The following is a 57,671-nucleotide window of genomic DNA, read 5'->3' on the forward strand; positions in this document are numbered from 1 at the left end:
AGCTAACATTTTGCGATTTACGGATTTGTTTACTGTGAACTTTTTATTAGTTCCAGTAAGTATTGACTATTCCCCTCAAGTTACCTTGCCTAGCGCATTTGCGCTTTATTCAAACAGTGCCTCCTTCGACGAACAACAATTTTGACTAACTCCAAAAACCTTAATTATTTAAAGCAACGTGGGTGTAGCAGTTCTTTGGACAAATCCGCGAACAAGCTTCACAACCAATACAGTTGTCTGGAGAAGTAACTGCCATTACTTTCCGTTCAATTTCTTCATCATCTTCATCTTCCACAAATTCACCTTCTTCATTGAGTGCCTTCAAACCAAGCACATTGTATCCGCATACCTTAATACATCTGCCACAGCCGATACATTTGTCCTTGTCGATTTCCTGAGCAAATTTTGGTGTCCATGCCTTACCGCCAAACGTCAAACCTGTTAGTTGTGCCATGAATAAATCCTCGGCAATTTTGCCTGTTAATCTGTTTGTGCATTAATCATCATATTATCCTAATCTTTTATTGTTTTGTATTCAAAACTTACTTTTATCACATCAGTTTTCGATGACTCTGAACACAATGCCAAATTGTTTTTCATCTCAATTTATAGATAAAAGTTATTGCAAATCATTCTTATGAATATTTAGTATTCTTCGTTGACATACTTTACATGGAAATGCATTCATTGAATTTCTGACTAGAGGCAGCAGCCCAAAATTGGCAATTTCCATACAGAGGATAAGTAAAAAGTCGAGGATTTGAAACCTATACAGGTGAGTAAAGCCTTATGTATATGTGGTTTATACCTGCCGATCTAACTATTATTTACAGCAAATGCAACTATATCTCTAAGAGTAATGATATTTTTTTTCAAATATTTATAGACTTGGGCAAATAAATTTAGATAAACAGTATATACCTATACCAAAATAAATGTTCGCCATTGACATTTTGATATATGCAATATGTATTTTAGAAAGCAACAATTTTCAAGTTAGTTTGATTTAAATATTTAGATAAATGATGACAAAAGGAATATTTTTATTTCATCTGAATAGACATAATTAATTTATAAAGGAACTGTAAAGTTTATGGCAGAATATGATCGTGCCTTAAATATTAAAATTATTAACAAATCAGAGGAAGCTCAAGTATAGGAGGCTCGAAGGTTTACAAAAAATACTTTGTGTAAGGTTTTATCGTCAAAGCTAAAATGTTCAGTAAGTACTAAATTAAATAAATGTTAACTTTTTTTTATAAGCTCAATACGAACAAATTAATCATTTTTATCATGAAATGTATAGTTAATAAGAAGTTTTATTAGGCTATTTTTGAAGCAAATAGCTTGCAGTTGAATACGAATTTGATAAGTGGATGTGGGAATTGAATGTGGTGAGAAAAGATTATTCTCACTAGAAATATCGTGTGGTAGCGAGTCATGAATAAACAGGACTCATCCAGGGGAGACCTGAGCCAGACATCTCAACGATTAGAGTGGGAAAAGAGCCAAATGCCTTATACAATTCCTAACAACAGTTGCGTTGGATGTGACAACTGCCGCCCCCAATGTCCTACGGGTGCAATCAGAATAGAGGACAATGAATACTGGGTCGATCCTGGTCTTTGTAATAATTGTGAGGGCTATTATTCAGAACCGCAATGTGTAATAGCTTGTCCAACTAATTCTCCTATTCCTTGGCAGGCGAAAAAGGGAAGATGCAAAGTTGAACCAAGAGATGCTAGCAGCTTAGACTTATTTTCTAATGGCAAGAATAATCCATTTGCTTCAGCGATCGCAATTTGGGAAGCTTGTAATGTATTAGCGCAGCGCACATCCCTACACTGGGAAACCGATGAAGAAGGGTACATCAGTTACAGCCGACAAGTCAATCAAGGCCGAGGTGCGATCGCTTTTCATATCCAAGATCCCTTTAAAGTTAACGACAAAGCCACAGATATAGCAGCAATTGAGGGGCTTGACATCAGAGCCGCTTGCATACATCTAATTTTTGCAGCTTATGCCACAGCCTTAGAGCAACCTTGGGAGCAAGAATTTGCGATCGATGAGCGACAAATCGAGAAATATTTGGGGATGGAGAAACGCAAAGACTTGAGCAAAGCTGCCAAGCTAGCTTTAATGAAAAATATAGTTCAGCAAGCTTGCTCTCTAATTATCTCCATTGACTGGCCCCAACAAGGTCGAATTAACGGATTCTCTCTTGTCGGCAGCCGCTTATGGCATTTAGTAGATATTCAGCACCACTTCCAGGAAGATAATCTCGGATGCAAATATCTGATTGGGCTAACTTTTAAAGTAAAAGCAGGCTTATGGGCACAATATTTCTTAAATAAACAAGCGTGTAAAGAGCGAACCGCGTTCTATCAATACGGTAGTCTACCCAAAACGCTGCTAACCACAGTCATGAGTATTTGGCAGCAACATGAAGGCGCAGTTCGACTAATGCTGTGGTTGCTGTTTAAAACCAAAATGGGCAAAGAACAACGCATCACCATTCCTACCTTGCTGCGTATTGCTTATGGTGAAGAAAAAGTCGCCCTTGCATCCAGACAACGGGAAGAACGCAAACGTCTGCTGCGAACCTTTGAAAGCGATTTAGAAATTCTCAATCACTATGGAATGAAGCCACTTTTCGATCCAGTTACTTATCCACCAGAAATTCAACCTTTATGGGCGAAATTAATCGATCTTCCCGAAGATCCAGATGAAGCATTAGAATTTTGGACTAATGACGGTGGTGCTGAAACTCGCCTCACAGACACAGGCCCCCGTGGTAAATGGAATCTGTTAATGAATGCGCGGATTTTGGCTTTTGAACTCCCGCCAGAATGGGAACAGCAAATCTCAGAATCAGAAAAAAAGAAAACAAGAACTGCTAAAGCCAAAAAGAAACCCAAAGCTACAAACGATTTGCTAGGCGAACAGATTTTGCAGGCGCGAAAAAATTTGAATCTTTCCCAAAGAGAATTGGCAAAACTCACAGGTAAAAGCCAAAGCTGGATTCGAGATATCGAGAATGGTCGTTTAAAAGCCAAATTAGAAGACCAAGTACTGTTACGAAAAGTCTTAAATATGGCTTCATCTTGATTTGGAATTTAAACGCAGAAGGACACAAAGATTTTATTACGAATTTGTGTAGCGTTATACGAAATACAGCATTTGATTAATTCGTAGCGAACTAAATTTAGCAATACTCTGCGTTACTCTGCGCTTCCCTTGGAGTCCCTCTGCGTTTAAAAACTCTCTCTCTACTTCTGTATACTATAACTCATTACCTTACTAGAGGTAATCCAAAAACTACCGACAGCATATTTAGTAACTACTAACTCTCGTGTCGCATTGCATGAACTTTTCAGTTGTTGAGTCTTCGTTTCATCTTTCACAAGTTTAGCCTGGTAAGTATAAAGAGAACCACAAGGTTGTTCAAAACTAATTTCAGCTAAGATAGTACTATTGTCTAAACTTTGCTCTAAAATTTTTCCTGCAACTTTGTAATTAAACCAATCCCATCCTTTATAGAGAATTAGTTCTCTTTCCAAAACCTGAAGTGCAGCAGGCAGAATTCCCCAGCCTCGATAGACTTGATGTAAGCATTGAATATCACCAGTACGAGTCAAAATCGATCTAAATGAATCTCGATCGAGACGACCGTAATATCTTCCTTCTGGCAAGTCTATAACTGTTGGTGCAAACCGATGTCCACCAAAGTGCGATGATTTCCAAATTCGCACATTCTCTAAGCACAAATCAGCATTACTCGCTGTTATTTGGAAGTAAAAAGGAGCGCCATATCTCGCACAACACTTATCATGGCTACCGTGCGTACAAACTAAAATATCTCTAGTTGTACTAGTTTCTACTTCCAAATTGGAATCGATACCCCATATCCATTTTTGGACAACTCCTGCTACTTGCTCAATATTTGCTAGCTGAAACTCCTGCTTTTGGTATCCATTACTTAGCCCCTCTTCTTTTTGATAAATCAAAAGCGTAGTGTGATTTACCTTGTGTGATAAATCATTAGCAATTAGGAGAAATCTAATCGGTAGTTTCGCACGCTTCACTTCTTCTACCAAAATCCTCAAATTCTGAGGCACCCACTTGGAGTTAAAGGCTTCTGATGTCCAAGGTAAAGGACACTCAACTAAAATATAAGTTTGATAATTGGTGGCACTACCAATAACATCTTCTCCTACTTGCCGCGAATCATCAGAACAAAAAAAAGTATTCATCTCGCTGTACTCATTAGCATATTTTATGGACAAAAGGTATTACAAAATACAATTGTGTTCTTAACTACAATATCCTTGGTTCAAGGAGATAAAAAAGAACAATATTCATTTCCGAGTTAAAACTAGGTAGCCACTTTATAACATCATTATCGCTCAAGGTCTTTCCGGTTAATAAATTCTCCACAATAAAGATAAATAGTGTCAAGAGATATTTTTCCGTATGAGTGACGTTAATTTTGTATCTAGTTTTATTGTTATTTGGTATTTAATAAATTTTCATTAGCGGAAACTCAGTTTTTCTGAACTTGGTCTCTTTGGCAAAATCAAATATATTAAACCTAGTACATAGACGCAAAGCGACTTGGAGAGTTACCGACGATTAACTTGCTGACAATATTGATGTAGCTGATACTACAATCAAAAATGTTCCTAGCAGCAACCTAGTTGTTTAAAGTTTTGCTGAAATTATCTACATAGCTAGTTACATATCCTGTTTTTACATATAGAGATATAATTCTGTGCCGATATCTGAAAAATATATTTCTAAAGGTAGATGCGGAAACATTTAATAAACAGAGATTGCTTTGGTAAGTCAATACTGTTTTAAGACTTCTTCCACACTATCTGCTTTCAATTTATCTATCGGATTATCCATATTGCAAATAATTCTCAATAGGTCGAGAAAATAAAAAAGTCAAATTAGGGGTAAATGCTTTACTTACCCGTACTCCATCTGCGATAAGTTAATAATTAAAAGTAGTGACTAATTATTAGCAGTGTCACTGACATTAACATTAACAAATTTGCTATTTAGCGTTTTACCTAATCTAACTTCCCGAAGCTTGTGTCAGGGTTTGATGATAGGCATCTGCTTTGACTGTAACTGAAGTCAATAAGAAATGCAAGTTTTTAAGATTCTTTATGACTTATTTACAGTTTGTTGCCTCTAGGACATTGCTTAAATCAAGGTGAACAGGGATTTCATAGTAAGATAAGTCACTAAAACAAGCATTGATAGTTTCAATATAATAGATAAAGTTTTGCAATTGTGACAAATTGTTGCTAGTAAAGGCACACTTACTAGTCCAAATATCTCAAGCTATGGCGATCGCATATTTCTACTTTCATGCAGAATTGAATCATTTTTTACCACGCCACCACAAACAGGTGAGAATCTCTCATGTGTTTGAGGAAAAAGCCTCTATTAAGGACATGATTGAGTCGTTGGGTGTCCCTCATCCAGAGGTGGATTCGATAAATGTTAATGGTGAATATGTAAATTTTTCTTACATAGTTTCCGATGATGACACTATCAATATTTATCCAATTTCAGCTAGGAGTCTTATTATACCAAGCATTTCTGTTCTGCCAAAACCGCTCAGTATTATCCGTTTTGTTTTAGATATTCATTTGGGGAAGCTGGCGAAATCTTTACGACTTTTAGGTTTTGATACTTTATACCGCAATGACTACGAGGACGAGGAATTAGCCCAAATATCCTATACTCAAGCGCGGATTCTCTTGACTCGTGATAAAGGTCTATTGATGCGTAGTTTGGTAACGCATGGGTATTACGTTAGAAACACTAACCCTCAACAACAAATCCTAGAAGTACTGCAACGCTTCGACTTATTTGAATTAATTTCACCATTTAAACGGTGTTTGCGTTGCAATGGATTATTAGAACCTGTAGATAAACAATCCATTATTGAACAAGTGCCAGAAAAGGTGCGATGCCTACGGCGGCAAGCTACGCAGATTGATGAATTCCAGCGTTGCCAAGACTGCGATCGCATTTATTGGAAAGGTTCACATTATGAACGATTACAACAGTTTATTGATGGCGTAATTAACTCACAAAGAAATGAGTAACGATTTACCCAGCTGAAATATTCCCACTTATTATTTGACTACCCCCAATTCTGGGATCTTCATCTTCGCGATTCAAATCATCAGGAGTGGGATTTTGCTTACTCTCTCCACTAACTTCTTCTGGTTCAATGGGATCTGCCTCTTGAGCTTTATCAATATCAAGAGAGCGAGGAGGTTCTTTGGCTTGAGAGAAATCGATAAGTGGATCGGGTTGCTCAGTAGTCATAAGTTGCTAAATAATAGTGTAGTTTTTTCTAGTGTTAAATGTATCTTGAGTGCAAACATCTTTCTTCAGAAAGAAACTACGTTGTGTGATGGTGTAATAAAAGGTGAGTGAATGACATTAATTTTAGCTCTCGATTTTGGCGGAACTAAGCTGGCAGCAGCAACGGTAAATGCTGGTTCTAGAAAGTGGTTGCGTTATGAACGTTGTCTCTCGCCAGTAGGTGCAGATGCTAGCACTGACTTGGAAATTATGCGATCGCTTATTTACTCTCTACTGCAAGATACAAAACCTGCTGCGATCGGTGTCAGCTTTGGCGGTCCGGTTGATGCTTCCACGGGGATGGTTCGACTATCTCATCATGTGGCTGGATGGGAAAATATTCCTCTCAAAGCTTTGTTGGAAGAGGAGTTTGGCGTTCCTGTTGATGTAGATAATGACGCGAATATTGCTGCTTTGGGAGAACATCGCTTTGGTGCTGGTCAAGGATACGATAGCCTGTTTTACATCACTGTCAGCACTGGCGTGGGTGGTGGTTGGATACTCAACGGGCAGCCTTGGCGGGGTGCTGGTGGGATGGCTGGCGAAATTGGACATATCGTTGTAGATCCGGCTGGGCCACTTTGTTTGTGTGGGAAGCGGGGATGTGTAGAACGGTTGGCTTCGGGGCCTTATATGGCGCAAAATGCTAGGGAAATTTTGGAAAAGGAACCGCAGAGGCGCGGAGTACTCAGAAATGGAGAGATTTTGAGGGGTTTGGTGGGGAATAATTTAACGTTGCTGACGGGACAGTTGGTAAGTGAGGCGGCGGCGGCTGGAGATGATTTGGCGAAGGAAGTTTTGCACAAGGCTGCTTGGGCACTGGGTGTGGGTATTGGCAATGTGGCGAACTTGATGAATCCGCAGCGCTTTGTGTTGGGAGGCGGTGTGACGAAGGCGGGGGAGGATTTTTGGCGGGTAGTGCGTCAGGTGGCGCGGGAGACGGCTTTGCCAGAAGTTGATTTTGAAATAGTGCCGGCGGTGCTGGGGGATGATGCACCTTTATGGGGCGGAGTGGCGATCGCTTCTATGACAATCCCGAATTTGTAACTGAGTGACGTGTGGAATGCATAAGTGCAAACAGAACTGGGTAGAGGATATAAATTTAGGCAAATAAATCTTAATACTTAGCTGAAAGATGGAATGGTAAGTTTTTTACAGTTTATCTATCGATAGGTACTAGACAAAAATTTTCAAGTAGCTTTTTTCCTACTTACAGAGACGAGGAAGATTTCCCCGCCGTAGTATTTATTACGGTAGAAAACATTCTATTCTCATTTCTTTGCTCCCTTCCGTCCATCCATCGCTTTTCCCTCCCCTCCTTTGACTTTGAGTAATGATAAAGATTCTACGCTCCTTTCTTTCCTACGCAGCTTTAGCTACTATTATTTTAGTAGCTGTAGTCACAACCCATTTAGTAACTACGCAGAAAATTGTGGCTGCCGAATCTACCAGGAGCTTGTACGTCTACGTATCTCCCACGGGAAGCGATACCGGAGGCGATGGATCGCTAGTCAAGCCATTGAGGACGTTGGCGTATGCAGCAAAACAAGTTCAACCGAATCAAAACTACACGATTTATTTGAACCCAGGTGTTTATAGGGAAACGGAAGCGACGGTACTTCCGCCGGGAGTGAATATTGAGGGAGCGGGTGAATCAAGCGTGACTATCACTAGCAACAGTGCGATTCCTGCTCCTGGAGTAAACACTGGCAGCACCGACTGGAGTCTTTGGCATCATGGAAGCATTATTCAGCTTGTCTCGCCTAGCTACTCAGGCTCGAACCCTCGGTATGGGTCTCCTTCCGAGATGATTGAAGCGACAGACGGCAATCAGACGTTAGGCGGCTTCACCATAGATGGGAACGGCAAAACCATCAAAGCCGGTATCTGGGTAGAAAATCGTAACAACGTGACTATGCATAATATCACGTTAAAAAACTTCCAGCACAGTGGTGCAGTTTTTACCCGTGGCAACATGTGGTGGTACGTTCCGCTTCCAGAGGGAAAGTGGATGAAAAACACAACGATACATGATTGTACGTTTATCAACTCCGCAGCCGATGGAGTATCGGGAGGATCTACCGGTAATTTGAGACTTGGAGGGCTGGATGGTGCTGACATCTACAACATTACTATCCGAGAAAATAAAGGATACGGCATCAAGTTCATGCATGTAGGTCATATACGTAACGTGAAGATTCACGATTGCGATATCCAGGTTCCAGAAGTTGATTCCCAGTGGAGCGAGGATGCTTCCATTGAACTTTGGAATTTGAGTTATGGAAACGAAATCTACAACGTTACCTGTAATACGTGGTTATCGATGGTCAATCATTCAATAATGAATGAATACCAGCCGACAGCTACACACCCAAGCAATCTCAAGATACGAAACTTACGAATAAAAGATATTGACGGACAGAGTGTTAAGGAGTCAATCGAGGTTGCCTTGAGCGGAGTAGAGATATCCGACTCCTACTTTCAGGATAAAAGCTTCGGTATTGCGATCTGGGGAGGGAAAGCATGGGGCGGAACTATAGAAAATCACGATATCAACATCCACAATAATATTTTCGCAAATGTCGCTCGTAAAGTTCAATTTGGTTTCGGGAACAGTGCTGCCGTCTTCATTCCCGATCCAGCTTCCAACATCCAGATTCACAACAACGTGTTGGATACATTAGGGAATAGCCTACAGATAAACTCCGCAGACAGGATATCAATCAAAAATAATGTGTTCTTGAACTCTCAAGGAGACGATGTGCAAGGAGGTAAGAACATTGTTTTCACTAATAATCTCCGCAGAAATACAAACCCAGCAAAGCCAACTTGGCAGATCCAATTCGCGGTTAATGCGACAAACATCCAGGGAGACCCAAGATTTACAGGCACGGGCGATCGTTGGAACTCTTACTACAAGTCCGCTTCGCCACGCAGTCTTGTAGTGGATAAAGGAACTGATGTCGGACTTCCTTACTCCGGTTCGGCGCCTGACATCGGTCGATGGGAGTTGTAAGGAACGTTGATTTAATAAAATCCAAATTTTGGGATTGAACTTTGGCTATACCAAAGCCTTAAAGGATAAAGTGTCCGAATTGAGAGCCTAGAGGACATGATATTAGTCAGTTTTTATTTTTATGACTCTAAATATCTAGTGTGGTATTAGCCATATTGTTGAACACAATAAATCACACATAAATTTCATAATTAGCGATTAATCACGGTTAATTTAAAGATGACTTTAAAAATGATTTAATCGATGTATTTTGTGAGAAAGTTAATACAAAGGTATATTCACTGATCTCAAATTCATGGATTCTTTATTTATCAATTCCTTACTTGAAGAGTTGAAAAACCCGGATGCCACAGTGCGCGACAAGGCAACCAGAAAAATCTGGCGGATCTGGTTTCAGCAAAAGGGAATCTATGGGCTGGAAATAATTGACCGCAGTCAAAAGTTACTAGATGCAGGTGAAATTGCTGAAGCGGAAACAGCGCTGACAGCATTAATTAAAGACCAGCCAGATTTTGCCGAAGCTTGGAATCGTCGAGCTTTCCTCTATTACAGTATTGGCGATTATCAAAAATCTCTGGCAGATTGTCAGATAGTTGTACAGATAAATCCAATACATTTTGGGGCGCTTCATGGTATGGGCTTATGTTATGCAGCACTAGGAGAGTATAGTCAAGCTATCAGAGCTTTTCAACGTGCTTTAGAAATTCAGCCCTATTCCCTAGTGAATCAAAAGTTGATTCTAGAATGTACATTTAGATTCAGCTACAACGGCAGATAGGAGAGAGCATCATACTGTTTTATGAATCTGTTATCATCGTCATCAACAACAATTCATCGCCTTAGTCGCTATAGTTTTATTCAATACGCTTCTATCTGAATTAATAGCAGCGTCATTGCTGCTTGTACTAACAGTAACCAACCGTTAACTAACAGTTCTTGGTTGAATAAAGTTAACTTTAGTACAAACTAGATAGCCCAAGCGGAACATGATGGATTTTACTAAACGATGTCTACGACGGGCTGCGCCTACGCCACTGGTATTTACAAAGACTACAGTTTAGATATAACTATCAAAATGAGTGGTCTCTAGGTTCTCAGTGGTACTCAATTGTTGATGAGAGTATGGTAGATTTCTTTATGAGTTATGGTATGGATGCCGTGAATGCCATAGCCACAGTTACAGCAATTTTCAAGAAAGACCCCTGGTGTCTTATTGCACATCCCAACTCAGCAATTAAAATTTTTGCCGATCTTATCTTTAACTCTGTTAAACTAAAAGTTTTTCTAACTATAGCAATCCTAAATGAGTTGTAAAAATCGAGAGACTAAGAGGATATAGAGGTTTTGTATTATGTTGTTTACAATCCCCAACGCCGGAGAAAACCACCTTTAGAAGGTTATCGCTTTGTAAATGGTGAATATGTATTGCAACCAGGAAATTTCGTTTGCTTATCAGAGATAGGTTTACCAATTGGTTATGAATGGGAAACCTATCAGGGAATTACGCGGGATTGGTTGTATTGGTATGACAAAGAAGGAGTCAGATATTTAACACCAGAAGAGCGAGCGATCGCTGCTGAACAACGGGCTACCACTGCTGAAGAACGCGCTCAAAGACTAGCACAGGAATTGCGAAGGTTGGGGATAGATCCAGATTCTTTGAGTTGATTTTGCGGGGTGCGATTAAGTTAAGTCGCCCAGAACAATTCAATATATATCATGAATAAATATAAATTTAATGTAGGGGAGCCACTGCATTGCGCGGGTTTCGCACGTTGTAGCAATTAACGTTGTGTTATTCCGTAGGCTAACCCACCTGGAATTGTTGACGGTGCATTGCGCTGCACGACAACACACCATACATTTAAATTCCTGTGGAAAAAGCCACGCTTTTTAGGAGCTAGAGGATTCACTGTGAAAAATCAGGTGAGCTTGGCGTCATAAATTTTATGTGTTAGTACAGATTTGGTTGATTAGTTCAGCAATAGACAATAGTAAGAGTTTTGACTTAATTACTTAATACGTTCTCGTAGCGGCAAAGTAATTATTAAGAGTCTTTAATAAGCTAAAAAATTTATGAAAATAAACGATAGCCAAGTAAACCAAGTACTATATATTAATCTAGGTAGAAAAAACGAATGGCAAAAAGATTGTATTTACAAGGATAACACTCTTCGGCTGAGTTATAAACAGATATCTCATCAACTTTGTATTGATAAAAGATGGAGTGCAGTAGAAGAACAATTAAAAATTTTCCGTAGTGGTAAACCTAAAGGAGTAGCAACAAACGACCTTAAACAAATACGTTATTTTTATCTAAATGGTGAAGATACTTTATGGATAACTTTTTTTGAAGACAAGTTATGGTGGTGTTTTTCCAAAGCTCAAGTAACTCAGCCAAGAGACACAACATATAAAGAACGACCTGTTAAAGGTAAATGGTGTTGTTTAAATTTACAACAGCAGCCTTTAGAAGCAAGTGGAATAGATACAAGTTTATTAAAGATAGGGAAGCATTTTCAAGGAACTATTTGCCGAGTTAACCTAGATGAATATGTAATACAACTAATTAATGGAAGTCAGAAACGAAAAATAGATATATTACAATATGAAAATCAAATTCTAGAAGATTTTCAGGATTTAATAAATGAAACAGAAGAAGTTCGTGTAACTCGGATTAAAAGGTATAAAAAAATTATAGATAAACTAAAGGATAAATATAATAATCAGTGTCAATTTGAAAATTGTAAGTTCACTTTTCAAAAAGCTGATGGAAGTTTTTACTCAGAAGGTCATCATTTAATTCAATTATCTAAGGAAGGTTCGCAAGAAGCAGATAATGTTATTATTGTGTGTCCCAATCATCATAGAATGCTACATTATGCTAATACAGAATTAGGAAATCTTATTGAAAAGAATAAACGCCTAATTAAAATTAATGGAGAAGATTTCTATATACTTTACATAAATTAAGATTTTAAGGATTTCTATAAATACAAAGCAGCTTATACAATCACTATAATACCTAAATAGTATTCTTATTGTTGAGCGCAATGGTTACATCGATAATTTCTGCCTCAACTAATCTATGTTGTCCCTCACCCAAGCGCGAAATGATTTCAGCAAAGCAATTTCCCCCATATCTTTACTTTGTTGAATAAATTTGCTGATTTCATTTACTGATACTAAAGGAAAAGCAATACTAAACTCAGACTCCACATATTGCCCTTCTATCAACTGATAAAATTTTAAATTTTGCCCATCATATCTCCAAAGTTCAGTTACACCCAACGCTGAATAAATCCCCAATTTGTTGACAGAACTACTGGTAATGTCAATCTCAATTGCTAAGTCAGGCGGCGGATCATTTTCTAAATCTAAAGTTTGCTTACCCCTGATAGCTAGTTCATTCTGAATATAGTAGCAAGTATCTGGTTCTATTCCCCGCTTTGATATTTTCCGCTTCAATGTTGTTGAACCAGCACTTCTCACTTCAATTCCTAATTCTTCAGCCAAAGCAATAATAAAATTACCAAAATTACTTTTAGGATTTTCGTGTTCAAAAAGTGGAGTCATGATTTCTAAAACACCGCAATCATAAGCAAACCGAGAAACTCTATCTTCACCCGTATCTCTCAACAAGGCTTCAAAGGTTTCCCAGCTAATGTTATGTAGCACTGTTCTTTGTTCACCAACCGTTGACTTGACAAGCATATTAAAATAATTCGTAATGACGCTCAATGACTCGCTAAGGCTACGCTAACGAAATTCGTAATTAAGATTTGTAACAAAATTTAGACTTCACCACAAAACTTGTTAAACCTCCAGAATTAGTTAAAATACTTCTTCTGTCAGGATGTTAGATAAAATCCCGATAATCTTACCTATGTCATTAATATAATACTCGCTCAAGTCAATTTCAATCACTTGCCCAATAAGTTTCAAAAACTTCCAGTTAGTTCCAGTGGTGACAGTTCCATAAATTGCCTGAATGTTATTACCCTCACGTTCATTAAACAATTTAGCTGCTAACATCTCTGCTACACACTGACCTAATCCTGCATTGATATTTTCTTTTTTAGCTTCTACAATTGTGACAACTGGTGCATTCAGAATTAGTAACTCTGATGAACGACTAATAATAAAATCGCAATTTCCATTTAAACCTTGTGCGGAATCAACAGTAAAATCGATACCAGAAAATAAACTTATTTGATTATTTAAATATTTCCTTACAGCAATTAAAATAGGCGCAATAATCATCTCTGAACGTGATTTTTCAGTATTACTAGCAAGAGCCAAAGGTACATTTTCCTGCAATATTTCTACAAGTAATGCTGGACACTCTACTTCATGTACAGATGCAAATATATCAACTTTATCATAAATAGTTAAACCAAAGGTTTTTCTAACTCTATATAAAGTAAAGTCACTGTATGACACTTTAGTTGCTCCTGTAAATAATCCAGATAATTAAATTGTGCCAAATATTAGCAAGATTTTGCTGATATTTGGCACAATTAGTATCTAAATATTTTGTAACTTTAAGCAAGGAAACCTGCAAAAAAGTCGAGAGTTTCTTTCAGTGCTTTGATGAAAATATCAATTTCCTCGCGGGTGTTGTAGAAAGATAGACTTGCTCGTGCGGTTGCAGCAAGACCTAAGTAACGGTGTAATGGTTGTGTGCAGTGGTGTCCAGAACGGATAGCAACGCCTTCTTGATCTAATAATGTAGATAAGTCGTTGGCGTGGACTTCTCCGGCTGTGAACGATGCAAGAGCGGCTCTCCCTTCACCTTTTGCATTTGGTTTGGGGCCGTAAATTATAATTTGGGGAATTTGCTCTAATTGTTGGAACAAATAAGCGGTTAATTCTGCTTCGTAGGCGTGGATTTTATCCATGCCGATACTGCTAAGATAATCTATCGCAGCACCAAGTGCGATCGCTTCCCCAATTGCAGGTGTCCCAGCTTCAAATTTATGCGGTAATTCTGCATAAGTTGAATGGTCTAAATACACCTCTGCAATCATTTCACCACCACCAAAAAATGGTGGCATTGATTCTAATAATTCCAACTTGCCATACAGAAATCCTATCCCAGTTGGCGCACACATTTTATGACCAGATGCTACCAACCAATCACAATCTATCTTCTGCACATCTACAGGGTAATGAGGAACACTTTGGCAAGCATCAACTAAGAATTTAGCACCGTAGCTGTGAGCGATCGCACCAATTTCTTCCACTGGATTAATGCAACCCAAAGCATTAGAAATATGCACCACCGACACTAACTTTGTTTTTTCGGAAATCAGCTTTTTAAACTGTTCCAAATCAAAAGTTTCTTCTGGTGTTAATTCCACAAATTTAAGTACTGCACCCGTTTTTTGCGCCACCAATTGCCAAGGCACAATATTACTGTGGTGTTCCATCACCGACAGAATAATTTCATCCCCAGGCTGCAAATTATTCATTCCCCAGCTATAGGCTACTAGGTTAATCGCTTCGCTTGCGTTGCGCGTGTAGACGATTTCCTGACGCGATGCAGCATTGATGAATTTGGCAACTTTATCTCTAGCACCTTCATAAGCATCAGTAGCTTTAGCACTCAGTGTATGGGCACCTCGATGCACGTTAGCATTATATTGCTCGTAATAATCCCGCAGGGTATTTAATACGAACAAAGGCTTTTGCGATGTCGCAGCATTATCGAGATAAACCAAGGGTTTCTCATTGACTTCCTGATGCAATATCGGGAAGTCAGCGCGAACTTTATCAGCAAGGGTTTTGGTAGGAGTAAAAGTCATTGGTAGATTACGTTATTACTCATTAGTCAGGGACTTGAGATTATTCACTGTGTTTAAAAGGATTTCTCGCAGAGAGGGAATCGGTATTTGGTTGATAACTTCAGCAGCGAAGGCGTTAATTAACAACTTCCGAGCATCGTTTTCATCAATTCCTCGACTTTGCAAATAAAATATTTCATCATCTTCCAATTGGCTAACGGTAGCACCGTGAGCGCACTTTACATTATCCGCAGTAATTTCCAATTGGGGTTTGGTATCAACTCTGGCTTTCGATGATAGTAGCAAATTGCGATTCAACTGGGACGCATTTGTTAACTGCGCTGGTTTGGGTACAAAAACTTTACCATTGAACACCGCATGAGCGCGATCGCCTACAATACATTTATGCAATTGGTCACTTGTACCGTGAGGATAGTTAAGTGCGATCGCACTGTGAGTATCAGACAACTGCTTACCAGAAATTATCGTCAAACCATTGAGAGTGGTTTGTGTCTGCTCACCAGTTTGTAAAATCTCCAAGTTGTGCCGTGACAACTTCGCACCTAAAGTTATGGCATGACAAGTATATCGACTATCACGAGCTTGTGCGATCGCAGTTTTCCCAATATGAAAAGCCTCTGCACCTTCTTGCTCAACCCTAATGTGACTAACTTGGGCATTTTCACTAACCCAAATTTCCGTAACCGCGTTAGTTAAATAAACTCCGTCCTCCGCGCTCTTGGTGTCTTGGCGGTTCGTATATTCCTCAACCAACGTCACCTGCGAACCACTTTCCGCCACCACCAAACAACGCGGCTGCGAAATCATCGCCGTCTCACCCACAACCGAAATAAACACCAAATGAATTGGCGTTTCAACTACCACATTCTTCTTCACCCACACCACAGCAGCATCAGTTATCCCAGCCGTATTGAGAGCAGTAAAAACCTCCTGCGCTCCCTCAGCTTGAGCTAAATACTGCCGTACACCCTCCTGCTCAACCGCAGACAAACCAGCCAAATTACTCACGACAATTCCAGATGGTAAATCTGAAACTGCGGATAACTCCGGCGCAAAAACGCCATTAACAAATACCAAACGACTATTAGCCGCCTCTGGCAAAATATCAAATACTAGAGACGCAAAATTTCCCGCCTCTACATTATTAAATTGCACCTTTCGTAGAGACGACAAATCAGTAAATCGCCATTCTTCCTCGCGGGTAGTCGGGATAATCGAGTGACGTACCCAATTTGCAGCACTTTGGCGTAATTCCTGCAACCAACCTTCTGTTTTAGTTGCCGTTACTTGATTTAATAACCCAGTCAGATAATCATCTCTATCTAACATCGATGTTAAACTGACTGCATTTGAGTTAGGTATTGGACTAGGAGATACTTGAATATTCATTACACACCCACCCCAGCAGCAAATTCTTCCAGCACCCAGTCATAACCGCGAGACTCTAATTCCAGCGCCAGTTCTTTACCACCACTCGTAATAATCTGCCCTTGTGCCATCACATGCACGAAATCAGGCACAATGTAATCAAGTAATCGCTGATAGTGAGTAATCAAAATTGTCGAATTGTCTGGACTTGCCAGTTGATTTACCCCATTCGCCACAATTCGGAGCGCGTCAATATCCAAACCTGAATCTGTTTCATCCAAAATTCCTAACTTTGGTTCCAGCAACGCCATTTGCAGAATTTCATTCCGCTTTTTCTCACCACCAGAAAACCCTTCATTCAAACTCCGACTGAGAAAACTGGCATTCATCTTTACCACATCCAGCTTTTCCTCAATCAAATCGTCAAAATCAAAAGCGTCTATTTCCTCTAAACCTTGCGCCTTCCGCCGAGAATTGTACGCCACCCGCAAGAAATCCAAATTGCTCACACCCGGAATTTCTAACGGATACTGAAACGCCAAAAATACACCACTTCTAGCGCGTTCCTCCGGCTCAAACTCCAACAAATTTTGCCCCTGAAAAATCACCTCACCGCCAGTCACCTCATACGCCGGATGCCCAGCCAACACCTTAGAAAAGGTACTCTTACCAGAACCATTCGGCCCCATGATCGCATGAATTTCACCCGATCGCACCTCCAGATTCACACCCTTAAGAATCGGTGTCCCATCAACATTAGCCGTCAGATTCCGTACTGACAGCACAACTTCACTATTTTCAATAATCATCTTCTCTCCCTTCTCTTTCTCTGCGCTCTCTGCGCCTCTGCGGTTCGTCATTCTTCCTAAAGATAAACACAGAAAGCCGATGTCTCTGTGTTTATCCTTGCTTCCATTTATCCAACACTGCCTTCCAACTTCAAACTCAACAACTTATCAGCTTCCACAGCAAACTCCATCGGTAGCTGATTGAAAACATCCTTACAGAAGCCGCTAATCATCATCGAAATAGCATCTTCAGAAGAAATACCTCGTTGAGCAAAGTAAAATAACTGATCTTCCCCAATTTTAGAAGTAGAAGCTTCATGCTCCACCTTCGCACCGTTATTTTGCACCTGAATATAAGGGAAGGTGTTGGCATGGGCATTATCCCCAATCAGCATTGAGTCACACTGAGAATAATTTCTCGCCCCTTTAGCCGTCGGATTAACTTTCACCAAACCCCGGTAGCTATTACTAGAATTACCTGCGGAGATTCCTTTAGAAATAATTGTACTGCGGGTATTCTTACCTACGTGAATCATCTTACTACCCGTATCAGCTTGCTGCTGATGATTTGTCAGCGCCACCGAGTAGAACTCACCCACAGAGTTATCACCCACCAACACACAACTAGGATATTTCCAAGTAATTGCCGAACCTGTTTCTACTTGAGTCCAGGAAATCTTGGAATTTACACCCTGACACAAACCGCGCTTGGTGACAAAGTTGTAAATACCACCTTTACCATTAGCATCGCCAGCGTACCAGTTTTGCACGGTGGAGTATTTAATTTCGGCGTTGTCGAGGGCAACGAGTTCCACAACTGCGGCGTGCAACTGGTTGCTGTCATACATTGGTGCGGTACAACCTTCGAGGTAAGAAACATAACTACCTTCTTCGGCGACAATCAAAGTCCGCTCAAATTGTCCCGTATCACCAGAGTTGATGCGGAAGTAGGTAGACAGTTCCATTGGGCATTTCACGCCTTTAGGAATGTAGACAAAAGAACCATCGCTAAATACGGCGGCGTTCAAGGCGGCAAAATAGTTGTCAGCGATGGGAACAACGCTACCCAAATATTTTTTGATCAGCTCTGGGTGTTCTTGCAACGCTTCCGAAAACGAACAGAAAATAACGCCATCTTCCGCTAGCTTTTCTTTAAATGTAGTGGCGACAGAAACGCTATCAAAAATTGCATCAACGGCGACATTTGCCAGCCGCTTCTGTTCAGATAGGGAAATGCCTAACTTCTCAAAGGTTTCTAAAAGGGTTGGATCAACTTCATCCAAGCTGTTTAGTTTTTCTTTCTTACGTTTTGGCGCTGAGTAGTAAATGATATCCTGATAATTGATTGGCGGATACTTGACATTCGGCCAAGTTGGTTCCGTCATTTTTTGCCACTGGCGATAAGCTCTGAGGCGAAAGTCCAGCATGAACTGCGGCTCGTTCTTCTTAGAGGAGATCAAGCGGATAACGTCCTCGTCTAGTCCACGCGGAATAGTGTCGGCCTCAATGTCGGTGACAAAGCCGTACTTGTAGGGTTGGTTGACTAAGGTTTTGACAGTGGCACTCATCAGTAATAATCTCTCGTGTTCGGAACTTGAATCTCTCTATAAGGATGGGAGACGGGGTTTCTTTAGCCGATTCCCATCTACCGTTACGGAATGGTTACACGGCTGCTAGAATAGTGGTGGAGAGTAAAACAACAGCTATGTTGTTTAATCTATCTTCATTTTACGCTAAATTAACAACAACAATGTTGTCAAAGTCAAACAATTTTGGATTTTAGATTTGCAATTTGGGATTGAAAGAGACCACAAGGGTGCTTGGCTCAAGGATTTTAGATTGACGATAGCGTAGCGGGGCATATACTAGAAAACTTTTTTAATCCAAAATCGTTCGACTGAGCGAAGTCGAAGTCCAAAATCCAAAATCCAAAATCGGCACGGTCAAATTTTGAAAGAAATTAATTTTTGGGGCGTTCGCTGAACGTCTCGCACCACATGAAGATGGCGACTACCCACCAGTCCTCAACCAAGCAAGATATCCTAGAATATCTGCACAAACACGAAAAAGCAACGGCTTTGGAGCTAGCTGAAGTTTTAGACGTTACCCCCCAAGCTATTCGTCGCCATCTCAAAGATTTGGAGACGGAGGAGCTAGTTTTGTATTCGACATCAGTGCAGGCAACGGGGATGGGGCGTCCGCAGCATCTTTATGAATTGAGTCGTCAAGGACGCGATCGCTTGCATCGAACAATGAGCGATCGCTTTGGTGATGGCCACGGAAATTTTGCGGTTTCGTTGCTAGACACCTTAGCCGAAACGGTAGGACACGACCAATTTAAATCGATTTTAGAGAAACAGTGGCAGCGCAAAGCCAAAGAATACCGCGATCGCGTCGGTAACGGTTCACTGCGAGAACGTGTAGCCAACTTAGTAGAGTTAAGAAAAGCGGAAGGCTTCATGGCAGAGTGTCATCCTGTTGATGTAAATGACTCCTTTGAGAGCGATCGCTTTATCTTAATGGAGCATAACTGCGCTATTTCTAACGTTGCCGAGTCTTTCCCCAGCATCTGCGGTCACGAATTAGAAATGTTTGCAGCCGTCTTACCCGATTGTAACGTAGAGCGCACCCACTGGATTATTGATGGCGAACACCGTTGTGGCTATTTAGTACAAATTCGCCAGTAAAATTATCATAGATAAACTCGGTTTACATCTAGCCCTGGTAATGGATAATAGCTAAATAGCAACTACCTATTATCAATAATCAACTAAGTTTGAGATAGCATTTATGGATGTACCAACACAGCAACCATCGGCACAATTTTTAACTTTGGAAGAGTCAGCAAAAGTAGATGCGGCGTTGTTGTCTTCCCCAGAAAAGTTTTTAACAAGATTGACAATTTCATCACTGAAGCTTTTGAAACATATTGCCCAAGAGTACGGTGTTACTATTGAAGATTTGACCGCGCAGCAAGTAATTGCCTGGTTTGAAAAAGATGGCAAAATTCGACGCGAGCAGGGAATTGAAGGTTCATATCTGAAATGGTAAACTGTGGTAGTAAAGTTTGCATTTCATGTTCAGTTAAGAAAATTGTAGCAAGCTACGTTCCTCAACCCAACCTCGTATAAGTTGAGTTTTAGGCTTAACAACTGTATTGTGCTATAAATAAAAAGCACCTTTTTCAAGGTGCTTTTTTTTATTTATAAATAACATTTGATTTTTCAAACAATTATTTAAGTATTGTAAGTGTTAGTACGAGGAGTACGAGCGCCAGTTACGGCTCCAATCATTGAGGCTATTAAACCCAACAAAGAACCAAACACAAACCACCACAATCCCGAACGTATATTAGCTGCCGTTTCACGAGCTTGTTGGGCACTTATGTTTGCTTGTGGTACATTAACACCACCTTGCTGTTGTACCTGGTTTATGACTTCCCCAGCGTTAGAAGCAGCAACACCAAAAGCACCAGATACTCCACTTGCTAAAAGCCATGAGCTAACTGCCAAAGTCGTTGCCCAAAGAATTGCGCCGTTAAGAAGAGCTGTATTACGGTTCATCGGCCCACAAGCGCGGGCTGTAACCCAACCACCAGTAAACAGGGAAATTAGTAAAGCGATAGTTGACCAAAGCCCCGCATTACCCGCAGCGTTAGGAGCAATTGTTCTGGGTGCACCTGAACCTGCAACTGTGCCTGCCGCAACCGCAGCAATGATAGAACTCAAAATTAATTGTGTAGCTAAAGAAACCAACAAACCAGCAATAATTGGCCCCCAGCGAACACGGTCGTGATATTCGGCTACTCGACCTGCTACCACAGTATCAGTAGATATAACGTCATTGCCTGTCCGATTTACGTATGACATCGCTTATGTTCTCCAGTGCTGTTTCAGCAAAGTTCCTGCTCGGGTATATTCATGTTTATGCTTCAAATTAAATAACTAAATGTTCTGTTTTAATCTCTATCGATAGAAAGATTTAATAGGTCTGTCTTTAGCTAGAAAAAACAAACTTTGTTTAACAATTTTTAATATAGTTTAGTGTTCATTTATGTACTTTTCCTAAGATTTCCATTTAAAAACTTTTAACTTAAAATATAACTATTAGCTAGCTATCAAAAACCAGCTTTAAAGATGTACGCCATTAGACTTAATCTAACTAAAGCTGTGTAATGAATGTCAAAAGTAAAAATCATCAAAAACTAACGCATCCTCACAGCAGTGCCTGTGGCAGTAATCAGCAAAAGAACTCCTGACTGGTCAAGATTGATTGTGCCAGTATCAATTTCAATCCCAATTACAGCATTTGCTCCTAAACGTTGTGCGCGTTGTTCTAATTCTTCTAGTGCCTTGCGTTGACCCTGCTCAAATAGACGCTCATAGCTACCAGTGCGTCCACCGATAATATCTCGAATCCCAGCCAAAAAATCTCGTAAGAAATTGCTGCCATAGACGACTTCTGCTGTCACAATGCCTAAATATGATTCAATCACGGCTCCTTGAATGACATCAGTGGTAGTTATAATCATAAATTAACCTCCTATATAGAATATATCTTGATATTTATTATTAAAGTATTTTGATAAACACTTTAACAATTGTAACTATTATTACAGAATATAGGTTTGATAAACATCCTTTCATACAATTTTAGATTGCACTTTGGGGTTAGTCTTGTTCTAAACAGATTAATGTAACATTTTACAGTTTAAATTTATCTTATCTTTGAATGACCAAAAAAGGATGTAAATGCCTGAATGAAAACTTCTCAAAGGGTAGTATCAAGGATTAAAAATATCATAAAATTGGATACAGAGTCAGCAAGCTTTTAAATGAAATAAAAATAGGAATAAACGTCAAAGCCTATAAGCTTGCTGTATCAAAATCTAGGATGAAGTCAGATTCCTGTTGAGTTTTTCTGGGTAACACGTATAACTACTGATTAAAAAATGTGTAGTTTTGTTATAGTACTGGTTTATATGTATGGTATCTCCACCTGCCTTCGATCGCTGACACTTCATCCTTCAGTAAAAACTCTGTTATGTAGTGCTAAATGTAAAAGAAAAGAAAATGAACTATTAACATCTGAATCAATACGAAGAAATACAGTTTTCAAAAGTCCATATTTTTGTTTTAATGTACAAGAAAAAAGTCCTCTAAAATTTCAGGAAATTTACTGTGTACAAGCCAACATCATTCGTGTTTAGTGTGGTGTTACTAGGATGTTTTACTTTCACCCTACCTTCAGTAGCTCAGGCTCAGGTATTAGTGGCGCAAGCCAAAAACCCAGAGTTAAAGCAATTACTGGAGGAAGGACGGAGGTTAGTGAATGCTGGAGATTATGGTGGTGCGATCGCTGTTTATCAGCAAGCAGCTAGTTTAGATCCGAAGAATGCTAAAATTCATTCAGGTATTGGGTATTTATACGCTCAACAGGGAAATTACCAAGCAGCATTAGCAGCTTATCGTAAAGCGATCGGTATCAACCCAAACAATAGTGATTTTTACTACGCTGTGGGTTACATCAAAGCCAATTTGGGCGACACCCGTGGGGCAAAGGAAGGTTATCGTCGTGCCATACAGTTGAACCGTAACAACGTCAACGCCTATTTAGGATTGGCTGTAACCCAATCCCGCATGGGAGACTATAATGCTGCTACCTGGGCATACCAACAAGCAATCGACTTGGATAAAAACAACGCCCAGACTTATGAGTTGATGGGTTCGATGTATAAACAGCGACGACAAGCCAAACAAGCAAACAGCTTGCTTCAGAAAGCCCGTGATTTGTACAAGCGGCGCAATGACCCAGATGGCGTAGAAAGGGTAGAAGCCATGCTACGGCAGTTAGGAGGATGAGGTTAATCTAACTGGCGTCCCGTTAATTCCACAAAAATATCTTCCAGATTAGAGGGACGCACCATCATTCCGGTTTTATCGGGCTGTTCATTCAAGTAGATATTTGCTGCTTCCAATGATGGGAAAAACAGATATTCCCAATTACGAGCGCTATCACTTCCCACATTAGATACACCTAATTGTTTCATCACTAAACCTTCACCGTGAGCAGAACGCAGCTGTTGTAAAGTTCCCAAAGAAATCAGCTTACCGCTATCCATAATACCGATGCGTCCTGGCTTGGTAGAACCAAAGGCATCGCACAAAAATTCGACCTCATCCATATAATGGGTCGTTAGTAGCATCGTCATCCCTTGTTTATTTAAATCTCGAATAATTTCCCAGAGGCGTCGCCTAGTCTGGGGGTCTAGTCCTACCGTTGGTTCATCTAAAAACAAAATTTGCGGTTGATGCAATAAAGCTCTCGCAATCTGCAACCGTCGTTTCATACCCCCAGACAGGGTTTTTACTAAATCATCGCGTTTTTCTGCTAGCTCAACATACTCTAGCCATTGATTAATCAATTTTTGTCGCTGCGGGTTACTAATGTGATGTAGTCTCCCGTGTAGTTCCATATTTTCCCAGATGGTTAAATCATTATCCACGCTGACTTGTTGCAAAACTACACCAATACTCTGTTTTGCCAACGTTGCTTGGCTCGTAACATCATATCCACCTACTTCTATGCGTCCTTGGGACGGTTTTGTGAGTGTAGTCAGCATCCTAATTGTGGTGGATTTACCCGCACCGTTCGGGCCAAGTAGAGCAAATATCTCCCCTGCTTCAATTTGGAATGATAGGTCATTGACTACAGGTACATTGTTGTAAAACTTGTAGACATTTTCTAGAAATACAGCAGCAGTCACGTCGCTTCGCTCCAAATTAAAAATTAAAAATTAACCAACTCATAAATAAATTTAGTTGCTCTATATCCTTTTTTGTTCGGTCATGGATAAATTTGCTCACACCAGTTCATAATCAAGACTACCATTCTGATTACATCAAACTAAATATATTTTATTAACCCTTAGATAACTCAATCTTTACTTGTTGACATAACAAGGTGTGGTAAACACTTATCCTGTAATACTTTAGTTTAAGGTTGCTGTTATTTAGTATGGAATCTCATCACCCATTGAAGCTAAATCGGCGTCAGTTTTTGCTACATTCAGCTATCACTGCTGGCGGAATTATTTCCACAAATTTTGTCGCTAAATCACCAGTTTTTGGGGAAGCACCTGCAATTATCACCTCTGATAGAATGCGTCCTGGCATACCTTATGGCGTAGCTAGCGGAGATATATCTAACGATAGCATCGTGATTTGGAGTCGGAGCGATCGCCCTGCCAAAATGATTGTAGAATATTCTACCAGCGAATCTTTTCGCAATGTGCAGCGAGTTGTGGGGCCTAATGCTTTAAAAAATAGCGACTTTACAGCACGACTTTATCTGAAGAATCTACCACCAGACCAAAAATTATTTTATCGGGTGATTTTCCAAGATTTAGATTATCAACGGACTTGCAGCGCTCCTTTTTATGGTACTTTCCGAACTCCCCCCAAATCTGGACGAGATATATTCTTTGTGTGGGGTGGTGACACTGCCGGTCAAGGATGGGGAATTAATCCTGATTTTAGTGGGATGAAAATTTACGAAACTATGCGCCAACTTCATCCCGACTTTTTCATTCATTCGGGCGATAATATTTATGCTGATGGCCCGATTCAATCAGAAGTAACTCTAGACGACGGCACAATTTGGAAAAACATCACGACACCAGAAAAATCCAAAGTAGCAGAAACTCTCACAGAATATCGTGGTAACTATATCTACAATTTGCTGGATAAAAATATCAAGCGTTTCAATGCTGAAGTTCCCATATTGGCACAGTGGGACGACCACGAAACAAGAAACAATTGGTATCCTGGACAAATTATCCTCAACGATGACCGTTATACAGTTAAGGATGTTAACTTACTAGCTCAAAGGGCAAGACAAGCATTTTTAGAATATCTGCCTATTGGATATGAAAGCCCAGATAAAGCGAAAATTTATCGCTCTTTCAACTATGGTCCATTATTAGACATTTTCATGCTGGATGAGCGCACCTATCGGGGGCCAAATTCCCCCAATAATCAGCCAGTAGCAAGTAAAAAAACAGACTTTTTGAGCAAAACACAAGTGCAATGGTTGAAAAGACAATTGCTGTCATCAAAAGCAACATGGAAAGTGATTGCTAGTGATATGCCTTTGGGACTTATAGTTAAAGACGGTAGCACTGATTTTGAAGCTTGGGCTAATGGAAATGGCCCAGCTTTAGGAAGAGAATTAGAACTTGCTGATTTACTACGATTTATCAAAAATAAGAATATCCAGAATGTTGTTTGGTTAACTGCTGATGTACATTACGCAGCCGCTCACTATTACAACCCCGCCAAAGCACAGTTTACCGACTTTAAGCCTTTTTGGGAGTTTGTTGCTGGGCCGCTTAACTCTGGTACATTTGGTCCCAATGAATTGGAAAATACCTTTGGTCCACAATTAGTATTTCAAAGTCTTCCTCCAGGTACAAAAGCAAATCGACCCCCAAGTGAAGGTTTGCAATTCTTTGGAGGAGTTAAAATTGATGGAAATACAAAAGTGATGACAGTAACACTGCGTAACTTGGCTGGGAAGACTGTTTACAGTGTAGATTTACCGCCAGAAAAATAAATCGCCAAAATCACAGTGAGAGGTAGCCAGTTAGATAGAGTAATTACGCAATTTTTTACTTTGTCTGCTGGCTTTGCTGTTTTTTGGGTGGGATGTTGAAGGATGAAAAAATTGTGCGATGCCTACGGCGGGCTTTGCCAACGCCACTGTTAGGAGCTAAATTTAAGTAGGTAGAGTTTTGGAGTTGATCATGCTTAAACAACTCATTCTTGAAAATTGGAAAAGTTTCCGTTATGCCGAGCTTCCACTTGACCCGTTGACTGTTCTGATTGGGACAAATGCAAGTGGTAAGTCTAATGTGCTTGAAGCTTTGGAATTCTTGCAAAGAATAGCACGAGGTGAGAATATTGAAGCGGCTTTAGCCGGAGATAAAATACTTTCATCTATTCGTGGCGGTATAGAGTGGGCTGCACTTAAACCGGAAAAAGAATTTACATTAAAAGCGTTGGTTGCAGGCGAAGATGAAAAAATTGATTATTTATATGTTATAAAAGTTCAAACAATACCTGAAATTAGAATTATAGAAGAATATATCGAGCCTAAAATATTGAGTGAAAATATTTTAAATGATTCTCTAAATATAATTACCACTAAAAGTTGGCATTTTCCAACTAGAAGTGGTTTAAAAGAAGTGAATTATCCTATCAATATGGATGAAATGATAAACTTATCAAAATATTTAAATGGCAAAAACATTTCTGAAATCTACGTTGGAACTGAAGAATTCCAAAACATATATAATGAATATATCACTTTAAATCAAAAAGTTAAAGAATGCGTAATTTCTAAGTTAGAAAATATATTAATTCTCAATCCTGTCCCTTCAAAAATGCGTGATTACTCACGCCTGTCCGACACTTTTGAAAGTAATGCATCTAATATTGCGGGTGTGCTAGCAACGTTACCTGATGAACGGAAAGAAAAAGTAGAATCAACGCTATCTACCTACGTCCAAGATTTACCAGAAGGTGATATTCAAAAAGTATGGGCAGAAAAAGTGGGTAGATTTAGTACTGATGCAATGCTCTATTGTCAAGAACAATGGAAACCTGGTCAAGATCCAACGGCGATTGATGCTAGAACTATGTCCGATGGAACTTTACGTTTTATAGCAATACTCACAGCATTGCTTACGCAGCCAGAAGGAAGTCAACTAGTAATTGAAGAAATAGATAACGGGCTTCATCCCTCGCGTGCAGAATTACTGGTAAGAATACTGCGAGAGATTGGCAGCAAAAGAAAAATTGATATTTTACTTACTACTCACAACCCAGCTTTACTTGATGCTTTAGGCCCAGAGATAATTCCTTTTGTGGTTGTCGCACACCGCGATTCTGAAACTGGAGAAAGCAAACTAACTCTTTTAGAAGATATTGAAAATCTTCCTCTTTTGTTAGCATCAGGTACTTTAGGCAGATTAGCAACTAAAGGTGCAATTGAAAAGAGCCTTTCTGATAATAAATAAAGTTAAATATGAGAAAGGTTTTGATTATTGACACATCAATACTTTGCGTTTATTTAGGTGTACCTGGTAAAGAGACTTGTGGTTCTGATAACGATAAATGGGATAAAAAAAGAGTTGAAGCCCGTTTTCAGGCAGAAGAAAAACAAGGTGCAAAGTTTATACTACCAATAGCAACAATTATAGAAACTGGTAATCATATTGCACAAGCTAACTCTAAGCGATACGAAATTGCTCAAGCTTTCGGTAATATTTTAGTAAAAGTAGCAGATGGAGTTATACCTTGGGGAGTTTTTGAAACTCAAGTAGGTGAACTTTGGAACTCAGAGCAATTGAAACAACTGGCTACTGAATGGCCTACTCTAGCATCTAGAAAAATTTCTATCGGAGATGCGACAATTAAGACTGTGGCCGAATATTACGCCAAAACCAGTAGCACATTTCAAGTAGAAATTTTTACGGGCGATGGCGGACTCAAGGCTTATGAACCAGCTATCCCAGCACCTACGCGTCGAAGTACTCGCAAAAAAGCATAGAACGATTAGTATTTACCCAAAATAGAGATTTTTTAACTAACTTTTCAGGAATTAAGTTCGACAGGAATTGTAATAATAAACTCGGTTCCTTCTTTTATGGTAGATATACATTGCAGTTGACCACAATGTTTTTCTACAATAATTTGATAGCTGATAGATAACCCTAACCCAGTGCCTTTACCGACGGGTTTAGTGGTGAAGAAGGGGTCAAACAATCGCTTTTGTATATCCTTGGGAATTCCAGTACCATTATCGGCAATGCGAATCACTACTTGCTGATTGTCTGTGACTTCAGTACGAATACGAATTACAGGTGATTTTAGAGTTGAATAAGCTGATTCAAAACTCTCGAATATAGCATCAATCGCATTCGATAGAATATTCATAAACACTTGATTTATTAAACCAGGATAGCATTCTACCAGAGGGAGATTTCCATACTCTTTATCAATAGTAATTAGCTGACCTGTTTGCTGATTTATGAGACGGCTTTGTAATATTATTAGAGTACTATCAATACCTTCATGAATATCAACTATTTTTTTATCAGATTCATCGAGGCGAGAGAAGTTACGCAATGAAAGAACTATCTCTTGGATACGCTCAGTACCAAACTTCATAGAATCAAGAAGCTTGAGGTAATCAGCAGTTAAAAATTCTAGTTCTATTTCTGCGATCGCGTCTTCAATTTCTGCCACTGGTGCAGGATAATGGTGTTGGTATAGGCTAATTAACTGTAGTAAATCTTGAGTGTAGTTGAGTGCATAAACAAGGTTGCCAGCGATAAAGTTCACAGGGTTATTGATTTCGTGTGCAATGCCAGCAACAAGTTGTCCTAAAGCAGCCATTTTTTCATTTTGAATTAATCGCGCATAGTTATTCTTAAGTGTACGAAAACCTACTTTAGCAATTCTAGATTGTTCTTCTACTTTCTCTAGTTGAGCTAATGTTAAAATATGAATTTGGGAATAAGCTAAAAGTAAATGATGGAAATCGAGTAGCTTATAACTACCTAACTGAGTTTCTATTAAAATCGGCTCGTATACAAATTGAGGTTCTCGCTGCAATGCTACCTTATTTGCTTCTACAATCAGCGTATCCTCAGAAATGATACATACATCTGGCTGAAGAAAGTTAATCAGATTAATCGCAGGTCGTTTAGAAAATAGTGGAAAACTATAGGGACGGCTCATGTGTTCAAAAAATCTTTGTCGAGAAATCATCCCCAGATAGTCATGATTTTTCACCAGGATAATTCCTGGTAGTAAAGGTTCTTGCTTAAAGAGTGTATTCAAATCATTTGCTGGACTATCTGCTTCGACGTAAACAGACCAAAGTGGTAATTCTTGCAAAGTAGACTCTAATCGCAAGTTCAGATTATTAGCATTCGTCATGGTATGTATAGATAACATACTTTAAATCCTTAACCTTGAGTTAACATTTCTGATAACACTCCGAATCAGCATTGCGATAATTGCAAAGTTAATCAAACTTATATTTCCCTAATTAATGCTGAAAATTACAGTTCTGCTGCAAAACTGATGATGTTAGCGCATCCGATTATTTTCTATACTGGACAATTGATATCAATTAGAATGCCCTGTTACCTATTCGCTAACCTTGTGATCTTAGAATTCTTGTTTATTTAAAATATTTAAAATTATTTTGGGATAAGCTCTTACCAATGGTTAATAAAGAACTTCAACCACAGTTAGAAGCAACACTAAAACTGCATCAATGGCAGTCAGCAACATTGCTCGTGGAGTGAAAGAGAAAGTAATTAAAAAAGGTTTTGGAAATTTGGTTATCTCTCAGACTGCTGCTTACAGTTGCAGGCTACTGTTTAGAGAACTAAAGCATTATCTTGTATAATCAACGACTAATGACTCCCTTTGATGGGGAGTCATTTGATATCAGTTAGCTAGTTAAAATGAAATTGGTACATTTTTAAATGCGGCTGTATCTGGCACAAAAATGTCCAAATTATTGATACCATCGGGAACTCTTAGCCAGATATAAGCATCTGCGGAGGCTTGTGGACGCACTTGGAACAAAGAAACGCTTCCTGTTGAGCGATTAAGAGCAACTCCTTTGTAGGTTACGCTAGTGTCAGGATTGCGGGCTGTTGTACTAGCAACCGAGATAATATCGCTACCAACAACTCCGTCTGTGGCAAGGCGACGAATCCGCATTTGCAGATTTACCACATCGCGGTTTCCAGTTTCTGGATCTTTAATTCGTTTTGCTGAAAGTAACTCAACTTCTGCCTTTTTGCCAAAAGCAGGCTGCACAAATTGACCAGGACTAATTGCTGAAGTTGTAGCACTCGCTGGGGATGGTGATACTGTTGCTTGTGGAGAAATTGTAGCTGTAGGACTTGCAACTTGAGTGGGAATGGTATTACTGGCTGTACTAGTAGCATTTAGTGTCTGCCGCAACGTAAAAACTTCATAAGCTACATAGCCGCTACATCCCAAAGCCAAAGTAGAGAGTAATACAGCTACACCAGATAAAAATGTACTCACACCATTGCCTCGATTTCGTATTTCTGTATGTGCAGGTTGACTTAGGTTTCGATTTTGTAGTCCCATAAATTATAGTTGTGCGTAGGCGCAGCCCGTCGTAGACATCGCCCATCTATGAAACATGTGAACATCTTCCCTATACTAATTAAGTAACTTTACTGAGCCAATTCTTCTCTCTCCGGAAAGAAGTTCTTCGCAAGGTGAAAATATCTGTCTTTGGGATAAGGAAAATTGGTGAGACTTCAGACTTTAAATCAACCACTGGGTGTTTTGTTAATATTTTTGACTAGCCAGATAGGATTTAGTTCTATTGCAAAAGCACAAACCCCAGTTGCACCAACAACTACCACAAAATCAATTTGCTCTAGTCAACTGGGAACAGCTATAGATGCTGTAATCAATCGTCCCTTATTTAGTCGGGGGCGCTGGGGAATTTTGATACAACCTCTGTCAACGGGGCCAACTCTTTACAGTCGAGATGCTCAAAAATATTTTACTCCTGCGTCTAACCTCAAATTGCTGACAACAGCAGCCGCGTTGCAGGAATTGGGTGCTAATTTTCGGATTCGCACCTCTATTTATCAGAATGGCAATGGTGTTTTACGTGTTGTCGGTAGGGGAGATCCTAGTTTAAGTGATGCTGAACTGCAAAAATTGGCACAGCAGTTAAAACAGAAAGGTATTACTCAAATTCAGCAGTTGAGTGCTGATGATAGTTATATTCAAGGTGATATTGTTAACCCCACCTGGCAATGGGAAGATGTGCAGTCAAGTGATGGCGTACCAGTCAGCAGCTTTATTCTAAATAAAAATATTTTTAGCTTTAAACTTGTACCACAGGCTGTAGGTAAATCTTTGCAAGTGCTGTGGCTCGATCCTGGCGAAGAAAAACAGTGGCGGATAATTAATCAGTCAGTAACCGTCCCTCAAAATCAACCGAGCTATGTCAATGTTACCCGCGAATTATCAGGAACAGTATTACGAATTCAAGGACAACTGACAACGAATTCTGAAGAATCTTTAATAGATTTGCCTGTAGTTGACCCTAATTATTACTTCTTACGACGTTTCCGTACTGCCTTAGCAACAGAAAAAATTAACTTGGGACAAACATTAGTAGTAAATGGTGGTGTGAATCAAAGGGAAATAGCATTTGTAGAGTCGCCACCTTTAGCTGAATTATTAGCAGAAACTAATTTAAATAGTAATAATCTTTATGCGGAAGCATTGCTGAGAGCATTAGCTGTGAAAAAGACTAGACTGAAAAATCAGACTAGTGCTGATGTCGGTTTAGAAGTTGTCAAAGCAAGTTTAACTAAATTGGGGGTCGATCCAGCTAATTATATTTTGGTCGATGGTTCAGGTTTATCACGTCGTGACTTAGTGACACCAGAAGCTTTTGTCCAAACTCTACGGGGAATGGCAAAAACCCCAACAGCGTATATATATCGCGCATCTTTACCCGTGGCTGGCAAAAGTGGAACTCTGAAAGGCCGCTTTCAAGATACACCTGCTGAGGGCATTGTGCAAGCAAAAACGGGTACGTTAACGGGTGTAGTTTCTCTATCTGGATATATGAATGCGCCGAAATATGAGCCGCTAGTTTTTAGTATTATCGTGAATCAGTCGGATCAATCTGCAACTGTAATACGGCAGGCAATTGATGAAGTTGTTGTGTTGTTAACACAGTTGCAGCATTGTTAATATTAGACATCTTGCAAAAGTTACTTTTGCAAGATATTGCGGAAAGGTTAAAGGTTAAAGGGTAAGGGAAAATTCCATACCTTTACCCTTTAACCCTTAACCTTTTCCCCACTTCTGCAAGAAGTCTATTATACTTTTGACTCATAACTTTTTTCATGCCAACCAAAATCTTACCACCGCCCCTAAAACCTGGAGACTTACTACGAGTAATTGCCCCTAGTGGTGCTTTGCGAGAATTCGAGGAATTTAAACAGAGTCTAGAAATTTGGCGATCGCGTGGTTATCAATTAAAAGTCAGTCCTCAGATAGATGACAAATGGGGTTATCTAGCAGGGACAGACGAAAATCGCCGTCAACAGCTAGCAGCAGCATGGCAAGATCCTGATTGTCGTGGTATTCTCTGTGCCAGAGGTGGTTTTGGCAGCACCCGCATCTTAGAAAATTGGAATTGGCCATCAGGGCTTCCCAAGTGGCTCATAGGCTTTTCTGATATCACAGCTTTATTATGGAGCCTTTATACAGCAGGAATTTCCGGCGTTCACGGCCCTGTAATGACAACTTTGGCAGATGAGCAAGATTGGTCAGTTAAGCGATTATTTGATTGGGTAGAAGGTAGTTCTTTTACCCCTCTCAAAGGTTGCGGTTGGGGTGGTGGTGTGGTGAATGGTACTTTATTACCAGGTAATCTCACGGTGGCTACTCACCTTTTGGGTACACCAATCTTGCCACATCTAGATGGTGTAATTCTGGCCTTTGAGGATGTTACGGAAGCACCTTATCGGATTGATAGGATGCTGACGCAGTGGCGTTTGAGTGGTGCTTTGTCTCAAGTCTGCGGTATTGCGTTGGGCGGTTTTACTCGTTGTGAAGCGCCACCAACTATATCTAGTTTTAGTGTAGAAGAAGTATTGCGCGATCGCTTGGGCGATTTAGGGATTCCCATTGTCTCCGATTTGCCTTTTGGACACGATAATCCCAATGCAGCCTTACCAGTGGGAGTAGAGGTAACTTTAAATGGGGATGCGGGAATATTAGCGATCGCGCATCCCCATCTAAGTTAAAATCAGATCCGCTTAAGGTGAAACAGTCATAATCCACTCACAGAATAATCTGCTAAATGCTGTGGTAAATATACTAATACTTAATTTTAGTGTCAATCTATTATGAGTCCAATAAAATTTGATTCAGTTCCAGAAATATCGGTTGTCATCTGTACTTACAATCGCGCCAAATATTTAGATAATGGCATTAATAGTGTTATCAATCAAACATTTAAAGATTGGGAACTGATTGTAGTTGATGATGGTAGTCAAGACAATACCTTTGAAATTGTCAATTCTTATGTCCAGAAATTTTCTAATATACGATATCTCAAACATCAAAATAAAAAACAAGCTTACGCTAAAAATGCTGGGATTCAGGCATCCTTTGGCAAATATATTACACTTCTCGATAGTGATGATGCTTACAAACCCAATCATCTAGAATCACGACTGGAATACATGAAAAATCATCCAGAAATTGATTTAATTGAAGGGGGATTTGCCAGTGATGAAGAGATTTTTGTGGCAGATTATTTTCAGCCAGGTAAAACAATTAATTTGCGAGAATGTGTTTTAGGCCCGACATTTTTCGGCAAGAGAAAAGTATTTTTTGAGTTAGGGGGCTTTGAAAACATCCACTATGGAGAGGATACAGACTTTTGGCATCGGGCAGAAAAAACTTTTAAAACCCAAAAAGTCACTGTCCCGGAAACATATCTTTATACAAGAGCAGAAACCAGTGTTACTAAAAGTGTTTTAGAACAGCATTCATAAAACCAGACAATAAGTCAGAAATTGTTGCTTCGCTCTCCTGCTGACTGTATAATTATTACTGCCATTTTGCACGAATAAATTTGAGTTTATTTATTTTGCTAAAGGGAGTAAAATCTAACTACAAGTATGCATATTTGTCATATAGTTTTGAATAACATTGGTGGAGCGCCAAAAGTTGCTGATTCGCTAATTTCTTCTCAGGTAAAGGCTGGCTATAAAGTCTCTACTGCGATCCTGACTGATTTAGATCCACGCTGGATATTATCTTTTCAATCAGCTCATATAATCATTGTGATGAAAATTGCCGGAACTTTATTTTATATTGGCGGAGCAATACACCAAATATGGGTAGCAATACAATTAAATAAGCTCGTTGCTGAACAGAAACCAGATATTATTATTTGTCATAGTGCATTTATCACTAAGCTTTTTTATTTATCTAAGTTTATACCTGGAAGTTTATCTATTCCATATATCAGTTATATTCATAGCGATTATCTTTCGGAATCAAAGATTAAACGCCAAATAAATCCTATCGCTGCATTCATCCAAGATTTAAATGTCAGTATTGATAATTGGATACATCTTCGTGCTATTAAACAAGCTAGTGGAATAGTTTTTGTTTGCAAGACTCTTCGTGATAAATTTTTAAACCTTGGCTTAAATCATCCTCGAATAGCAATATCCTATAATCCAGTAACACCTGATTTAAAAAATCCACCTCTCAATTCTACAGCCGAGTCTTGGTTAAATGACTCTGAGTTGATTACCTTTGTATCTGCTGCTAGATTCCATTATCCAAAAGACCATCAAACTTTAATTAAAGCATTCGCTAAAGCTAGTGAAACTTACTCAAATATCCGACTAGTTTTGCTAGGTGACGGTGATTTAGAATTAGAGATGCAAGATTTGGCAAATTCTTTAGATATTAGTAACATAGTACTTTTTGCAGGATCTGTCCCCAATCCTAAAGCTTACTTTTCACTGTGTCGAGCAGTTATACTTGCTTCCCATTCTGAAGGCTTTGGTATGGTTCTTGTCGAAGCTGTAGCTAATGGGGTAACGTTTATTGCTAGTGATTGTCCAGTTGGGCCGCGTGAGATTTCTGAAGTACTGGAATGTGGGAATTTAGTGCCACCAAGTGATGTAAATGCATTAGCAGCAGCAATTATGGATTGTGTAAAAACTCCTCAGCAAAAGATCGATCGCTCTGAGCAAATTGCACAATTTTTTAGTGAAACTAGCTGTGCTAACCAGTTAGAAAGTTTAATTCAGCAAGTTGTTTCCCGATAAGTGTAACTAGGAATAATGTATAAATGACCTATATATCTAAAAACTTTGTATGAATATTAATTTCATAACTTCCAAAATTAGAGATTTTTGGTATTTTTTAATAAAAACCGCCACTCGGCTTTCAATTTTAGGAATGATTCTCAGTTTATCTCTGATATTTTTATCTAGTTGTCAGGAAATTAGACAAAAAAACGACGGGGTAATTCATCTGACACTTTGGCAAGCGATTAATCCCCCTGCACATCGAGAGATTTTTGAAAAATTAGTAGATAAATTTAATCAAACTCATCCTGATATTCAGGTGGAATCTATATTCGAGCCGGAACCTAACTTACCCAAAATATTAACATCAGTTGTTGCTAATGTGCCGCCAGATATCCTGTCATTCCACCCCGAATATACAGGTCAATTTGTGGAATTAGGAGCACTTCGACCTTTAGAAGATTGGTTGGATAAATCACCCCTCAAGTCAGATATTAGACCTAACTTATTGTCAGAAATGCAGTTAGATGGTCATATTTGGTCAGTGCCAATGCACACCAGTAATATTGGGATTTTTTACCGTCCTAAACTTTTTGCAGCTGCGGGAATTACAGAAATACCCAAAACTTGGGATGAATTGAGAAAAGTTGCCAAAAAATTAACTATAGACCGCAATGGGGATGGTCGCCCCGAACAGTATGGTATTTTACTGCCTTTAGGAAAAGGTGGATGGACTGTGGTTAGTTGGTTGCCGTTTTTATATAGTGCTGATGGCGAGATTGTAATCAATAATCGCCCGAATTTAACCAATCCGGGTGCGATCGCGGCCTTACAATTCTGGCAAGACCTGATAAAAGATGGTTCAGTAATGCTTTCTGCCCCAGAACGAGGTTATGAAGAAGACGCTTTTCTTACAGGTCGTGTTGCGATGCAGATAACAGGCCCTTGGACTTTAATTATGAAATCTGAGGTCGATCATCAGGTATTACCCATACCAGCAGGTATCAGACCTGCTACAGTCACAGGTACTGGAAATTTTTTTGTAATGAAGACCACACCAGTAAGAGAGCAAGCAGCATTCAAATTTTTAGAGTATGTTTTGAGTGAGGAATTCCAAACCGAATGGAGTATAGGGACGGGTTTTTTGCCAGTTACCCTTAAATCGGCTCAAAGCAAAGCTTATCAGCAATTCATCAATGAAAAACCAGTGTTGAAAGTGTTTTTTGACCAATTACCTGTGGCACATTCTCAACCAATTATTGCTGGATATAGCCGTCTTTCTGACAGTCTTGGTCGAGCTATAGAAGCCACAGTATTAGGAGAGTCTGCTGAAAAAGCCCTTAAGAAAGCCCAAGAGCGTTTAGATTTGATTTGGGATGGCAAATAAATAGGACTGGTTCGTAACTATATTCCAGTTCCGCCAAGATGTCTCCTGGGGTATATGGTAATTCAAAATACTTACTAAATTTCTAACTTTGACCGGGTTGGAGAATGCGCGGGCGAGTCATAAATATTAAGGTTATAGAATATATCGATAAAAGTCAGGAAGAAACTCCAGTTTTGGGATGTAGATTCCTTTTTAACGTACACAACCCAATTGCTGGTATGGCTCCTAAAATCGCCGCAGTAAGTCCTTGTCCACTCCAATATAGTATGGGAGTACGGTAGGTTTCTGGAATCAAATTTTGCACAATAAAAAGCAACCAAACCAAAATAGTAATCCAGAAGAAAGAGATTGAGGGTACAAAATTCCACCACCAAATACCTGCTGTATATCGCCTCAACACCAGCCATTGGCAAATCCCTAGCCAAATTCCAGAAATTATATATGCGATCGCAGACAAAAATCCAAAAATCAAAGTATCTTCAGAAGATGATGAGGCAATGGTTGAAATGTAGTTAATCCAGGCTGTAGAAACACCATTGGCAATCAGCCAACCGACACTAGTAGCAAATAGCCACTGCCAACCCGGTAAATATCGGTAAAGTACAAGGGCTTGGTCAGCAGCGAAAATCACGGCAAATACAACGTTACTAAGGCTTCTAACCAAAATGCTCCATGTTTGTGGTTGATTAGCAATGTTAGACGAGAGACTTTGGAGAATAATTTTCTCTAACGCAATACTAGCAACGCCACCCACAACCCATCCGATGAGGGTCATTAAGGTAAACTGAATAAAGAACCTCTGTCGCTGCGATCGCGGAATCAAATACTTTCCTGGATTAGGCTCATTATTAGCAGATGCAAGATGGTCGGGACTGTTAGAGTCAGTTTGCATAGGGAATTAAGAGAGTAGATAGTGGAGACAACACAAAAGAGTGACGAAATTCTTTTATATTCCACTTTCTTTGTTAATTCTTGTTTTATCCCATTTCCGACCCGATTTCCCTTTGGTGTAAAGAGACTAGGGCTTTTGCTGACAACTTGCTAATAAAGCGTAATCCCGGAATGATAAGCTAAACAGTGGCATAAAAGTTGTGACTTAGGATGAAGTGATAAATGGGTGTTTATTCAACGACTCCTCATCTCTTACGGGCTGCTCGTGGTGAAGTAGTAGATCGTCCCCCTGTATGGATGATGCGACAAGCGGGACGATATATGAAAGCATATCGAGACTTAAGAGAGAAGTATCCTTCGTTTCGCGATCGCTCCGAAATTCCAGAAGTAGCAATTGAAGTTTCTTTGCAACCCTGGAGAGCTTTCCAACCAGACGGAGTAATTTTATTTTCTGATATTGTCACCCCATTACCTGGTTTGGGGATTGACATGGATATTGCCGAAGGTAAAGGCCCAATCATTCACTCGCCCCTCCGCACTCAAGAACAAATCGATGCTCTGCATCCTTTAGAACCAGAAGCAACTCTACCATTTATCAAAACAATTTTGCAGGCGTTGCGTTCGGAAGTAGGCGATAAATCAACGGTGTTAGGCTTTGTGGGTGCGCCGTGGACGTTAGCAGCTTATGCAGTTGAAGGAAAAGGTTCTAAAACTTATTCCATCATCAAAAACATGGCATTTTCAGATCCGGCGATATTGCATCAATTGTTAGCTAAATTAGCAGATGCGATCGCCATCTATGCCCGCTACCAGATTGACTGTGGCGCTCAAGTTGTGCAAATGTTCGATTCTTGGGCGGGTCAATTGAGTCCTCAAGATTATGACACTTTTGCTCTCCCCTATCAGCAGCGAGTTTTCCAGCAAGTTAAGCAAACCCATCCCGATACACCTTTGATTTTGCTAGTTAGCGGTAGTGCGGGTGTGTTGGAAAGAATGGGACAATCTGGCGCTGATATTGTCACTGTAGACTGGGCAGTAGATATGGCAGATGCAAGAGCCAGATTGGGTAAACAAATGAAAGTTCAAGGAAATCTTGACCCAGGCGTGCTATTCGGCTCTAAACAGTTTATCCGCGATCGCATCCTCGATACCGTTCGCAAAGCTGGTAATTGGGGTCACATTCTCAATCTCGGTCACGGTGTCTTACCAGAAACTCCCGAAGAAAATGTCGCTTTCTTCTTTGAAACCGCAAAGGAATTGAATCTTGCAGGAGTTAAGAGTTAGGAGCCATTCAATTTTAGATTTTAGATTTTAGATTTTAGATTTTTCTTTTAATCCAAAATCCAAAATTCAAAATCTAAAATTTCCAGAGGATAAGTTATCAGTTGCGATTTGGAACTTTTAACTTCATTTTTAACTCTTCACTTTTAAATCCTAAATTTTAAAAAATTCTCTATGAGCCAGAAGCGGATTTTAGTGACTGGTGCAAGTGGTTGTGTAGGTCATTATTTAACAGAAGCCTTAATTAAAGAAACAAATCACGAACTGTATCTATTAGTTAGGAATCCAAGCAAGCTACAAGTTGATACCAGGGCACGTTCAGGCATCAACGTTTTACAAGGTGATATGCAAAATATTCGCCAGTTTGCCGATTTGCTATCCACAATTGATACAGCGGTACTCACAGCTACAGCTTGGGGTGGCGATCAGACATTTGATATTAATGTTGTCAAGACAATAGAGTTACTCGAACTGCTAGATCCAGAACGTTGCCAGCAGGTGATTTATTTTTCGACAGCTAGCGTTTTAGATCGCTACAATCAACCATTAAAAGAAGCCGGAGAAATTGGGACAGATTACATCCGTTCTAAATATGAGTGCTTAGAGAAAAAAGAAAAATTAGCGATCGCACCCAAAATTACCACAGTTTTTCCGACTGTAGTATTGGGCGGTGATGCGAATAAACCTTATTCTGCTGTCACATCTGGTATTCCAGAAGTGACGAAATATATTAATGTGATTCGCTTTCTAGAAGCCGATGGCAGTTTTCACTTTATCCACGGACGAGATATTGCCACTGTCGTGCGATATTTGATCGATCATCCTGCTAAAGATAATCAGCCACGTCGGCTTGTTTTAGGTCAAGCACCGTTAACTGCTAATCAAGCAGTGAAACAAGTCTGTGCTTATCTAGGAAAAAAGATTTACTTTCGCATTCCCATATCTATAGCATTGGCTAATTTGATTATTGTTCTGTTCCGCATTCGCATGGCTGCTTGGGATCGGTTTTGCATGAACTATCGGCATTTTACTTATGAAAAATTCATCAATCCCGATAGTTTCGGCTTACCAAATTATTGTGCAACCATGAGTGATGTTTTGAAAATTAGTGGCGTTGAACGTTAGCTAATGTGGGGATTTATGCTTTTGTAGTTTAATAAGATCAACCAATAATGAGGTTCTTGTCAGCTTTTGGTGATCAATAGTGGGCTGGTTTAGGCAGAAGGCAGAGGGCAGAGGGCAGAAGGAAGAAAGAATAAAATTACAGAAAGCCCTGTGGTATAAGGGTTACAGAATCTCTACATCACAAGAAAAGTCTTCAGGTTGGATCTGGATCTTTGTCACAAGTTCTACGACGACAGGCAAAATCTTAAAACCCTTCTGCCTCCTGCCTCCTGCCTTCTGCCTTAAAGCGCGTAACCTTTCATCATCACCAAAAGTTGCCAAGAACCAATAATGAATACGAATTGATGTATAGTTTAAGACAATTTATCTGTTAATTATGCAACCCTCGCACAGGCCAAATTTTGATAGTTTGGTCGGCACTACCGCTAGCTAAAGTTTGTCCATCGGGGCTATATGCAACAGACCAAACTGGTTTGCTATGTCCTGCAATGCTACCTAATGCTTTACCTGTAGATGGATACCAAAACTTAATCGTGTTATCTGCACTGCCACTGGCTAATACTTGCCCATCCGGGCTGAAAGTTACAGACAACACTTTTGCAGAATGTCCTACCAGTGTGTGTAACAATGTGCGATCGTTAAGCCGCCAAAGCTCGATCGTCTTGTCCGCACTGCCACTGGCTAGGATCTGCCCATTTGGGCTAAAAGCAACAGATAATACTCCTTGAGAATGCCCTACGAAAGTGTGTGTTAGCACTGCACTTTCTTTTCCTGGTTGAGTGTCTAGCTGCCAAATTTTAACAGTGCCATCATTGCCGCCACTAGCTAAAGTTCTCCCATCTGGATTAAAGGCAACAGACTTTACAGTATCAGTATCCTGAAGTGTCTGTAATTGTTTACCAGTTTGGAGATTCCACAGTTTGATCGTCTTGTCGGTACTGCCACTAGCAGCCAAAAGACCCTTTGGACTAATCGCCACAGACTCCACATCATCAACATGATCGTTGAGAGTACGCAGCAAAGCACCAGTTTCTAAATTCCAAACTTTTATCCGGTTATCCCAGCTACCACTGATCAGAATATGGTTGTCACGACTAATGGCAAGGGACTTAACTGCATCAGCATGTCCTTTAAAGGTATGAAGTAATTTGCCAGTATGCAGATTCCAAATTTTAATCGTGCCATCATAGCTACCACTAGCTAAAGTTTTACCATCTGGACTTATAGCGATCGCATAAATCCATATTGAATGCCCTTTAAAAATGTGAGAAGGTTGTAAATTAAGCAAAGATATGGAGGTAGATACGTGAGTTTTAAATCGTGAAAGTAAACCATAGAAACTAAAGCTACTCAAGGCTACAATGGTAATCACTAAAGCTGCTGAAACCTTGTTGATGATTAGCTTTGACATTTATAGGCTCCAAATCACAACTAGCAACATTATTTAGATTGAGCAATCTTTGTTAGGAAATTATTTTGAATTTGATTTTGAACAATAAAGAGAGAAGATTATGTTCGTTGTGTAAACTACCCACGAACTACCTCTTTTGTTGTATTCATCTTTTTTTGCTGCTGATTCTGGCGTTCAATCCAAAAACGAATCAGAAATAAAGCCATAATAGCGGTAATCGACATAATGGCAATGGGTGTTAAATATGTCCAGTGCCCTGACATTTTGTCCCAAATATGCCACGTTAAAAGAAATATGGCTAAGTAAGTAAGTTTATGCAATTGCTTCCAGTTTTTCTTCAGCTTTTTTACACTCCAATTATTAGAGGTTATAGCCAAGATGGTGAAGATAGTAAAAGTAGATATTCCCTGGAAATAAATCAAAAATGTCTTTGGGTCGAAAAAATCAATGTCTCTTTTTTGAACTAAAATAAATCCATGAGTCAATGCTAAAAAGAATCCGAACACACCGATGAGCCGACGGCGTTTTAGCAGCCATTGAGGAATACCAGTTTCTTTAGTTTCAGGAAAAACTATTCTGAGAATTGTCGGAAGCAAAGTAAGAATGTAACAAGCTAATGCTACAAACCCTAATATATTAGGTAGTGGAGAAGGATCGATTGCGATCATAGAAAATCTTCCCATTATATTTGCAAAAAATATTTGAAGTGATGAGCATTGCATACTATAGGTATGAATTGAGGTCATCAGTGATGTTGCAATAGTTGCTGGTCTAAAAGAATGTCATTGATGGATTAGCGCCAGTAGCCTAGAGCAAGCACATCATGTCAAGAAAAAAGCGACGTTCTCAATGAGTCGAAATATATCTGATTAGCCTATGCTTATTGCTAAAGTTTTAGGCATCACCGATAGCATAGCGTTAGCGACGCAGGAGCGTCACAGCCCCTCACATACATCGTTTTGAGTCGAATTAAGCGTAAACTTTTGATATTACTGGCTTTGAAGTAAGGGGTCTAGGAAATTAAATATCATCCTGCTATAGGTGTGATAGTATGCAATACTTCTCGGATTTTGCACTTTTAACTCGGAATCGGGTTTGGGGAAAAGGTTAAAGGGTAAGGGTTAAAGGTTTTTTATTTTCCCTTTCCCTTTCCCCTTAACCGAGAAGTATTGCGATAGTATGCACGATATCCACGGCTTTAAAATCTGACTATAACGGAACTACATGAGTTATCAACGTCAATAGAAATGCAGCTTGTTAAAAAGCAATTGATGTACTCAAAAAATCAGAACTATTGTGCAATCATTATGAATGATGGCAAGTTAAATATCTAAATAATCTTGAGCAAGATTATCGATTTATCAAACGATTGGTCAAATCAGGAATGAAATTTGCCTCGTTCGATCCATCGAGGTAAACCTTGAGGAGATCGGGCTATGAACATGATTTGTAAGGACAAGTCAAGGGACTTTAAAAAGTTGCTTAAATTTTCGGAGTAGCTGCATAACTAATTTTGATTTTTACAGACCTTTTGACCTTCGCAAGTAAAATACAACTTCCCTACTCAAGAACAGTTTCTTTAGATTGAAGGAGGCAAGAGAAGCTTTTGAGTTGGGGATTTGACCCTTACTGCATTAATAAAAAATATAACAATAAGGCAGTCAGGGAGCAGACCCCCTAACATCTTCAGATAGATTCCTTTGCTTGTAAGATCAATTCTGGTACGCCAAAATCACCATCGGGGTTAACAGTACCGTCCTTACTGCGGCGGAATTCAGGGATTGGTTTCCAACCTGGGTACTGACGCAAATAAGAGTGACTGTCTCCAAAAAGTAGCCCCACGAATACTTCACCAACGATACGCCCCCCTACTGGGCCGAGTCGGGTAGGAATGTTGTTGATTTCATCCTCACTCAGTTGACCCTGTTGCGCTGCCTTCTGTATCTCTAGCTGTGCCTCTGCCAAAATGTAGTACCAAAGCGGCGCTCGGTTGTTAAACTCTGGAGAGATGCTGGTGAGTAGAGGATTATTGGCAGCATCCTTTGCTGTCGCCTTACCGACTCGTAGTTGTTCATTAGGGATAACAGGCAGACCTAAATGTTTTGCCACAGCCTGTCCAGAAGGCAGACCCAAACGTAGCCCGCGTAGCAAGTTGCGAGCTGCCAAAGAATGCTCAACTGTCGCCACACTCTCTGGAAGTGTACCAAGGGGATTTACCAGTGAAGTATCGAGTTTGTAACTAGGCTGAACGCGATTTGGAGTATTTGGTTTTTGTCGATTTAGTGGGGTAATATCGAAAAATAGAGTCCAGTCCACTGCCCTACCGTCCTCAATGGCACGAAAACCTGTGAGTGTTTCGCTCAAATTACCATCAGGACTGGGGAAGATGATCCGTCGTCCTGCCTTTTCATTAGTGCCTTCCTTAATGCCTGGGTCATTGGTATTTAATCGATAAATTGGACGAATAATCGAGTGTCCAAAGCGATAGGCTGCTGCTGAAAACTCGACAGGAATGAAAGGCTCCTTCTTCCACTTAAAGACCTTCAGGTTTGGCTGAAACTCGGTGAATTCCTGATTTTCCTTCTCTTGTTTGAGCTGAGGCAGAATCTCAAACAGGATATCCCAACCGATAAATCTGGGGAGGAAATCGTGCAGAATTACCCACTGATAGTGCCAGCGTACCTCCCGTTGAGCGGTCTCGAAAGAGGGTGGATGACCATCGCGCTTAGTCAGGAAATCGACAATTCGGTTATGAAAGCGCAGTACGGTGGAATGAAGTTGTGAAACAATAGTGTTTTCATCATTACGAGGGTCGCCAATCAAAGCACGGGCAGGTTCGCCAGAGTTGGGAGTATTGCGTGGTACATCTCTGGTATTTGGATCAAAATTGCTCCCAGAAAGTTTTTTGCCTAAAAGCAGGTGTAGACCATCATCCGCATATAAATAGGGTTGATCGTCTGGGCCACGTCCATAGACGCTATCGAGGTCGAAGCGTGGTGTCCGAAAATCAATCAAAGCCTCTGGATCGTTTTGTACCTGGAGGCTGCTTGCCGGATCAAAAGTTAGATCGTGATCGATAAATTGACCAAGGTAGGTATATCCAGCAGGAATACCAGGGCGTTCAGCAGTTCCGACGTTTTCCTCATCATCCTGCTTGTCTTCTGGGGTTTGCTCCTCTTCATGGGGCGCAGTAATTTTTTCAGCAAGAGCATGAAGTGCTTGTACAGAATAGTTTGCAGCAGGAAGTGTGCGAAAGATCCTTCCAAAACGTCCTTCAAACAAGGAAGACTGTGGTGGAAATTCCCCACCTCTTACTCCAGTGCCATGAGGGCGATACCCAGCTTTTCCGCCCCTTGTGGGGATGTTAGACGTGACTTTTTTCTCGTGACTCATAACATATTTCTCCTACAAGATAGTTTTTGTAATGGTATTGGTGGTTTTGGGAAAATTTAAGATGTCAAACCGCAGATATACAGACTCAAATTGCCTCTACAAGTGGAACAATTAGGTTCAACTTTCTCGTCACATTACTACAATGTATTAGAGAAGAGATGTCGCGCCCAACACATGTTTAGTTTCAAAATTTGGTCGTGTCCAAGATGCAGTATGGAGAAGTAAAGTTTTTTAATGTGGGAATACTTGCCCTCCCTCTACCACAAATGTGCCAGCGATCGCATACACTAAATTGGGAGCAGCCTATGGGTCAGTTCTGTCGAGCAAATGAGCATTCTTTTGCATCCTATTACTTTAAATTTGGAAGTTGTTGAAGCTTATGCTGTGAATACATATCTGAGTTTGAATAGAAAGTTATGCAAATTTCAAAAATATTTTTTACAGGTAACTGTTCAGTGGGTGCTGAAATCCCTCCAAACCCTTGATTCAATACTTATCGCTTAAAGGTTAAGGGGGAAGGGTTTAAATCCACTCCTTACCATAATTAAAAATCTCCATGTTTCCCCCACGAAGATTTAAAAAGTTCTTCTTCTGATAGTATGGGTTTCAGTAGTTAGAGACTAGAAAAAATCTTTAGAAATCCTTACCCCAAAGGCAACTTGAGAATTTTACGAATTGCGAATTAGCAATTATTGTTAAATCTTTTCAAAGCGTGGTTCGGTTGGACTGCCGATTTCTGGCTGCTGCGGCTTAGACAATGGTCAACCAGTCTAATTCGTAAGTTTGAGATATTCTCACTACACTGCTTGCAGTTAGCGGTGAGAGTTGTCACTTGAGGTAAAAATATCAATGGTAAGATAAAACAACTTTAATAAAAAGTCAATAACTCTTTATTTTCGTTAGAGTGGGATAACAATCAAAGTGTGAGGATTGATACTACATGCGAATCTTGTTAGTGTATCCAATATTTCCCAAAACCTTTTGGTCTTATGAAAAAATCTTAGAGTTAGTCGATCGCAAGGTTTTATTACCACCTCTGGGTTTAGTAACAGTAGCCGCGATTTTGCCCCAAGAATGGGAATTCAAGCTGGTCGATCGCAACATCCGCGCAGCAACAGAAGAAGAATGGGCATGGGCAGATGTAGTAATTCTCTCTGCGATGATTGTCCAGAAACAAGATTTACTTGACCAAATCCAGGAAGCAAAAAAACGTGGCAAGTTAGTCGCAGTTGGCGGACCCTACCCTACCTCTGTACCTCACGAAGTTGAAAATGTTGGCGCAGATTTTCTGATTCTGGATGAAGGGGAAATCACGCTGCCCATGTTTATTGAGGCAATTAAACGGGGAGACACATCTGGAACTTTCCGCGCCACAGAAAAGCCTGATGTCACAAGCACACCAATACCTCGGTTTGATTTATTGGAATTGAATGCTTATGACATGATGTCGGTGCAGTTTTCGCGCGGGTGTCCCTTCCAGTGCGAATTTTGCGACATTATTGTTCTCTACGGGCGCAAACCACGCACCAAAACCCCAGCCCAACTTTTAGCAGAGTTAGATTACCTCTATGAATTGGGTTGGCGGCGGGGTGTGTTCATGGTGGATGACAACTTTATTGGCAACAAGCGAAATGTGAAATTGTTGCTGAAAGAGTTAAAAGTCTGGATGGCAGAACATAAGTATCCCTTCCGATTTGACACTGAAGCTTCAATTGACTTGGCACAAGATGCAGAAATGTTGGAGTTGATGGTTGAGTGTGGTTTCTCAGCGGTGTTTTTGGGAATCGAAACGCCGGATGAGGATAGTTTGCAAATGACCAAGAAGTTTCAAAATACTCGCAGTTCTCTAACTGAGGCAGTGGAAACCATCATCAAAGCCGGATTGCGCCCAATGGCTGGGTTTATTATCGGCTTTGATGGCGAAAAAGCCGGTGCAGGCGATCGCATTGTCCGCTTTGCTGAACAAGCAGCAATTCCTTCAACGACCTTTGCCATGTTACAAGCGTTACCTAACACTGCGCTTTGGCACCGCCTGAAAAAGGAAGGAAGATTACGGGAAAATCAAGACGGGAACATCAACCAAACAACATTGATGAACTTCCTACCTACTCGTCCCCTGGAAGAACTTGCACGAGAATATATTGAAGCATTCTGTACTTTATACGACCCAGTGCAGTACTTAGATCGCACCTATCGCTGCTTCTTGATGATGGGCTTGCCTAGTTGGAAAGCCCCAGCAAAAATGCCAGAGTGGGTAGTTATAAAAGCGTTGCTAATTGTGATTTGGCGACAAGGAATCAAACGGGAAACCCGCTGGAAATTCTGGCATCATTTGTTCAGCATTCTCAAGCATAACCCTGGAGTTATTGAACATTACATCGCAGCTTGCGCCCACAACGAGCATTTTCTAGAGTATCGCCAAATTGTGCGCGATCAAATTGAAAGTCAGCTAGCTGAGTATTTAGCACAAGGTGCAGAAAAGCCTTATGTGCTAATTAAGGAAAAAGCTGAGGAAAAAGCGGAAGCGGTAGTCAGTTAAGTGTGGTAACGGTTAATAGGTAAGAGTTAAAAAATTACTTATTACCCGTTACTAAAACCGTATGCTATTCAAAGTATGATAGTCCTAACTCTAAAGTTTATTATTGAAGCCATTGATCGTCTGATTGAGAAATACCAAGAGCGACTCAATGAAATCGAAGATACCAATAAAGATGAGGCTTCCGATCTTGGTAATGATACTATGTTTTTAGAGTCACTTCGTAGAAAACTAGCAAATAGCTTGAATAACAGTACTAATATCAGTGCCTTGGTAGGTCATGAAGTTGTCCAACCATCATTGAATGCTTGCCAGAAAAGCCGCGATCGTAGTAAAGAGGAATATCAATAATACTCTCCTATCCCAGTTATTTGAAAAATTAACTCTGCTGCTTTACTCATCAAGGAAGTGTTAATCTCAAGTTGATAATTCTCCTGCTTTGAAATCTCCGTTAGAACTTTACTGAAATCTGCATTACCTTTCCTCGCACCCAAACCATTAATTGCACATTCAATTTGCCTCACACCACAACTTAAAGCAATGAGTGAATTATCTACCGCCATACCCAAATCATCATGACAGTGTACTGAAACGACAACTTCGTTAATATTGGGTACTCGATTAAAAATCATTTGCAGAAGTTGCGAAAACTCTTCTGGCGAAGCTAAACCTAAGCTATCAGGAATACTAACAGTAGTAGCACCACTCTTAATTGCAGTTTCAATAGATTTACACAAAAAATCTGGCTCACTTCTGGGAGCATCAAAAGCACTCCATTCTACATCATCACAGTAATTGCGTGCTAGAGAAACACTCTCTTTGATTGTTGCCAATACTTCTTCTTTGGTTAATTTAGACTGATTTTTCAGATTTACCGGAGTATAAGTGTGAATTCTAGCTCTGATTGCTGGTTTAATTGCTTCAGCAAGAGTGATTATTTCATTTGAATTTGAACTAGCTAGCCCACAAATAGTAGAATTTTTAATGATTTTAGAAATATTAAAGACTTCATCAAAATCTTTTTGAGAACTTCCTGGATAACCGACTTCAATAATATCTACTCCCATTTCTTCGAGCAATTGGGAGATGATAATTTTTTGTTGTAAATTCATTTTTATACCAGGCGTCAATTCTCCATCACGCATGGTGGTATCAAAAATAATTACTTTGTGATTATTTTCTGGCATATTGGCTAGAGATAGCGATTAACCAACTGCTCCAGTTCTGAGGTCAAAGATACATTCACAATTATTACCTCACTCCATTTACTCTATATCCTAACCGAAAGGGATTAGAGCAAGGCTAAAATAATTCGTAATTGATAATACTCGCTACAGGCTAGTATTACTAATGACAAATGACAAATTAGTTAATTCGCTGCTGTTTGAGCTTCTTGATAAATTATTTCTTGGAACTGGATCATATCTTTTTGCGGATCGGCGTGGCTAACTTTCACCACTATCTGTTCGCCCAACTTCACAGAACGTTTGAAAGCCATTGGCAACTGCAAACCCAAATCTTCTAACAAAATTAGGGCTAAGTTGCTGTCTTCTCGCAGCCACATCAACACTGTTACATCCCAAGTTTCCTCTGGATGACGGCGTAAATACTCTAGAGCATAATATCTATTAGTTTGTCGTTCCACCATCGTCACCTCTTGGGTGATGCTGGTGACAGTCATCATCACTTCTTTAAGTTGATCTGCGGAAAATGGCAGAACTTCACCCCGCAAATGGGCTTTAATTTGAAAGTGGGTGAGTAAGTCACTGTAGCGGCGGATGGGAGAGGTTGCTTGGGTGTAAGTATCCAAGCCCAAACCAGCATGACGCAAAGGCGTAATGCTCATTTCACTCTTGGGCATACAACGACGCATGGCGCAAGCGCGAACGAATCCGGCTGGAAGTAGAAGCAATTCTTCATCTGGAGGTAATTCTGGTTGCGGTTGACCGCGAAAAGGCAAAGGGATGTTATGAGTTTTACCATAACGAGCTGCAACTTCACCGGCAACAATCATCATTTCTGCTACCAGTTGCCGCGATGGGGAATCGTCCAAAATATCAATGTGGATCTCCTCATCTTTGACTTTGATCGTCGCTTCCGGCATGGTGATGCTAATTGCCCCTTGAGCGTAACGCCAAGCTTTACGCCGCTGTGCCCAAGTGGCGATCGCCGCAATTTCCGGTTCTGCTTGCACCCGTAATTGCAGCATTTCATCTACATCTTCGTAGGTGAGGCGATAAGTCGGCTTAATCAAGCTGGTATGAATGCTGTAATCTTCTACTCCCCCACTTGTCCCTAAAATAATCCCGAAACTGAGGGCGCAACAAACCTTTCCCTGGATTAGACTCATTGGCCCAGTTGCCAATACTTCTGGAAACATGGGGATCATTCCCGTCGGTAAATAGACTGTACTACCGCGCTTTCTGGCTTCCAAATCTAATTCATCTTCCGGTACTAACCATCTAGTGGGATCGGCGATATGCACCCACAGGCGTTCCCGTCCATCGGGCAGTACTTCCCAACTTAGACCATCGTCGATCTCTGTGGTAGTTTCATCATCAATGGTGTAAACCTTCAGGTGAGTCAGATCAAGGCGGTTTGTATCTGAGTCAATCGGCGGGAAATCCAAACGCTGTTGCGCCACTTCTAATACCTTATGAGGAAATTGAATCGGAATTGAAGAACGACGCAGGAACAAGTTTTCATAAGGACTCCAGCAACCCAAATCTACCAATAGTTGAAAGGCTCCTTGGGGTGTTGTGGGTCGTCCCAGCATGGTCATAGTTTCTAATACTGGAGCGCTGGGCGGATAAGCACGAGCCAAGGAATCATAATTAACGCCCGTCCGCACGGTGTCAGCTATTAGCGCTGCGTATTTTTCTAGTCCTTCTAAGCGCTGGCGATCGTGGCGCTGCCACTCTACTGCTTCACCTTTGAGCGCCTGCTCTACACGAGTTAAAAATTCCTGCTGTCCTTTAGCTTTTAGTGCCTCTACTTCTAGTTGGTGCTTGCGTTCTGCCACTTGAGCAGCAGTTCTCGGCTCGTAAGCGTCTCCTTTTTGCTTGAAATAAAGTTTGTCGTCTGATAACAAGCAATAGGCGGCGTAACGAGGAGGCGCGGCTGATTCGGAAAATAGCAGATTCGCCATTTGGTCTGGGGTAACTGTTTCCCCATCTTCAACCAGTAATTCCCAAGCCACTTCTAAACTAGATGGGTCTAAATAAGGCTTGACTTGCTCCAAAAAGCTGGCAATCTCAGAAGCTTTGTAAGTCTGTCCGGTAACTGTATAGGTTATTTGTCTAGGCGCGAGGCTGTGGGATTGACCACGTTCGTCTACCACAAACCAGCGGGTTTTACCGTCTGGACGTTCTACGATGCCCAGACGGCGATCGCCTTGAACCCTAAATTCAACTAGCGTCCCCTTCTCCACAACTCTCGCACTCTAATTTGGTGAACAGTTTAAATAGTTTTAAGTTAGGAGTTAGGAGTTAGAAGTTTTGATTCTTAACTCATCACTCATCACTCATAACTCATCACTCTTTTTAGCCTTCCGCATTGATAAATGGCAACAGAGCCACAATCCGCGAACGTTTAATTGCTAATGTCAACTCTCGCTGTTGCTGAGACGTAAGCCCGGTAATCCGACGTGGCAGTATCTTTCCCCGCTCGGTGACAAACTTACGCAATAAATCAACATCTTTATAATCGATTGGCTCTCCTGGCTTGATCGGAGAAAGGCGACGACGGAAATAACTCATCTCTACTTAATTTCCTTGTGAACGGTATGTTTGTTGCAGTGGGTGCAGAACTTTTTCAGTTCTAGCCGGTTAGTGGTGTTGCGGCGATTCTTAGTACTGGTATAACGGTTAACACCAGCAGAACGCTTATCTGGATTTGTCCGGCACTCAGTACACTCTAGTGTGATAATAATGCGGGCACCTTTACTCTTAGCCATAATCTTACAAACAGTGAAGCCTGAAGAGAATTAACACAAATGACTATCTTCTCACATTCCGCCGCATATTTTCAACTAATCTTTTAATTTTTATATCGAGCGAGTAGCCACGACGCGACGAAACAATGAAAGTTCCACAATAGCGATCGTGTAAAGCCTGCCGCATCTGGGTATCAGAGAAGGCAGTCCCGCAATCAATTGCTAGGGGAATTACTAGCAGTATAGCAGTGGGATTGGCTCTAATATTGCTCAGAGCAATTGACACTAATAAAGCACCCAAGCCGATAATAGCCTCTCGCTTCACCAGTGAGAGCAAATCTGGAATTCTGCCCACTACTTCCCCATCTTCAACTTCCAACACTTTTAAATCGAACGCCCAACGCCCTAAACTTTGCCCTTGATTGTTGTATACCACCACTACCCGCAAAAACAGCCAAAGTATTACAAAAACTAAGATTTCAAGAAATTGAATCCCAATGTCGCTGCCTCCCAGTAGGGAACTGACTAACCAGACACCAAGGAAATCAAGTCCTAATGCCATACCTCGCCGCCCAATCTCAGCTTTGGGATAGTGTTTTTGAGGAAGTCGTTCGATAGTCATATAAAATAGGTATTTTTTTTTAGGGGTTGGGAAATAGCGATCGCTCCTGTTTTTAATATATTAGGACTTACGCACTATACAAATTTACGATCTTGTGAATCAACGAAAATACGTATTTTCAGCCTTTGAGCGATTATCCTTTGATAAATAGCCCTGCCTAAAAAGTGTAGAAAAATCAAGGTTTAATGCCTGAAATCCATATCAAATATTTGGTACTTCCTGTCAATGCTTAAGTCCTATACATAGCTAGCAATCTTATTTGAGTTCTGAAAATTATCGAACCGCCAACGTGTTTAGTGTCTCGCAGATAAGCCGCCAAGCGTAACGTACCCTTAAAGAAGAGTGCCAAATTGCAATTGCTACTATAAGACTAATATTTGATTTTTGAAATATACATAGGGTGTATAAGTCCGAAAAACTACGGTATTCTTCCAAAGTTTTCGTGTATTATGCTCCGCTAATATACCTTATAAAACTACTTATATTTTTCAAAAATAATCTACGAATACTATAATAATATTGGTAATATTTCTGAGATGTTATCTAAATTAAAAAAAAGTTTGGGATTTTTAAAAAAAGAGTTTATCTCTATTTTTTAGGTTATTTTAATCGATTCGTAAACGCCATATTTTGAAGTTACTGTAAATATTAAAAACTTTGATCGTATTTAATTTATTCTTTGAGTATCTTGGAATTAGATAATCAGTTAAACAAGTAATTTTAAATATTTATTTATAATTGAAAACTGATTTAGCTAGTATTATATGCTAATACTTTCATGTTGCCATGTCCTTCAATCGTCTATCAGGTAATGAAATTAGTTCAGAACAAATTATTCATCAAATTAGAAAACTGACTGTGCGAATACATCAGTCATTTGATTTGACTGAAATTCTCAAGGTAGTCGTCACCGAAGTTAGGAAAACTTTAGATAGCGATCGCACTATTATCTATCGCTTCTTGCCTAATGGAGATGGAGTAATTGCTGAAGAATCTGTCAACCGAGAATGGATGCCAATTCAGGGACAATTAATTTACGATCCTTGCTTTAATGCCCAATGGGTAAAGCAATATCAACAGGGACGAGTAGGTGTGATTGAAGATATTGATAGTAAACCACTCGATCCCTGTTACAAACAGTTATTAACCAAGTTACAGATTCGAGCGAATTTAGTAGTACCAATTTTAGTAAATAATCAGGATCTGTATGGAATTTCTACCTCATCTCCTCAATTGTGGGGTTTACTAATTACTCATCAGTGCAGTAGTCCTCGCCAATGGAGTTGTTTAGAAATTGAATTTCTCCAACTGGTAGCAACACAACTGGGAATCGCCCTCCAGCAATCTGCTATCAAAGAACGCCAGCGTGTGGAAGACGAGTTGCGCTGGCAGCAAGCTTTGCTGCGCTCCATGACAGACACTTCTTTGTTGGGATTCTATGTTGTTGACAATCGTACAGATAAAATTCTTTATTTTAACGATCGCTTCTGTGAAATTTGGGGTATTGAGCATTTGAAAACCCAGATGCAAATTGGCGAGTTGAAAAACAATGACATAATTCCTGATTGTCTACCCTTAATTGCAGATTTACCAGCATTTGCTGAATCCTGTAAACCGTTACAGTCTGAAGAGAATCGTTCCATAGTTGAGGATGAAATTTTATTTGTAGATGGGCGCACGATTCGGCGTTTCTCCAGCCAGATTCGGGATATTCAAGATCGGTACTTTGGCAGGTTATATATTTTTGAAGACATCAGCGATCGCTTACGTACAGAAATCGCACTCAGAGAAAGTGAAGAACGTTATCGTTCTGTCATTACAGCAATGGCAGAAGGTGTTGTACTGCAACAAGCTGATGGACGCATTACTGCTTGTAACGAAAGAGCAGAAAAAATTTTGGGGCTAAATACTGAGCAAATGATGGGGCGAACTTCTATCGATCCGCGATGGAGAGCCATTCATGAAGATGGTACTCCTTTTCCAGGAGAAACCCATCCCGCCATCGTTACTTTACACACCGGACAACCACAATTTAGTGTTGTCATGGGGGTTTACAAACCTGATGGCAGCTTAACTTGGATTTCCATCAATTCTCAACCATTGTTTCGACTCAATGAATTAAAACCCTATGCAGTGGTTGCTTCATTTACAGATATCACAGCACGGAAACAGATTGAACTTGCACTGCAAAACCAGGCAGAACGAGAACGTATGGTTTTTGCGATCGCTCAACACATCCGCCAGTCGTTAGATTTAGATGAAATTTTGAATACAACCGTTGCCGATGTGCGACATTTTCTGCAAACCGATCGCGTGATTATTTACCGCCTGAATGCCAATTGGAGTGGTACCGTCGTCATGGAGTCTGTGGCAGAAGGCTGGAAGCCAATCCTGAATATGGAAATTACAGACACCTATTTTGTCGAGACACAGGGACAGTCCTATCAACAGGGTACGATTAAGGTTACTCCAGACATCTACATCGCCGGATTAACTGCTTGTCATCTAAAGTTATTGGAACAGTTGCAAGTCAGAGCCAAGCTGGTTGTACCAATTTTACAAGGTGATGGTCTTTGGGGTTTGTTAATTGCCCATCATTGCCGCGCTCCTCGTGAGTGGCAACTTTGGGAAAGTGAACTACTTAAGCAATTAGCAACACAAGTAGCAATTGCCATCCAGCAATCACAACTTTGTCAACAGTTACAGCTTGCCAATCAGAAGTTAGAAAATCTCGCTATGGTCGATCAATTAACTCAGATTGCCAATCGACGAGTTTTTGATATCAAGCTGAATCACATCTGGCACGATCTCTTACGAAAGAAATCTTTTCTCTCATTACTCTTATGTGACATTGATTATTTCAAGCAATATAACGATACCTATGGTCATGCTGCTGGAGACACTTGTTTAACCCTCGTTGCCCAAACTCTCAAACGAACTGTCAAACGTTCTACAGATTTGGTTGCTCGTTATGGAGGAGAAGAATTTGCTGTCATCTTACCAGACTCTGACAGCGATGGGGCTATCCATGTTGCCAAACAAATTCATGAAGCTATCCAACAGATGAATATTTCGCATACTGCATCGGCTGTAAAGCAATGTATCACGCTGAGTATAGGAATTGCGACAGTAATACCTGTTACTGATTTGGTTACTCTCGATCTAATCAAAGCAGCCGATCGATCTCTCTACCAAGCAAAAGCACAAGGGCGTAATCGTTCATTTGTAAATAGGCTTTCCTTTTAGTATAACTCACCATAAATAAGGTACAGAATTCACTTTTGGAATGAAACTTGTCTAGTAGGATTGCAGTTTTTATTTCCGGCGCCTTTTCGCGGTAATGTGTACTAAGAAAAGGTAAAATCTTTGCTGGGACTATTTTAATTAATTTGGAAGTTGTATCTATGACACATCTGTTTGTTAAAACAGCTATGAAGATGGTGGCAACTACTAGTTTAGTGTTAGCGATCGCCATAAACACGAACAACCTAGCTCATGCTGCTGAGTTTAACTTTAATTGGAAAGGAGATACAGGTTATTCAGCCAAAGGTTCATTTAACTACGATACATCAACTGCTCCAAATGTCATTTTTGAAACTGGTTTGGGAGCTACGAAGAACTTACAATCTCTCTCAATTTCCTTCTTCGATCCCTTGAGTAATCTCATCAATAGCTTCACTCCAGTGCTTAATAGTGTATCTAACTACAGCTATTTGAGATTCAACTTTGATAGCACTACCGAGGAAATCTTTGGCCCTTTTGATGTTGGCAAAGATGATGACCTTCCTGGCGACACATGGCTTAATAATAATCTCGCACTCGTAGATGAAGGTTTTAGCAATCAGGTTCTAGCTAAAGAATTTCATTTGAACAATAGAGATGCAGCACGCGCAGAGCAAATACTAGATTTAAGCAACAATTCGGTTCAGGTATCCAAAGTCCCCGAAGGAAGCATAATTATCGGTTTACTTGCAGTGTGTAGCTTAGGATTTACCCTCAAGCAGAAATCAATCCAAAATCCAAAATCTAAAATTTATCAGTGTTACTTTACAGGGATAAAAGAAAAGTTTAACTTTTAGAGGATGTTTGACAAGTATTAGGCGACTTCCAGTCGCCCAGTGAGTAATAAATTAGACTTTTCAAACAACCTCTTAAGAAGTTTCTATGGAAAAAATAATTCATCCTATTAAATACCGAATTATCGAACGTAAAATTACCCCAGAAAAATCTTATTGGTATTTTCTTAAAGGTAAAACCTTTTATAACCCACTGAATCTACCAAATGAGGATGATATAGAATTCATGTTCGGTACAACTAAAAAGAAAGTTGTTATTGAATTATTTCGGATTAATGGCGGGAAGGTAGGATACTATTTGGTAAACTTACTAGAGAAAAAATACTACTACTGTGGTCAAGACTGGGCAAGTATCAAAGTCAAGCTAAGAGAATTAGGTATTGGTAGAGATGAGCCAAATTACCCTTGACGTAAGCGTTTAGGGGTATAGAGAAGACAAAAAGCAACCTCCAAAATAAAGCAATAAAATTAAGCAGCTTTCAAAAAATCAGAATCATTAGAACAAAATGCTCTCTTGATTAAGTCCTCAGTGTTACTTTACAGGGATAAAAGAAAAAGTTGGAGGCGATCGCTATGTTATCAGTCAGCGATGCAGAAGCAATTATTTTAAATTTGGTACAACCGTTGGATCGTCAACGGGATACAGAAGTTGTAGATTTATTGACAGCAGATAGTCGCATTTTGGCAACGCCTGTCACCAGTCCGCTAGATTTTCCCCATTGGGATAATTCGGCAATGGATGGCTACGCAGTTCGCTACGAAGATGTACAACACTCCAGCACCGAACAACCAACTGTTTTAGAAATTGTTGAAGAGATTCCGGCTGGGTATCAACCCAAATCTACGATTCAACCAGGACAAGCCGCACGAATTTTTACAGGTGCGGTAATCCCAGCAGGTGCGGATACTGTAGTCATGCAAGAGAAGACACGCCGCGAGGAAAACCGCGTATTTATACTGGATGCGCCAAAACCGCAAGAATTTGTCAGACGCCAAGGATCTTTTTATCAAGCTGGAACACAACTACTACCAGCAGGAATTAAGTTAAATGCCTCAGAAATTGCCGTATTGGCAGCAGCACAGTGTCCGCAATTAAGTGTTTACCGCCGTCCGCGTGTGGCAATTTTTTCCACTGGTGATGAGTTGATGACAATCGATCGACCGTTGCAACCAGGGCAAATTGTGGATTCTAATCAGTATGCGCTGGCAGCTTTGGTAAGACAAAGTGGCGCAGAACCGTTAATTTTAGGCATTGTGAAAGACGATCCAGTTGCTCTGGAGAAAGTGATTGCCCACGCCATTGCGATCGCTGATATAGTTATCTCTTCTGGTGGCGTCTCAGTGGGAGATTATGACTATATTGACAAAATTCTAGAGTCACTACAAGCAAAAATCCACATTCGGGCTGTGGAAATCAGTCCAGGGAAACCCCTGACTGTCGCCACTTTCGCCAGTACAGACGCGATTAATCGCGTCTCTACAAACTCCCCACTTTATTTTGGTTTACCAGGAAATCCTGCTGCTGTGTTGGTGACATTTTGGCGATTTGTGCTACCAGCAATCAAGAAACTTTCTGGAATTACTGAAGGTTGGGAACCAGCATTTTTGAAAGTGCGATCGCATGATGAATTGCGATCGAACGGCAAACGTGAAACTTACCTTTGGGGTAAATTGCATTTAATTGATGGTGTTTACGAATTTCACAAAGCTGGTG

Annotated in this window: 48 protein-coding genes and 1 pseudogene (1 of these 49 only partly in view); 26 read left to right on the top strand and 23 right to left on the bottom strand. The window is 40.1% G+C overall.

Annotated features, from left to right (window positions below; translation table 11 throughout):
- Positions 1–160: 160 nt before the first annotated feature.
- Positions 161–454, bottom strand: coding sequence for a ferredoxin III, nif-specific (fdxB, locus tag V7K45_RS24195; protein ID WP_322694743.1), 294 nt, complete (start codon positions 452–454; stop codon positions 161–163).
- Between the two features lie 1,058 nt (positions 455–1,512).
- On the opposite strand from fdxB, the gene V7K45_RS24200 reads away from it, so the two are divergent.
- Positions 1,513–3,108, top strand: a complete 1,596-nt coding sequence (locus V7K45_RS24200; RefSeq protein ID WP_335007563.1) for a helix-turn-helix domain-containing protein — start codon at positions 1,513–1,515, stop codon at positions 3,106–3,108.
- 161 nt (positions 3,109–3,269) lie between these two features.
- Here the strand turns inward: V7K45_RS24200 and V7K45_RS24205 are convergent, their stop codons facing one another.
- The gene (locus V7K45_RS24205; protein ID WP_335007500.1) at positions 3,270–4,253 is read right to left on the bottom strand and encodes a sucrase ferredoxin; all 984 of its coding nucleotides are present in this window, start codon (positions 4,251–4,253) and stop codon (positions 3,270–3,272) included.
- 1,101 nt (positions 4,254–5,354) lie between these two features.
- Between V7K45_RS24205 and V7K45_RS24210 the strand changes: the two genes are divergently transcribed.
- On the top strand, positions 5,355–6,125 hold the full coding sequence (locus V7K45_RS24210; RefSeq protein WP_335007564.1) for a Mut7-C RNAse domain-containing protein: 771 nt from the start codon (positions 5,355–5,357) through the stop codon (positions 6,123–6,125).
- A 4-nt stretch (positions 6,126–6,129) separates the two neighbouring features.
- Here V7K45_RS24210 and V7K45_RS24215 read toward each other — a convergent pair whose 3' ends face one another.
- Complete coding sequence (locus V7K45_RS24215) at positions 6,130–6,351, bottom strand: hypothetical protein (protein WP_335007501.1); 222 nt, start codon at positions 6,349–6,351, stop codon at positions 6,130–6,132.
- 111 nt (positions 6,352–6,462) lie between these two features.
- Between V7K45_RS24215 and V7K45_RS24220 the strand changes: the two genes are divergently transcribed.
- From V7K45_RS24220 to V7K45_RS24240, 5 genes and pseudogenes are all read left to right on the top strand, one after another.
- Complete coding sequence (locus V7K45_RS24220; RefSeq protein WP_335007502.1) at positions 6,463–7,437, top strand: ROK family protein; 975 nt, start codon at positions 6,463–6,465, stop codon at positions 7,435–7,437.
- Positions 7,438–7,822: 385 nt separating this feature from the next.
- Positions 7,823–9,406 carry a hypothetical protein gene (locus V7K45_RS24225; RefSeq protein WP_335007503.1) on the top strand — a complete coding sequence of 528 codons (1,584 nt, stop codon included), beginning with the start codon at positions 7,823–7,825 and terminating at the stop codon, positions 9,404–9,406.
- Positions 9,407–9,701: 295 nt separating this feature from the next.
- Positions 9,702–10,184: a tetratricopeptide repeat protein gene (locus V7K45_RS24230; protein WP_335007504.1), complete on the top strand. Its 483-nt coding sequence runs from the start codon at positions 9,702–9,704 to the stop codon at positions 10,182–10,184.
- Between the two features lie 554 nt (positions 10,185–10,738).
- A pseudogene (locus tag V7K45_RS24235) lies at positions 10,739–11,074 on the top strand (hypothetical protein); the annotation flags it as partial.
- Positions 11,075–11,482: 408 nt separating this feature from the next.
- Complete coding sequence (locus V7K45_RS24240) at positions 11,483–12,379, top strand: HNH endonuclease (protein WP_335007506.1); 897 nt, start codon at positions 11,483–11,485, stop codon at positions 12,377–12,379.
- Positions 12,380–12,487: 108 nt separating this feature from the next.
- Here the strand turns inward: V7K45_RS24240 and V7K45_RS24245 are convergent, their stop codons facing one another.
- The 6 genes from V7K45_RS24245 to sufB all read right to left on the bottom strand — a co-directional run bounded on the left by V7K45_RS24245 (position 12,488) and on the right by sufB (position 18,937).
- On the bottom strand, positions 12,488–13,120 hold the full coding sequence (locus tag V7K45_RS24245) for a Uma2 family endonuclease (protein ID WP_335007507.1): 633 nt from the start codon (positions 13,118–13,120) through the stop codon (positions 12,488–12,490).
- Positions 13,121–13,240: 120 nt separating this feature from the next.
- Positions 13,241–13,849, bottom strand: a complete 609-nt coding sequence (locus V7K45_RS24250) for a hypothetical protein (protein WP_335007508.1) — start codon at positions 13,847–13,849, stop codon at positions 13,241–13,243.
- Between the two features lie 101 nt (positions 13,850–13,950).
- Entirely contained in the window at positions 13,951–15,213 is a 1,263-nt protein-coding gene (locus tag V7K45_RS24255; RefSeq protein WP_335007509.1) for a cysteine desulfurase, read from the bottom strand.
- A gap of 15 nt (positions 15,214–15,228) precedes the next feature.
- Complete coding sequence (gene sufD, locus V7K45_RS24260) at positions 15,229–16,602, bottom strand: Fe-S cluster assembly protein SufD (RefSeq protein ID WP_335007510.1); 1,374 nt, start codon at positions 16,600–16,602, stop codon at positions 15,229–15,231.
- Positions 16,602–17,390: a Fe-S cluster assembly ATPase SufC gene (gene sufC / locus V7K45_RS24265; protein WP_335007565.1), complete on the bottom strand. Its 789-nt coding sequence runs from the start codon at positions 17,388–17,390 to the stop codon at positions 16,602–16,604. The genes sufD and sufC overlap by 1 nt, the downstream gene beginning before the upstream one ends.
- A 107-nt stretch (positions 17,391–17,497) precedes the next feature.
- On the bottom strand, positions 17,498–18,937 hold the full coding sequence (sufB, locus tag V7K45_RS24270; RefSeq protein ID WP_109009508.1) for a Fe-S cluster assembly protein SufB: 1,440 nt from the start codon (positions 18,935–18,937) through the stop codon (positions 17,498–17,500).
- Positions 18,938–19,372: 435 nt separating this feature from the next.
- Between sufB and sufR the strand changes: the two genes are divergently transcribed.
- Positions 19,373–20,056, top strand: a complete 684-nt coding sequence (gene sufR, locus V7K45_RS24275) for an iron-sulfur cluster biosynthesis transcriptional regulator SufR (protein WP_335007566.1) — start codon at positions 19,373–19,375, stop codon at positions 20,054–20,056.
- A 103-nt stretch (positions 20,057–20,159) separates the two neighbouring features.
- Positions 20,160–20,420: a hypothetical protein gene (locus V7K45_RS24280; protein ID WP_335007511.1), complete on the top strand. Its 261-nt coding sequence runs from the start codon at positions 20,160–20,162 to the stop codon at positions 20,418–20,420.
- A 185-nt stretch (positions 20,421–20,605) separates the two neighbouring features.
- Here V7K45_RS24280 and V7K45_RS24285 read toward each other — a convergent pair whose 3' ends face one another.
- Both V7K45_RS24285 and V7K45_RS24290 read right to left on the bottom strand, forming a co-directional pair.
- A complete protein-coding gene (locus tag V7K45_RS24285) occupies positions 20,606–21,238 on the bottom strand; it encodes a hypothetical protein (protein WP_335007512.1) in 633 nt (210 codons plus the stop codon).
- A 335-nt stretch (positions 21,239–21,573) separates the two neighbouring features.
- The gene (locus tag V7K45_RS24290) at positions 21,574–21,900 is read right to left on the bottom strand and encodes a YbjQ family protein (protein WP_100900674.1); all 327 of its coding nucleotides are present in this window, start codon (positions 21,898–21,900) and stop codon (positions 21,574–21,576) included.
- A gap of 649 nt (positions 21,901–22,549) precedes the next feature.
- On the opposite strand from V7K45_RS24290, the gene V7K45_RS24295 reads away from it, so the two are divergent.
- The gene (locus tag V7K45_RS24295) at positions 22,550–23,230 is read left to right on the top strand and encodes a tetratricopeptide repeat protein (protein ID WP_335007513.1); all 681 of its coding nucleotides are present in this window, start codon (positions 22,550–22,552) and stop codon (positions 23,228–23,230) included.
- Positions 23,231–23,232: 2 nt separating this feature from the next.
- Here the strand turns inward: V7K45_RS24295 and V7K45_RS24300 are convergent, their stop codons facing one another.
- Entirely contained in the window at positions 23,233–24,135 is a 903-nt protein-coding gene (locus V7K45_RS24300) for an ABC transporter ATP-binding protein (RefSeq protein ID WP_335007514.1), read from the bottom strand.
- Between the two features lie 251 nt (positions 24,136–24,386).
- On the opposite strand from V7K45_RS24300, the gene V7K45_RS24305 reads away from it, so the two are divergent.
- From V7K45_RS24305 to V7K45_RS24315, 3 genes are all read left to right on the top strand, one after another.
- The gene (locus V7K45_RS24305; protein WP_335007515.1) at positions 24,387–25,982 is read left to right on the top strand and encodes an alkaline phosphatase D family protein; all 1,596 of its coding nucleotides are present in this window, start codon (positions 24,387–24,389) and stop codon (positions 25,980–25,982) included.
- Positions 25,983–26,172: 190 nt separating this feature from the next.
- Positions 26,173–27,447 (top strand): AAA family ATPase, encoded by a 1,275-nt coding sequence (locus V7K45_RS24310; protein WP_335007516.1) that lies wholly within the window; start codon positions 26,173–26,175, stop codon positions 27,445–27,447.
- Positions 27,448–27,455: 8 nt separating this feature from the next.
- A complete protein-coding gene (locus tag V7K45_RS24315) occupies positions 27,456–27,980 on the top strand; it encodes a hypothetical protein (RefSeq protein ID WP_322699314.1) in 525 nt (174 codons plus the stop codon).
- 44 nt (positions 27,981–28,024) lie between these two features.
- Here the strand turns inward: V7K45_RS24315 and V7K45_RS24320 are convergent, their stop codons facing one another.
- Positions 28,025–29,392 carry a sensor histidine kinase gene (locus tag V7K45_RS24320; protein ID WP_335007517.1) on the bottom strand — a complete coding sequence of 456 codons (1,368 nt, stop codon included), beginning with the start codon at positions 29,390–29,392 and terminating at the stop codon, positions 28,025–28,027.
- Between the two features lie 513 nt (positions 29,393–29,905).
- On the bottom strand, positions 29,906–30,505 hold the full coding sequence (locus V7K45_RS24325) for a hypothetical protein (protein WP_335007567.1): 600 nt from the start codon (positions 30,503–30,505) through the stop codon (positions 29,906–29,908).
- A 234-nt stretch (positions 30,506–30,739) separates the two neighbouring features.
- Here V7K45_RS24325 and dacB point away from each other — a divergent pair, with 234 nt between their 5' ends.
- The 5 genes from dacB to V7K45_RS24350 all read left to right on the top strand — a co-directional run bounded on the left by dacB (position 30,740) and on the right by V7K45_RS24350 (position 36,688).
- Positions 30,740–32,209 carry a D-alanyl-D-alanine carboxypeptidase/D-alanyl-D-alanine endopeptidase gene (dacB, locus tag V7K45_RS24330; RefSeq protein WP_335007518.1) on the top strand — a complete coding sequence of 490 codons (1,470 nt, stop codon included), beginning with the start codon at positions 30,740–30,742 and terminating at the stop codon, positions 32,207–32,209.
- A gap of 155 nt (positions 32,210–32,364) precedes the next feature.
- Entirely contained in the window at positions 32,365–33,270 is a 906-nt protein-coding gene (locus V7K45_RS24335; protein ID WP_335007519.1) for a S66 peptidase family protein, read from the top strand.
- A 102-nt stretch (positions 33,271–33,372) separates the two neighbouring features.
- A complete protein-coding gene (locus tag V7K45_RS24340; RefSeq protein ID WP_335007520.1) occupies positions 33,373–34,026 on the top strand; it encodes a glycosyltransferase family 2 protein in 654 nt (217 codons plus the stop codon).
- Positions 34,027–34,152: 126 nt separating this feature from the next.
- Positions 34,153–35,319, top strand: a complete 1,167-nt coding sequence (locus V7K45_RS24345; protein WP_335007521.1) for a glycosyltransferase — start codon at positions 34,153–34,155, stop codon at positions 35,317–35,319.
- Between the two features lie 49 nt (positions 35,320–35,368).
- Complete coding sequence (locus V7K45_RS24350) at positions 35,369–36,688, top strand: ABC transporter substrate-binding protein (RefSeq protein ID WP_335007522.1); 1,320 nt, start codon at positions 35,369–35,371, stop codon at positions 36,686–36,688.
- A 154-nt stretch (positions 36,689–36,842) separates the two neighbouring features.
- Here V7K45_RS24350 and V7K45_RS24355 read toward each other — a convergent pair whose 3' ends face one another.
- Positions 36,843–37,580 carry a hypothetical protein gene (locus tag V7K45_RS24355; RefSeq protein ID WP_335007523.1) on the bottom strand — a complete coding sequence of 246 codons (738 nt, stop codon included), beginning with the start codon at positions 37,578–37,580 and terminating at the stop codon, positions 36,843–36,845.
- A 221-nt stretch (positions 37,581–37,801) separates the two neighbouring features.
- Here V7K45_RS24355 and hemE point away from each other — a divergent pair, with 221 nt between their 5' ends.
- Both hemE and V7K45_RS24365 read left to right on the top strand, forming a co-directional pair.
- Positions 37,802–38,863 carry a uroporphyrinogen decarboxylase gene (gene hemE / locus V7K45_RS24360; protein WP_335007524.1) on the top strand — a complete coding sequence of 354 codons (1,062 nt, stop codon included), beginning with the start codon at positions 37,802–37,804 and terminating at the stop codon, positions 38,861–38,863.
- A 171-nt stretch (positions 38,864–39,034) separates the two neighbouring features.
- The gene (locus V7K45_RS24365; RefSeq protein WP_335007525.1) at positions 39,035–39,985 is read left to right on the top strand and encodes an NAD-dependent epimerase/dehydratase family protein; all 951 of its coding nucleotides are present in this window, start codon (positions 39,035–39,037) and stop codon (positions 39,983–39,985) included.
- Between the two features lie 370 nt (positions 39,986–40,355).
- Here the strand turns inward: V7K45_RS24365 and V7K45_RS24370 are convergent, their stop codons facing one another.
- From V7K45_RS24370 to V7K45_RS24380, 3 genes are all read right to left on the bottom strand, one after another.
- Positions 40,356–41,396 carry a WD40 repeat domain-containing protein gene (locus tag V7K45_RS24370; protein WP_335007526.1) on the bottom strand — a complete coding sequence of 347 codons (1,041 nt, stop codon included), beginning with the start codon at positions 41,394–41,396 and terminating at the stop codon, positions 40,356–40,358.
- Between the two features lie 116 nt (positions 41,397–41,512).
- The gene (locus V7K45_RS24375) at positions 41,513–42,064 is read right to left on the bottom strand and encodes a ferric reductase-like transmembrane domain-containing protein (RefSeq protein ID WP_335007527.1); all 552 of its coding nucleotides are present in this window, start codon (positions 42,062–42,064) and stop codon (positions 41,513–41,515) included.
- A 1,018-nt stretch (positions 42,065–43,082) separates the two neighbouring features.
- On the bottom strand, positions 43,083–44,789 hold the full coding sequence (locus V7K45_RS24380) for a peroxidase family protein (protein WP_335007528.1): 1,707 nt from the start codon (positions 44,787–44,789) through the stop codon (positions 43,083–43,085).
- A 940-nt stretch (positions 44,790–45,729) separates the two neighbouring features.
- Between V7K45_RS24380 and V7K45_RS24385 the strand changes: the two genes are divergently transcribed.
- Positions 45,730–47,328, top strand: coding sequence for a B12-binding domain-containing radical SAM protein (locus tag V7K45_RS24385; RefSeq protein ID WP_335007529.1), 1,599 nt, complete (start codon positions 45,730–45,732; stop codon positions 47,326–47,328).
- 75 nt (positions 47,329–47,403) lie between these two features.
- On the top strand, positions 47,404–47,676 hold the full coding sequence (locus tag V7K45_RS24390; protein WP_335007530.1) for a hypothetical protein: 273 nt from the start codon (positions 47,404–47,406) through the stop codon (positions 47,674–47,676).
- Here the strand turns inward: V7K45_RS24390 and V7K45_RS24395 are convergent.
- The 5 genes from V7K45_RS24395 to V7K45_RS24415 all read right to left on the bottom strand — a co-directional run bounded on the left by V7K45_RS24395 (position 47,670) and on the right by V7K45_RS24415 (position 51,881).
- Entirely contained in the window at positions 47,670–48,512 is an 843-nt protein-coding gene (locus V7K45_RS24395; protein ID WP_335007531.1) for a 2-isopropylmalate synthase, read from the bottom strand. The genes V7K45_RS24390 and V7K45_RS24395 overlap by 7 nt on opposite strands.
- 182 nt (positions 48,513–48,694) lie before the next feature.
- Entirely contained in the window at positions 48,695–50,755 is a 2,061-nt protein-coding gene (locus tag V7K45_RS24400; RefSeq protein WP_335007532.1) for a ribonuclease catalytic domain-containing protein, read from the bottom strand.
- A gap of 112 nt (positions 50,756–50,867) precedes the next feature.
- Positions 50,868–51,083: a 30S ribosomal protein S18 gene (gene rpsR, locus V7K45_RS24405; protein ID WP_012411240.1), complete on the bottom strand. Its 216-nt coding sequence runs from the start codon at positions 51,081–51,083 to the stop codon at positions 50,868–50,870.
- Positions 51,084–51,085: 2 nt separating this feature from the next.
- Entirely contained in the window at positions 51,086–51,280 is a 195-nt protein-coding gene (gene rpmG / locus V7K45_RS24410; protein WP_069069844.1) for a 50S ribosomal protein L33, read from the bottom strand.
- A 43-nt stretch (positions 51,281–51,323) separates the two neighbouring features.
- On the bottom strand, positions 51,324–51,881 hold the full coding sequence (locus tag V7K45_RS24415) for an RDD family protein (RefSeq protein ID WP_335007533.1): 558 nt from the start codon (positions 51,879–51,881) through the stop codon (positions 51,324–51,326).
- Between the two features lie 786 nt (positions 51,882–52,667).
- Here V7K45_RS24415 and V7K45_RS24420 point away from each other — a divergent pair.
- From V7K45_RS24420 to V7K45_RS24435, 4 genes are all read left to right on the top strand, one after another.
- On the top strand, positions 52,668–55,127 hold the full coding sequence (locus tag V7K45_RS24420) for a diguanylate cyclase (RefSeq protein ID WP_335007534.1): 2,460 nt from the start codon (positions 52,668–52,670) through the stop codon (positions 55,125–55,127).
- A 158-nt stretch (positions 55,128–55,285) separates the two neighbouring features.
- Positions 55,286–55,960, top strand: coding sequence for a PEP-CTERM sorting domain-containing protein (locus V7K45_RS24425; protein WP_335007535.1), 675 nt, complete (start codon positions 55,286–55,288; stop codon positions 55,958–55,960).
- Between the two features lie 85 nt (positions 55,961–56,045).
- Entirely contained in the window at positions 56,046–56,366 is a 321-nt protein-coding gene (locus V7K45_RS24430; protein ID WP_335007536.1) for a hypothetical protein, read from the top strand.
- A 164-nt stretch (positions 56,367–56,530) separates the two neighbouring features.
- Positions 56,531–57,671: the 5' portion of a molybdopterin molybdotransferase MoeA gene (locus tag V7K45_RS24435; protein WP_335007537.1), read on the top strand. It continues 125 nt past the right edge of the window; only the first 1,141 of its 1,266 coding nucleotides appear in the window; its start codon is at positions 56,531–56,533; its stop codon lies off the right edge, out of view.

It is taken from the genome of Nostoc sp., from assembly GCF_036917375.1.
Classification (GTDB): Bacteria; Cyanobacteriota; Cyanobacteriia; order Cyanobacteriales; family Nostocaceae; genus Nostoc.

What these genes read in the sequence shown, in the direction of transcription:
- V7K45_RS24340 (WP_335007520.1), top strand. Translation starts at nt 33,373, where the DNA reads ATGAGTCCAATAAAATTTGATTCAGTTCCAGAAATATCGGTTGTCATC.
- V7K45_RS24425 (WP_335007535.1), top strand. Translation starts at nt 55,286, where the DNA reads ATGACACATCTGTTTGTTAAAACAGCTATGAAGATGGTGGCAACTACT.
- V7K45_RS24335 (WP_335007519.1), top strand. Translation starts at nt 32,365, where the DNA reads ATGCCAACCAAAATCTTACCACCGCCCCTAAAACCTGGAGACTTACTA.
- V7K45_RS24220 (WP_335007502.1), top strand. Translation starts at nt 6,463, where the DNA reads ATGACATTAATTTTAGCTCTCGATTTTGGCGGAACTAAGCTGGCAGCA.
- V7K45_RS24355 (WP_335007523.1), bottom strand. Translation starts at nt 37,580, where the DNA reads ATGCAAACTGACTCTAACAGTCCCGACCATCTTGCATCTGCTAATAAT.
- V7K45_RS24370 (WP_335007526.1), bottom strand. Translation starts at nt 41,396, where the DNA reads ATGTCAAAGCTAATCATCAACAAGGTTTCAGCAGCTTTAGTGATTACC.
- V7K45_RS24380 (WP_335007528.1), bottom strand. Translation starts at nt 44,789, where the DNA reads ATGAGTCACGAGAAAAAAGTCACGTCTAACATCCCCACAAGGGGCGGA.
- sufR (WP_335007566.1), top strand. Translation starts at nt 19,373, where the DNA reads ATGGCGACTACCCACCAGTCCTCAACCAAGCAAGATATCCTAGAATAT.
- V7K45_RS24395 (WP_335007531.1), bottom strand. Translation starts at nt 48,512, where the DNA reads ATGCCAGAAAATAATCACAAAGTAATTATTTTTGATACCACCATGCGT.
- V7K45_RS24305 (WP_335007515.1), top strand. Translation starts at nt 24,387, where the DNA reads ATGGAATCTCATCACCCATTGAAGCTAAATCGGCGTCAGTTTTTGCTA.
- V7K45_RS24415 (WP_335007533.1), bottom strand. Translation starts at nt 51,881, where the DNA reads ATGACTATCGAACGACTTCCTCAAAAACACTATCCCAAAGCTGAGATT.
- V7K45_RS24290 (WP_100900674.1), bottom strand. Translation starts at nt 21,900, where the DNA reads ATGATTATAACTACCACTGATGTCATTCAAGGAGCCGTGATTGAATCA.
- V7K45_RS24430 (WP_335007536.1), top strand. Translation starts at nt 56,046, where the DNA reads ATGGAAAAAATAATTCATCCTATTAAATACCGAATTATCGAACGTAAA.
- V7K45_RS24205 (WP_335007500.1), bottom strand. Translation starts at nt 4,253, where the DNA reads ATGAATACTTTTTTTTGTTCTGATGATTCGCGGCAAGTAGGAGAAGAT.
- V7K45_RS24230 (WP_335007504.1), top strand. Translation starts at nt 9,702, where the DNA reads ATGGATTCTTTATTTATCAATTCCTTACTTGAAGAGTTGAAAAACCCG.
- V7K45_RS24240 (WP_335007506.1), top strand. Translation starts at nt 11,483, where the DNA reads ATGAAAATAAACGATAGCCAAGTAAACCAAGTACTATATATTAATCTA.
- rpsR (WP_012411240.1), bottom strand. Translation starts at nt 51,083, where the DNA reads ATGAGTTATTTCCGTCGTCGCCTTTCTCCGATCAAGCCAGGAGAGCCA.
- V7K45_RS24210 (WP_335007564.1), top strand. Translation starts at nt 5,355, where the DNA reads ATGGCGATCGCATATTTCTACTTTCATGCAGAATTGAATCATTTTTTA.
- V7K45_RS24320 (WP_335007517.1), bottom strand. Translation starts at nt 29,392, where the DNA reads ATGTTATCTATACATACCATGACGAATGCTAATAATCTGAACTTGCGA.
- V7K45_RS24365 (WP_335007525.1), top strand. Translation starts at nt 39,035, where the DNA reads ATGAGCCAGAAGCGGATTTTAGTGACTGGTGCAAGTGGTTGTGTAGGT.
- sufC (WP_335007565.1), bottom strand. Translation starts at nt 17,390, where the DNA reads ATGATTATTGAAAATAGTGAAGTTGTGCTGTCAGTACGGAATCTGACG.
- fdxB (WP_322694743.1), bottom strand. Translation starts at nt 454, where the DNA reads ATGGCACAACTAACAGGTTTGACGTTTGGCGGTAAGGCATGGACACCA.
- V7K45_RS24375 (WP_335007527.1), bottom strand. Translation starts at nt 42,064, where the DNA reads ATGATCGCAATCGATCCTTCTCCACTACCTAATATATTAGGGTTTGTA.
- V7K45_RS24350 (WP_335007522.1), top strand. Translation starts at nt 35,369, where the DNA reads ATGAATATTAATTTCATAACTTCCAAAATTAGAGATTTTTGGTATTTT.
- V7K45_RS24345 (WP_335007521.1), top strand. Translation starts at nt 34,153, where the DNA reads ATGCATATTTGTCATATAGTTTTGAATAACATTGGTGGAGCGCCAAAA.
- rpmG (WP_069069844.1), bottom strand. Translation starts at nt 51,280, where the DNA reads ATGGCTAAGAGTAAAGGTGCCCGCATTATTATCACACTAGAGTGTACT.
- V7K45_RS24215 (WP_335007501.1), bottom strand. Translation starts at nt 6,351, where the DNA reads ATGACTACTGAGCAACCCGATCCACTTATCGATTTCTCTCAAGCCAAA.
- V7K45_RS24255 (WP_335007509.1), bottom strand. Translation starts at nt 15,213, where the DNA reads ATGACTTTTACTCCTACCAAAACCCTTGCTGATAAAGTTCGCGCTGAC.
- V7K45_RS24245 (WP_335007507.1), bottom strand. Translation starts at nt 13,120, where the DNA reads ATGCTTGTCAAGTCAACGGTTGGTGAACAAAGAACAGTGCTACATAAC.
- V7K45_RS24310 (WP_335007516.1), top strand. Translation starts at nt 26,173, where the DNA reads ATGCTTAAACAACTCATTCTTGAAAATTGGAAAAGTTTCCGTTATGCC.
- V7K45_RS24280 (WP_335007511.1), top strand. Translation starts at nt 20,160, where the DNA reads ATGGATGTACCAACACAGCAACCATCGGCACAATTTTTAACTTTGGAA.
- V7K45_RS24390 (WP_335007530.1), top strand. Translation starts at nt 47,404, where the DNA reads ATGATAGTCCTAACTCTAAAGTTTATTATTGAAGCCATTGATCGTCTG.
- V7K45_RS24200 (WP_335007563.1), top strand. Translation starts at nt 1,513, where the DNA reads ATGCCTTATACAATTCCTAACAACAGTTGCGTTGGATGTGACAACTGC.
- V7K45_RS24285 (WP_335007512.1), bottom strand. Translation starts at nt 21,238, where the DNA reads ATGTCATACGTAAATCGGACAGGCAATGACGTTATATCTACTGATACT.
- V7K45_RS24385 (WP_335007529.1), top strand. Translation starts at nt 45,730, where the DNA reads ATGCGAATCTTGTTAGTGTATCCAATATTTCCCAAAACCTTTTGGTCT.
- sufB (WP_109009508.1), bottom strand. Translation starts at nt 18,937, where the DNA reads ATGAGTGCCACTGTCAAAACCTTAGTCAACCAACCCTACAAGTACGGC.
- sufD (WP_335007510.1), bottom strand. Translation starts at nt 16,602, where the DNA reads ATGAATATTCAAGTATCTCCTAGTCCAATACCTAACTCAAATGCAGTC.
- V7K45_RS24315 (WP_322699314.1), top strand. Translation starts at nt 27,456, where the DNA reads ATGAGAAAGGTTTTGATTATTGACACATCAATACTTTGCGTTTATTTA.
- V7K45_RS24420 (WP_335007534.1), top strand. Translation starts at nt 52,668, where the DNA reads ATGTCCTTCAATCGTCTATCAGGTAATGAAATTAGTTCAGAACAAATT.
- hemE (WP_335007524.1), top strand. Translation starts at nt 37,802, where the DNA reads ATGGGTGTTTATTCAACGACTCCTCATCTCTTACGGGCTGCTCGTGGT.